67 protein-coding genes, 4 tRNA genes and 1 pseudogene (1 of these 72 running past the window's edge) are annotated in these 56,204 nt (G+C 39.3%); 49 read left to right on the top strand and 23 right to left on the bottom strand.

Features of this window, described 5'->3' with window-relative positions; genetic code table 11:
* Nucleotides 1-207: 207 nt before the first annotated feature.
* Nucleotides 208-672 carry a hypothetical protein gene (locus CQA63_RS09395; protein ID WP_147288715.1) on the bottom strand — a complete coding sequence of 155 codons (465 nt, stop codon included), beginning with the start codon at nt 670-672 and terminating at the stop codon, nt 208-210.
* Nucleotides 660-944: a hypothetical protein gene (locus CQA63_RS10165; protein ID WP_244916261.1), complete on the bottom strand. Its 285-nt coding sequence runs from the start codon at nt 942-944 to the stop codon at nt 660-662. The genes CQA63_RS09395 and CQA63_RS10165 overlap by 13 nt, the downstream gene beginning before the upstream one ends.
* Here CQA63_RS10165 and CQA63_RS10545 point away from each other — a divergent pair.
* The 5 genes and pseudogenes from CQA63_RS10545 to CQA63_RS02340 form a co-directional block, all read left to right on the top strand.
* Entirely contained in the window at nt 917-988 is a 72-nt protein-coding gene (locus tag CQA63_RS10545) for a hypothetical protein (protein WP_411710160.1), read from the top strand. The genes CQA63_RS10165 and CQA63_RS10545 overlap by 28 nt on opposite strands.
* Nucleotides 989-1,066: 78 nt before the next feature.
* A complete protein-coding gene (locus tag CQA63_RS02330) occupies nt 1,067-1,366 on the top strand; it encodes a hypothetical protein (RefSeq protein WP_104700295.1) in 300 nt (99 codons plus the stop codon).
* A gap of 37 nt (nt 1,367-1,403) precedes the next feature.
* Nucleotides 1,404-1,661 carry a hypothetical protein gene (locus tag CQA63_RS02335; RefSeq protein WP_104700339.1) on the top strand — a complete coding sequence of 86 codons (258 nt, stop codon included), beginning with the start codon at nt 1,404-1,406 and terminating at the stop codon, nt 1,659-1,661.
* Nucleotides 1,662-1,665: 4 nt separating this feature from the next.
* Nucleotides 1,666-1,800 carry a hypothetical protein gene (locus tag CQA63_RS10355; RefSeq protein WP_267891930.1) on the top strand — a complete coding sequence of 45 codons (135 nt, stop codon included), beginning with the start codon at nt 1,666-1,668 and terminating at the stop codon, nt 1,798-1,800.
* Between the two features lie 33 nt (nt 1,801-1,833).
* Nucleotides 1,834-2,463 (top strand): annotated as a pseudogene (locus CQA63_RS02340) (Fic/DOC family protein); the annotation flags it as partial.
* A gap of 583 nt (nt 2,464-3,046) precedes the next feature.
* On the opposite strand, the gene CQA63_RS02345 reads toward CQA63_RS02340, so the two are convergent.
* Together CQA63_RS02345 and CQA63_RS02350 are read right to left on the bottom strand one after the other, a co-directional pair.
* Complete coding sequence (locus tag CQA63_RS02345) at nt 3,047-3,598, bottom strand: ImmA/IrrE family metallo-endopeptidase (protein WP_104700297.1); 552 nt, start codon at nt 3,596-3,598, stop codon at nt 3,047-3,049.
* Nucleotides 3,595-3,942 (bottom strand): hypothetical protein, encoded by a 348-nt coding sequence (locus tag CQA63_RS02350; RefSeq protein WP_104700298.1) that lies wholly within the window; start codon nt 3,940-3,942, stop codon nt 3,595-3,597. Before CQA63_RS02350 ends, CQA63_RS02345 begins: the two co-directional genes overlap by 4 nt.
* Here CQA63_RS02350 and CQA63_RS02355 point away from each other — a divergent pair.
* Nucleotides 3,937-4,245, top strand: a complete 309-nt coding sequence (locus tag CQA63_RS02355; RefSeq protein ID WP_104700299.1) for a hypothetical protein — start codon at nt 3,937-3,939, stop codon at nt 4,243-4,245. The two genes, CQA63_RS02350 and CQA63_RS02355, sit on opposite strands and share 6 nt — an antisense overlap.
* Before the next feature lie 83 nt (nt 4,246-4,328).
* Here CQA63_RS02355 and CQA63_RS09700 read toward each other — a convergent pair whose 3' ends face one another.
* The 9 genes from CQA63_RS09700 to CQA63_RS02395 all read right to left on the bottom strand — a co-directional run bounded on the left by CQA63_RS09700 (nt 4,329) and on the right by CQA63_RS02395 (nt 10,561).
* Complete coding sequence (locus CQA63_RS09700; RefSeq protein ID WP_158655497.1) at nt 4,329-4,490, bottom strand: hypothetical protein; 162 nt, start codon at nt 4,488-4,490, stop codon at nt 4,329-4,331.
* Nucleotides 4,491-4,600: 110 nt separating this feature from the next.
* Nucleotides 4,601-4,676, bottom strand: a tRNA-Ala gene (locus tag CQA63_RS02360).
* Between the two features lie 12 nt (nt 4,677-4,688).
* Nucleotides 4,689-5,417 carry a 1-acylglycerol-3-phosphate O-acyltransferase gene (locus CQA63_RS02365; protein WP_104700300.1) on the bottom strand — a complete coding sequence of 243 codons (729 nt, stop codon included), beginning with the start codon at nt 5,415-5,417 and terminating at the stop codon, nt 4,689-4,691.
* Entirely contained in the window at nt 5,401-6,495 is a 1,095-nt protein-coding gene (locus CQA63_RS02370; RefSeq protein ID WP_233706642.1) for an SH3 domain-containing protein, read from the bottom strand. The genes CQA63_RS02365 and CQA63_RS02370 overlap by 17 nt, the downstream gene beginning before the upstream one ends.
* Before the next feature lie 3 nt (nt 6,496-6,498).
* A complete protein-coding gene (purQ, locus tag CQA63_RS02375) occupies nt 6,499-7,161 on the bottom strand; it encodes a phosphoribosylformylglycinamidine synthase subunit PurQ (protein ID WP_104700301.1) in 663 nt (220 codons plus the stop codon).
* Nucleotides 7,158-7,400, bottom strand: a complete 243-nt coding sequence (purS, locus tag CQA63_RS02380; protein ID WP_104700302.1) for a phosphoribosylformylglycinamidine synthase subunit PurS — start codon at nt 7,398-7,400, stop codon at nt 7,158-7,160. Before purS ends, purQ begins: the two co-directional genes overlap by 4 nt.
* Before the next feature lie 9 nt (nt 7,401-7,409).
* Nucleotides 7,410-8,129: a phosphoribosylaminoimidazolesuccinocarboxamide synthase gene (gene purC / locus CQA63_RS02385; RefSeq protein ID WP_104700303.1), complete on the bottom strand. Its 720-nt coding sequence runs from the start codon at nt 8,127-8,129 to the stop codon at nt 7,410-7,412.
* A 9-nt stretch (nt 8,130-8,138) separates the two neighbouring features.
* Entirely contained in the window at nt 8,139-9,470 is a 1,332-nt protein-coding gene (locus CQA63_RS02390) for a S41 family peptidase (RefSeq protein WP_104700304.1), read from the bottom strand.
* A 128-nt stretch (nt 9,471-9,598) separates the two neighbouring features.
* Nucleotides 9,599-10,561 carry a hypothetical protein gene (locus CQA63_RS02395; RefSeq protein WP_233706643.1) on the bottom strand — a complete coding sequence of 321 codons (963 nt, stop codon included), beginning with the start codon at nt 10,559-10,561 and terminating at the stop codon, nt 9,599-9,601.
* Between the two features lie 107 nt (nt 10,562-10,668).
* Here CQA63_RS02395 and CQA63_RS02400 point away from each other — a divergent pair, with 107 nt between their 5' ends.
* The 27 genes from CQA63_RS02400 to CQA63_RS02525 all read left to right on the top strand — a co-directional run bounded on the left by CQA63_RS02400 (nt 10,669) and on the right by CQA63_RS02525 (nt 35,786).
* Nucleotides 10,669-11,184 carry a peptidylprolyl isomerase gene (locus CQA63_RS02400; protein ID WP_104700305.1) on the top strand — a complete coding sequence of 172 codons (516 nt, stop codon included), beginning with the start codon at nt 10,669-10,671 and terminating at the stop codon, nt 11,182-11,184.
* Between the two features lie 19 nt (nt 11,185-11,203).
* Nucleotides 11,204-12,523, top strand: a complete 1,320-nt coding sequence (locus tag CQA63_RS02405) for an MFS transporter (RefSeq protein ID WP_104700306.1) — start codon at nt 11,204-11,206, stop codon at nt 12,521-12,523.
* Between the two features lie 8 nt (nt 12,524-12,531).
* On the top strand, nt 12,532-12,672 hold the full coding sequence (locus CQA63_RS09705; protein ID WP_158655498.1) for a hypothetical protein: 141 nt from the start codon (nt 12,532-12,534) through the stop codon (nt 12,670-12,672).
* Nucleotides 12,659-13,450, top strand: coding sequence for a tRNA 2-thiocytidine biosynthesis TtcA family protein (locus CQA63_RS02410; protein WP_104700307.1), 792 nt, complete (start codon nt 12,659-12,661; stop codon nt 13,448-13,450). The genes CQA63_RS09705 and CQA63_RS02410 overlap by 14 nt, the downstream gene beginning before the upstream one ends.
* Before the next feature lie 75 nt (nt 13,451-13,525).
* Nucleotides 13,526-13,792, top strand: coding sequence for a tetratricopeptide repeat protein (locus CQA63_RS02415; protein WP_104700308.1), 267 nt, complete (start codon nt 13,526-13,528; stop codon nt 13,790-13,792).
* Nucleotides 13,774-14,073, top strand: a complete 300-nt coding sequence (locus CQA63_RS02420; RefSeq protein WP_104700309.1) for a CiaD-like domain-containing protein — start codon at nt 13,774-13,776, stop codon at nt 14,071-14,073. Before CQA63_RS02415 ends, CQA63_RS02420 begins: the two co-directional genes overlap by 19 nt.
* A gap of 338 nt (nt 14,074-14,411) precedes the next feature.
* Nucleotides 14,412-15,092, top strand: a complete 681-nt coding sequence (gene arsR / locus CQA63_RS02425; RefSeq protein WP_170128358.1) for an acid response regulator transcription factor ArsR — start codon at nt 14,412-14,414, stop codon at nt 15,090-15,092.
* Nucleotides 15,093-15,094: 2 nt separating this feature from the next.
* Nucleotides 15,095-16,360, top strand: coding sequence for an ArsS family sensor histidine kinase (locus CQA63_RS02430; RefSeq protein ID WP_104700310.1), 1,266 nt, complete (start codon nt 15,095-15,097; stop codon nt 16,358-16,360).
* An 18-nt stretch (nt 16,361-16,378) separates the two neighbouring features.
* Nucleotides 16,379-17,344, top strand: a complete 966-nt coding sequence (hemB, locus tag CQA63_RS02435; RefSeq protein ID WP_104700311.1) for a porphobilinogen synthase — start codon at nt 16,379-16,381, stop codon at nt 17,342-17,344.
* 85 nt (nt 17,345-17,429) lie between these two features.
* Nucleotides 17,430-18,146 carry a YebC/PmpR family DNA-binding transcriptional regulator gene (locus tag CQA63_RS02440; protein ID WP_104700312.1) on the top strand — a complete coding sequence of 239 codons (717 nt, stop codon included), beginning with the start codon at nt 17,430-17,432 and terminating at the stop codon, nt 18,144-18,146.
* Nucleotides 18,147-18,290: 144 nt separating this feature from the next.
* Nucleotides 18,291-18,695, top strand: a complete 405-nt coding sequence (locus CQA63_RS02445) for an NAD(P)H-quinone oxidoreductase subunit 3 (RefSeq protein WP_104700313.1) — start codon at nt 18,291-18,293, stop codon at nt 18,693-18,695.
* The gene (locus tag CQA63_RS02450) at nt 18,677-19,186 is read left to right on the top strand and encodes a NuoB/complex I 20 kDa subunit family protein (RefSeq protein ID WP_104700314.1); all 510 of its coding nucleotides are present in this window, start codon (nt 18,677-18,679) and stop codon (nt 19,184-19,186) included. The genes CQA63_RS02445 and CQA63_RS02450 overlap by 19 nt, the downstream gene beginning before the upstream one ends.
* Nucleotides 19,187-19,195: 9 nt before the next feature.
* Nucleotides 19,196-19,936, top strand: coding sequence for an NADH-quinone oxidoreductase subunit C (locus CQA63_RS02455; protein WP_104700315.1), 741 nt, complete (start codon nt 19,196-19,198; stop codon nt 19,934-19,936).
* The gene (nuoD, locus tag CQA63_RS02460; protein ID WP_104700316.1) at nt 19,933-21,162 is read left to right on the top strand and encodes an NADH dehydrogenase (quinone) subunit D; all 1,230 of its coding nucleotides are present in this window, start codon (nt 19,933-19,935) and stop codon (nt 21,160-21,162) included. The genes CQA63_RS02455 and nuoD overlap by 4 nt, the downstream gene beginning before the upstream one ends.
* 11 nt (nt 21,163-21,173) lie before the next feature.
* Complete coding sequence (locus CQA63_RS02465; RefSeq protein WP_104700317.1) at nt 21,174-21,404, top strand: NADH-ubiquinone oxidoreductase subunit E family protein; 231 nt, start codon at nt 21,174-21,176, stop codon at nt 21,402-21,404.
* Nucleotides 21,401-22,219 (top strand): hypothetical protein, encoded by an 819-nt coding sequence (locus CQA63_RS02470; protein WP_104700318.1) that lies wholly within the window; start codon nt 21,401-21,403, stop codon nt 22,217-22,219. The genes CQA63_RS02465 and CQA63_RS02470 overlap by 4 nt, the downstream gene beginning before the upstream one ends.
* Nucleotides 22,216-24,693 (top strand): NADH-quinone oxidoreductase subunit G, encoded by a 2,478-nt coding sequence (locus CQA63_RS02475; protein ID WP_104700319.1) that lies wholly within the window; start codon nt 22,216-22,218, stop codon nt 24,691-24,693. The genes CQA63_RS02470 and CQA63_RS02475 overlap by 4 nt, the downstream gene beginning before the upstream one ends.
* Nucleotides 24,690-25,688, top strand: a complete 999-nt coding sequence (gene nuoH, locus CQA63_RS02480; protein ID WP_104700320.1) for an NADH-quinone oxidoreductase subunit NuoH — start codon at nt 24,690-24,692, stop codon at nt 25,686-25,688. Before CQA63_RS02475 ends, nuoH begins: the two co-directional genes overlap by 4 nt.
* Before the next feature lie 8 nt (nt 25,689-25,696).
* Complete coding sequence (gene nuoI / locus CQA63_RS02485; protein WP_104700321.1) at nt 25,697-26,332, top strand: NADH-quinone oxidoreductase subunit NuoI; 636 nt, start codon at nt 25,697-25,699, stop codon at nt 26,330-26,332.
* Complete coding sequence (locus CQA63_RS02490; RefSeq protein WP_104700322.1) at nt 26,325-26,849, top strand: NADH-quinone oxidoreductase subunit J; 525 nt, start codon at nt 26,325-26,327, stop codon at nt 26,847-26,849. Before nuoI ends, CQA63_RS02490 begins: the two co-directional genes overlap by 8 nt.
* Nucleotides 26,842-27,144: an NADH-quinone oxidoreductase subunit NuoK gene (gene nuoK, locus CQA63_RS02495; protein ID WP_104700323.1), complete on the top strand. Its 303-nt coding sequence runs from the start codon at nt 26,842-26,844 to the stop codon at nt 27,142-27,144. The genes CQA63_RS02490 and nuoK overlap by 8 nt, the downstream gene beginning before the upstream one ends.
* A gap of 2 nt (nt 27,145-27,146) precedes the next feature.
* Complete coding sequence (gene nuoL / locus CQA63_RS02500) at nt 27,147-29,018, top strand: NADH-quinone oxidoreductase subunit L (RefSeq protein ID WP_199770707.1); 1,872 nt, start codon at nt 27,147-27,149, stop codon at nt 29,016-29,018.
* 2 nt (nt 29,019-29,020) lie between these two features.
* Nucleotides 29,021-30,589 carry an NADH-quinone oxidoreductase subunit M gene (locus CQA63_RS02505; protein WP_104700325.1) on the top strand — a complete coding sequence of 523 codons (1,569 nt, stop codon included), beginning with the start codon at nt 29,021-29,023 and terminating at the stop codon, nt 30,587-30,589.
* Between the two features lies 1 nt (nt 30,590).
* Complete coding sequence (nuoN, locus tag CQA63_RS02510; protein ID WP_104700326.1) at nt 30,591-32,045, top strand: NADH-quinone oxidoreductase subunit NuoN; 1,455 nt, start codon at nt 30,591-30,593, stop codon at nt 32,043-32,045.
* Nucleotides 32,046-32,071: 26 nt separating this feature from the next.
* Nucleotides 32,072-34,441, top strand: coding sequence for a DUF7494 domain-containing protein (locus tag CQA63_RS02515; RefSeq protein ID WP_104700327.1), 2,370 nt, complete (start codon nt 32,072-32,074; stop codon nt 34,439-34,441).
* The gene (locus CQA63_RS02520) at nt 34,441-35,241 is read left to right on the top strand and encodes a HesA/MoeB/ThiF family protein (RefSeq protein WP_104700343.1); all 801 of its coding nucleotides are present in this window, start codon (nt 34,441-34,443) and stop codon (nt 35,239-35,241) included. The genes CQA63_RS02515 and CQA63_RS02520 overlap by 1 nt, the downstream gene beginning before the upstream one ends.
* Before the next feature lie 290 nt (nt 35,242-35,531).
* The gene (locus CQA63_RS02525) at nt 35,532-35,786 is read left to right on the top strand and encodes a hypothetical protein (protein WP_104700328.1); all 255 of its coding nucleotides are present in this window, start codon (nt 35,532-35,534) and stop codon (nt 35,784-35,786) included.
* Nucleotides 35,787-35,933: 147 nt separating this feature from the next.
* Here the strand turns inward: CQA63_RS02525 and glf are convergent, their stop codons facing one another.
* The 9 genes from glf to CQA63_RS02570 form a co-directional block, all read right to left on the bottom strand.
* A complete protein-coding gene (gene glf, locus CQA63_RS02530; RefSeq protein WP_104700344.1) occupies nt 35,934-37,031 on the bottom strand; it encodes a UDP-galactopyranose mutase in 1,098 nt (365 codons plus the stop codon).
* Nucleotides 37,032-37,073: 42 nt separating this feature from the next.
* A complete protein-coding gene (locus CQA63_RS02535; protein ID WP_158655499.1) occupies nt 37,074-38,156 on the bottom strand; it encodes a glycosyltransferase family 2 protein in 1,083 nt (360 codons plus the stop codon).
* A gap of 162 nt (nt 38,157-38,318) precedes the next feature.
* Nucleotides 38,319-39,392 (bottom strand): glycosyltransferase family 2 protein, encoded by a 1,074-nt coding sequence (locus tag CQA63_RS02540; protein WP_104700330.1) that lies wholly within the window; start codon nt 39,390-39,392, stop codon nt 38,319-38,321.
* Nucleotides 39,382-40,815: an O-antigen ligase family protein gene (locus tag CQA63_RS02545; RefSeq protein WP_104700331.1), complete on the bottom strand. Its 1,434-nt coding sequence runs from the start codon at nt 40,813-40,815 to the stop codon at nt 39,382-39,384. The genes CQA63_RS02540 and CQA63_RS02545 overlap by 11 nt, the downstream gene beginning before the upstream one ends.
* A complete protein-coding gene (locus CQA63_RS02550) occupies nt 40,812-41,750 on the bottom strand; it encodes a DUF4422 domain-containing protein (RefSeq protein WP_104700332.1) in 939 nt (312 codons plus the stop codon). Before CQA63_RS02550 ends, CQA63_RS02545 begins: the two co-directional genes overlap by 4 nt.
* A gap of 53 nt (nt 41,751-41,803) precedes the next feature.
* Nucleotides 41,804-42,517 (bottom strand): DUF4422 domain-containing protein, encoded by a 714-nt coding sequence (locus CQA63_RS02555; RefSeq protein WP_267891931.1) that lies wholly within the window; start codon nt 42,515-42,517, stop codon nt 41,804-41,806.
* Nucleotides 42,518-42,525: 8 nt separating this feature from the next.
* Nucleotides 42,526-42,732 (bottom strand): hypothetical protein, encoded by a 207-nt coding sequence (locus CQA63_RS02560; RefSeq protein WP_104700334.1) that lies wholly within the window; start codon nt 42,730-42,732, stop codon nt 42,526-42,528.
* 68 nt (nt 42,733-42,800) lie between these two features.
* Nucleotides 42,801-43,871, bottom strand: coding sequence for a bifunctional 3,4-dihydroxy-2-butanone 4-phosphate synthase/GTP cyclohydrolase II (locus CQA63_RS02565; RefSeq protein ID WP_104700335.1), 1,071 nt, complete (start codon nt 43,869-43,871; stop codon nt 42,801-42,803).
* 229 nt (nt 43,872-44,100) lie between these two features.
* Nucleotides 44,101-44,538, bottom strand: coding sequence for a Dps family protein (locus CQA63_RS02570; RefSeq protein ID WP_104700336.1), 438 nt, complete (start codon nt 44,536-44,538; stop codon nt 44,101-44,103).
* Nucleotides 44,539-44,764: 226 nt separating this feature from the next.
* Between CQA63_RS02570 and CQA63_RS02575 the strand changes: the two genes are divergently transcribed.
* The 16 genes from CQA63_RS02575 to CQA63_RS02645 all read left to right on the top strand — a co-directional run bounded on the left by CQA63_RS02575 (nt 44,765) and on the right by CQA63_RS02645 (nt 55,836).
* Nucleotides 44,765-44,839 (top strand) — tRNA-Gln (locus CQA63_RS02575).
* 52 nt (nt 44,840-44,891) lie between these two features.
* A tRNA-Met gene (locus tag CQA63_RS02580) sits at nt 44,892-44,968 on the top strand.
* A gap of 31 nt (nt 44,969-44,999) precedes the next feature.
* Nucleotides 45,000-45,076, top strand: a tRNA-Arg gene (locus CQA63_RS02585).
* A 66-nt stretch (nt 45,077-45,142) separates the two neighbouring features.
* A complete protein-coding gene (locus CQA63_RS02590) occupies nt 45,143-47,023 on the top strand; it encodes a glycosyltransferase (RefSeq protein ID WP_233706645.1) in 1,881 nt (626 codons plus the stop codon).
* Between the two features lie 69 nt (nt 47,024-47,092).
* The gene (locus CQA63_RS02595; protein ID WP_104700338.1) at nt 47,093-48,280 is read left to right on the top strand and encodes a glycosyltransferase family 9 protein; all 1,188 of its coding nucleotides are present in this window, start codon (nt 47,093-47,095) and stop codon (nt 48,278-48,280) included.
* The gene (locus CQA63_RS02600; RefSeq protein ID WP_115511819.1) at nt 48,277-49,092 is read left to right on the top strand and encodes a hypothetical protein; all 816 of its coding nucleotides are present in this window, start codon (nt 48,277-48,279) and stop codon (nt 49,090-49,092) included. The genes CQA63_RS02595 and CQA63_RS02600 overlap by 4 nt, the downstream gene beginning before the upstream one ends.
* A gap of 63 nt (nt 49,093-49,155) precedes the next feature.
* Nucleotides 49,156-49,344 carry a hypothetical protein gene (locus tag CQA63_RS10170; protein WP_244916262.1) on the top strand — a complete coding sequence of 63 codons (189 nt, stop codon included), beginning with the start codon at nt 49,156-49,158 and terminating at the stop codon, nt 49,342-49,344.
* A gap of 61 nt (nt 49,345-49,405) precedes the next feature.
* Nucleotides 49,406-50,182: a hypothetical protein gene (locus CQA63_RS02605; protein WP_244916263.1), complete on the top strand. Its 777-nt coding sequence runs from the start codon at nt 49,406-49,408 to the stop codon at nt 50,180-50,182.
* Nucleotides 50,183-50,213: 31 nt separating this feature from the next.
* Nucleotides 50,214-50,666, top strand: coding sequence for a hypothetical protein (locus tag CQA63_RS02610; protein ID WP_115511820.1), 453 nt, complete (start codon nt 50,214-50,216; stop codon nt 50,664-50,666).
* A complete protein-coding gene (locus CQA63_RS02615; RefSeq protein ID WP_244916264.1) occupies nt 50,629-51,240 on the top strand; it encodes an FkbM family methyltransferase in 612 nt (203 codons plus the stop codon). The genes CQA63_RS02610 and CQA63_RS02615 overlap by 38 nt, the downstream gene beginning before the upstream one ends.
* Nucleotides 51,230-51,604: a hypothetical protein gene (locus tag CQA63_RS10045; RefSeq protein WP_199770678.1), complete on the top strand. Its 375-nt coding sequence runs from the start codon at nt 51,230-51,232 to the stop codon at nt 51,602-51,604. The genes CQA63_RS02615 and CQA63_RS10045 overlap by 11 nt, the downstream gene beginning before the upstream one ends.
* A 7-nt stretch (nt 51,605-51,611) precedes the next feature.
* Nucleotides 51,612-52,142, top strand: coding sequence for a class I SAM-dependent methyltransferase (locus CQA63_RS02625; protein ID WP_104699381.1), 531 nt, complete (start codon nt 51,612-51,614; stop codon nt 52,140-52,142).
* A 40-nt stretch (nt 52,143-52,182) separates the two neighbouring features.
* Nucleotides 52,183-52,968 carry a hypothetical protein gene (locus CQA63_RS10175; RefSeq protein ID WP_233706549.1) on the top strand — a complete coding sequence of 262 codons (786 nt, stop codon included), beginning with the start codon at nt 52,183-52,185 and terminating at the stop codon, nt 52,966-52,968.
* Between the two features lies 1 nt (nt 52,969).
* A complete protein-coding gene (locus CQA63_RS02635; protein ID WP_104699380.1) occupies nt 52,970-53,974 on the top strand; it encodes a polysaccharide deacetylase family protein in 1,005 nt (334 codons plus the stop codon).
* Nucleotides 53,975-54,006: 32 nt separating this feature from the next.
* The gene (locus tag CQA63_RS02640) at nt 54,007-54,828 is read left to right on the top strand and encodes a class I SAM-dependent methyltransferase (protein WP_233706548.1); all 822 of its coding nucleotides are present in this window, start codon (nt 54,007-54,009) and stop codon (nt 54,826-54,828) included.
* Nucleotides 54,829-54,858: 30 nt separating this feature from the next.
* A complete protein-coding gene (locus CQA63_RS02645; protein ID WP_104699379.1) occupies nt 54,859-55,836 on the top strand; it encodes a class I SAM-dependent methyltransferase in 978 nt (325 codons plus the stop codon).
* Between the two features lie 239 nt (nt 55,837-56,075).
* Here the strand turns inward: CQA63_RS02645 and CQA63_RS02650 are convergent, their stop codons facing one another.
* Nucleotides 56,076-56,204: the 3' end of a purine nucleoside phosphorylase YfiH/LACC1 family protein gene (locus CQA63_RS02650; RefSeq protein ID WP_104699378.1), read on the bottom strand. The gene runs 666 nt beyond the window's last position; the window shows 129 of its 795 coding nt (coding positions 667-795); its start codon lies beyond the right edge, outside the window; the stop codon is at nt 56,076-56,078.

Raw genomic sequence — 56,204 nt, forward strand, 5'->3', positions numbered from 1 at the left:
ATTCTTCGCCTGTTTCACAGGCTCAGAATGACAAACTTGGCTACCCGCAAGGGAAATTATTTTGGCATCACGAACCCCTGCAAGGGGTGAAGAATCTCTACCCGAATCACTAGTCGTGCTTTTTGGTGTTTTGAAAGAGAGTCCTTAGCGGATAAGAGAGATTCTTCGGTCGCTACGCTCCCTCAGAATGACAAAATAACGAAGTTGTTAGTGACTCTCTTTTTTTTCTATAAGGGGGAGGGGCTTAAATGTGCAAAGTTTTATAAAATAATGGGGGCAAGAGCTTCGCTCGTGCAGGCAAGCTCCAACCCCATAATAATATTCTTGCCCCCTTATATATCCCCCACAAGAGGGATGCTTTAAGAGGTGGCACTTCGTGCGATTTAATTTTATCCTGTGATGAGAATATATCTCACTGCTAAAAGACGTTTGGGACTTATTGTCATGTCTAGCGGGAGTGGTAACGACCGAAGAATCTCTGTGGGCGACTAGTGATTCGTTTAGAGATTCTTCGCCTCCTAAAGGAGGCTCAGAATGACAGACTTGGAGAATTTCTGGTGTATCAAATAGAGATTCTTCGGTCGGGCTCTGCCCTCCCTCAGAATGACAAGAGGATTGGGATTGTCTAGTGGCTTTGTGAAAAGATTCTTCGCTTCGCTCTAGAGCTGACAAAGTAACGGACTCGCTGGTAATTCGGGCTGAGTTTCTTCACAATGCTTGGAATGACAAACTTTGCTACCACTTGGGGTTTGAGATGGAGATTTTTCACTTGCTTCATTCTCTAAGGCATGACAATTTGCCTCCACTAAGGCAATAAGTTTATCTACGATATATTGATTGGATTTTGTGATTTGTGGGATAGGGACAATTTGGAGAAAAAATACTTCAATACCTAAACAAAGGTAAAAAAGTATATGTGCAAGGTGAATTAAGGCAAGAAGCATGGGAATATGAGGGTAAAAAATATGCAAGGATAAACATTATTTAAATCAAATAGACCAAGATATACCCTTTTAAGTGCTTTAAAGGGCTTGTGTCTTATAATCGCATTAAAGGAGATTGGGTGATGAAGATTAATAAAAGAATACTGCGACATTTTGCCCCTTATGTTTGGTGGGAAAAGCCAGAATATCTTATAGAATCTAATCCATTACGAATTATTGCTAATGCTATGCGTTATGCAAATAATGAAAAAGAGTTTGTAAAACTTTATAAGCTTGATAAAGATGTGCTTAAAAAAGCATTAGAAGTAGCACAAGCGGGCTGGTTTGATAAGAAAAGTTGGGCATATTGGCATTATATTCTTTATGGGAGCGATGTTAAGATTCCCCCATTACCACAAAGAAAGTTTAAAAATGAAGCCTAAGCTAGAGATACTTCCTCAAAGACAGAAAAAGAGTAAAATGACCGCAAGACTTAAGCCCAATACTTCTTATCCAGAAGTGCATAGCCTAGAAGGATCCTTAGCAATTTTAGAATCTTATAGAGACAATCTCACAGATGTGGAATATAAAAATATTCACTCTAATATTTGCAATTTTGCCATTGAGGATATGCATCTTAATGAATTAGATATTATTCATAATATTCAAATCATAACAAATAAAAGGACTGCTGATGAAATCATAGCCCATCATAAAAGCCAATGGGGGCTACTTTAACTTAATGTGGGATAGTGACGAACACCTTAATGAGTTTGATAGATTCTTACTTGAAACCAACCTTGTGGGTGCAACCTCACTTGATGAATTACATCACAGAGAAAGAATGCTCACAAACCTAAGAAGCTTAGAATGGTAACAAAAACAACACAAAAAAGATTTTAGCTACAAACACTTAAAAGCTATTCATAAATACATATTCCAAGATGTCTATTCATGGGCAGGGAAAGATAGGTATGAAATGGGATTATATGGATTTATGGCAAAAGGAGATTCTATCTTTTGTAAAGGAGGCTTTCTCCCCGAACAATCCAAAAGTATTTTTGGGAATCTAAAAGCACAGAAGTTCTATAAAGGCATAAAAGATAAAGATAAATTTGCGCAAAACCTTGCTTCTTTTGTAGCAGATTTAAATGCCTTACACCCATTTCGTGAGGGTAATGACAGAGTGCAAAGAATCTTTATCAATGAACTGGCACAAAATGCAGGATTTACACTCGATATAAATCTCACACCAAAAGAGCAAATGCTATCAGCTTCCATACAATCAGTTAATGGCGATACAAAAGGTTTATGTGAAATTATTAGGCGAGAGCTTAATAGGGAAGAGCTCCAAAACAAGCTTGATAGGAATCTAAGAAATTATGAAAAAGTCAGTGATGAGAAGCAAAAGCAAGCATTTTTAGATAAAGCAAATAATCTTGTTAAAGAGGCAAAGTCTTATGGTATAAATTTAGATTCTAAGTCTATACAAAAGCTTGAGAGGGCTAATAAGGAAAAAGACAGAGGAATGGAGAGATAGTATCGTCATATCATTTATAAGTCTATCCTATGAGATGGCTTATACCCCAACCCTTTTATAACATATCCTCTCGCCATATTCAATTCTCCCCAACAAATAAACGCTTTTAAGGGCTTACTAGGGCAAACAACGCCTTGCTTTTGTTTGATAATTTGTTTGTGTGCAAAGCACACTACTTCTTATAGCTCTGTCGCTTTTAGGTTTTGCTACGCAAAATCCTAGCTCCTCTATCTAGGGCTTAAGCTTCACCCATTGGGTTTGCTTTCGCCACTAGATTCTTTTTTGCTTGCCTCCTTGTTTTCCTAAAGATTATTGAAGTTTATGATTAATTTTGATTATTAAATATATAGATAATATATTAAAAATGGCGAAGTCATTATCATTACAAGAAAAGCAAATGGGCATTATCTCATTCTAAAGGAGATTCCTCTAGCTTTCAAGCCCTAAGACATAAGAATATGTCCGACATAAGCGAGCTAGAATCCCGCATTAATTCTTTAGTTTATAAACTCTACAATCTCACAGAAACAGAGGTTAAACTTCTGAAATCCAAACAATAGCCTGTCCTCATAAATTCCATAGCCTAAAAAGGATATTTGTAATCAGATGCAATAAGCCCTAGATTTTGAAGTCTATGAAATGCAGCTTGTTTGGAGACTTCAAATTTTGCAGCTATAAGGATAATAGCTTCTTTGGCTGTTAAATTAGTGTCTTCCTGCCTCTTTTCTTCTATAAAGTTTTCTAATGGCTGCAAAGGCATAAGAAGTTGAGCTGCAAATTTATTGGCTTTTGTCTCTATGCCACCATAAGCATTGCTACGATATAAAGTTTCATATTTATCAATAATGGGGTTATCAATTTGAGGTAAAACATCATTCGCCAAGTGCCCAATCTCATGAGCCAAGGTGAATCGTTGCCTTACCTCACTTTTGATAGGATTTATCCAAATTTCTGGTTCATTCTTCTCATCTACGCTAATTTGTCCCTCTGTATCAAGCTTACCATAATCAAGCGTTCTCTCAACATTAAGATTTAGCTTTCTTGCAATATCAAAGGGATTAAAAGGTGGCTCATTCATTTCAAGCATTTCTAAAATCTCATAAGGGGATTTGTTTTTTATCGCTGTCCAATTCATTTTAAACCTCCTATACTTGACTTCTCTTGACTCTCATCTGTAAGTCTGTCCATTTTATCACTAATGTGTATATCCACCATTCTTTCAAACTCTTGCTTGAAGTTTTCATTCTCTAAAATTTTCTCAATAAACGTATTCCTTACTTGCTCATTTTCGGCAATTTTATCTAAAATATTATAGGTGGCTTCATTAATTAGCTTTTTCTTATCTCTGTTGTAATAAATAGTCAAACCTATTGTAATACTAGCAATGATAAGGGCAGAAACAACAATAATAAGATTTGCATAAGACATATAAGAATTTGCTAAGGCAATAATATCCCCGTTATTTAAGCCATTTTGCATTTATCGCCACTACCTTATTTTGATATTGATGTATTGTATCAAAAAACTACTTTGGCTACAATGGTTATCTCTTTGTGTGGTGAGTTTATCGGCTCTGACAAGAATCAACACCAAGGCGAAGAATCCCCCTCATCTGCTAAAGACTCTTTAAAGGAATCGCTAGAAAGGCAGTTACTTTGTCATCACGAGGGCGGGCGTGAGAGCGACCGAAGAATCTCTTTCAAACCTACTAGAAAGCCCACAGAGATTCTTCGCTTTCTTGCGAAAGCTCAGAATGACAAACTAATTTCCCTTGTGAGGTAATTTTGTCTTGCGGATTGGATTCATTGTCATGTCTAGCGGGAGTGGAAACGACTGAAGAATCTCTGCAAAATCCACTAACGACTCTACCTCATTGTCATTCTGAGGGGAGCAAAGCGACCCGAAGAATCTCTGTTAGCGACTAGTGATTCCTTTAGAGATTCTTCGCCCTCTAAGGAGGGCTCAGAATGACAAACTAACGGAGTCGCTGGTATTTCCCTTGTGAATTCTTCCCTAAAGCTTCCCAAATAAACATAAATGAGCAGAAATAAGTAGTATCTACAATGAAAAATAATGGCTATATGAAAAGCTAGTGCGATATTAAAGGAAGTAAAATAAAAGAGGAAGAAAATAACTTTGGTGGAGTGTAGGGGGGTCGAACCCCTGACCTCAACGCTGCCAGCGTTGCGCTCTCCCAACTGAGCTAACACCCCTTTATGGGAATCCTAAGATTCTGCCTTATTGTTACTTAAAAGTGCCTGATTTAGCTCATTGTAATGCTTGAGATACACATCGTGCATAGTTTTTTGAAGTGTTTCATACCAGTTTTCATCTTCAAAATTAGGCGTAAAGGCGTCCATAAGCACGACTCTTGCCTTGTTTGTTTGTACCGCCATAGGAGAGCTATTATAAAGCTTGCGTGTATGGATAAGCACCGCAGGTTGAATCCTAAGATTAAGTTTAGAAGCAAGAATCTTCACACCGGGTTTAAAGGGCAAGAAATTCTCTTCCCCCTTGCTTCGAGTGCCCTCGGGGAAAATAGCTATAGGGCGATTCTCTGCTAATTTTTTCTTCGCTTCTTTTATCAAAAATACAATGCCATTTTTATCTTCTCTATCAATGAGTATCATATCTGGGGCTTTGAGTGCGTGCCCATATAGCGGTATCTCTCCTAATTGCTTTTTGGCTACCCAGCATAAATTAGCGGGGTGATAGGCTTCAAAATAAATAATATCTGTAACACTTTGGTGATTCATAACCAAAAGTTGCGCCTGTGTGTCATACTCACCAATACGTTCTATCTCTAAATGATTAAGGCTAAAAAACCAGCGGCACTGCTTACGTGCCCACCTGCCATTATTATGCTTGCGTGTGAGATATATTTGGACAATAATAATAGGCAAATATATCGCAATAGAGAGAGTAGCTAAAAGGGCTCTAATTTTTACTAACATGATCTTTCCTTATCCAACCAACTTTAGTATCTATAATGACTTTATAATAATCTCCATATTCGCCAATAATATCTACGCGCGTTGGCGTTTTTATAACTTCTGTAATCGTGGAATTATGCGTGGGGATAATGCTTATATTTGCCCCTATTTGGGCTATACCTGAATCTCTAGTGAAAAATACATTATAGAGTATAAGCGCCACAAGGATAGCTAATACTAGGAGGGCAATTTTACGTATCCTTTTAAACACAAGCCACACACATAAAGCAAAAATAATCAGCCCACCGATAAAAAGATTCTTAAAAATCAAAAATGTATTACGTGGCTTAATATCACCGCTCTGCGCATTAAGCGTATTTCTCACCAAATGAATAGGCAAAGTTAGAGTAACAAACTGATGTTGGGTAATATTAAAATAATCAAAAGACAAAGAACGTATAGATTTATCAAGCACTACATAATAAATCCCATATGTTATCCCATCCACGACTTTGCTATTTTCCAAGCCTTGCTTGGGGTATTGGGCGATTTTCATTGATTCTAAATACGCCCCCTTGCTTTCAAACTGAAAAATCACAATATTATTTGCCTCATCATATTCCCTCACGCGATAATCCACTACTTCTAGCATATCAGCGATGACATGAATGTAATTTGGGTTGCTTGAGAGCTCTATAGCTTGTATCTTCGCGCCTTGAGCGATTACCTCCTCTTCATAGCTCCCATCACTTGAGGCGACCCTAACGCGTAAAGCAGGAATAATCACATTTTGAGCAGTAATATTATATGTATAGGTATTTCGCAAAACGCCATTATTATCTGCTCGCCAATTTTTACCCCTACTTTTTAAAACTACATTATTTTTTGGGCTTAAATCAAGCACATCAGCACCGATAAGCTTAGCCCCTGATAATAAAGTAAGGGCATATTTCACCTCTATATTTTGCCCAACATAAAGGCTTGTATCTACCTTAGGAAATTCCACATTTAAATAAGCGATTTTAGATTGAGTTTGCCCAAATAAAGCCCCCACACAAAGCAATAAAGCCCATAATATATATCTAAACCCCTGCAACATAACTCACCCTGGAATCTGCAATAAATTATCAAGCATAGCTATACCATCACAACTACCAAGTATGCCCTCAATAGCCCTCTCAGGGTGCGGCATAAGACCAAAGACATTCTTTGCTTCATTACATACCCCTGCTATGCCATCTAGAGAGCCATTAGGATTATCTACATATTCAAGTAGAATCTGCCCATTTGCCTTAAGCTGTGCTAAAAGCTCACTGGAGGCAAAATAATTGCCATCAGCATGGGCTATGGGGAGTTTAATCTCTTGAGACCTTGCATAAGAGCGTAGAAATACATTATCATTATTGGCGATTTTTAAAGTTTGCATTTTGGATATAAAGTGTAAATTGATATTCCTTCTAAGCACGCCGGGAAGGAGCTTTGCCTCACATAGAATCTGAAAGCCATTGCAAATACCAAGCACATAACCGCCATCATTAGCAAATGCTTTAATAGCCTGCATAATAGGCGAGAACTGCGCTATTGCGCCACATCGCAAATAATCCCCATAGCTAAAGCCCCCGGGCACTACTACAAGATTCGTATGATCGGGCAAGTTTGTATCTTTGTGCCATACAATATGAATATTTGCATTGAGTTTAGAAAAGGCATATTGTGTGTCATATTCGCAATTTGTACCCGGAAATCGAATAATGGCTACATTCATTGCAATATCTCAATACAATAATCTTCAATGACAACATTTGCAAGCAATTGCTCGCACATATCCTCTGCGAGCTTATATGCCCTCTGTGGATCGCTCTCTTGCATATCTAAAATCATCTCCTTTGAGAGTTTAATATGTCTAAGAGTATCAAAACCATGCGCATACAAAGCGTGAGTAATAGCCTTGGCTTGAGGGTCAAGCACACCTTCTTTGAGAGAGACAAGTACCTTTACTTTCATCATTATCTCCTATACTTTAGCCCTTAAGATTCTGCGCAAGACTTCCTCATATGCCACTTTCACATTGCCTAAATCCTGTCTAAAGAGGTCTTTATCAAGCTTTTGATTACTCTCCTTATCCCAAAAACGACAGCTATCTGGGCTAATCTCATCTGCAAGGATAATTTGCCCCAAATGATCCCGCCCAAACTCAAGCTTAAAATCAACTAGTTTTAAATCTATCCTATCAAAAAATGTTCTCAGTATGTCATTGACTTTTCGCGCTTGGGCTTTGAGAATCTCTAGCTCATCTCTCTTGTGGATTAAGCCTAAAATCTCACAATGCTCATCATTAATAAGAGGGTCTCCGAGTGCATCATCTTTATAATAAAACTCCACTAAAGCATAAGGAAGCACACTCCCCTCTTTAATCCCCAAACGTTTTGTCAAAGAGCCTGTAGCGATATTACGTACAACTACTTCAATAGGGATAATAGAAACCTTTTTGCATAACATCTCATTGGGGCTTATTTGCTCTAAAAAATGCGTGCAAACCCCCTCTCTTTGCAGGAGTGTAAAAAGCAAAGTGCTAATTTGGCAATTCAGTGCTCCCTTGCCAGATTCTGTGCCTTTTTTCTCTGCATTAAATGCCGTTAGGTCATCTTTGAAAACAGCGATAACTACATTCTCATCACTTGAGGCAAAAAGCTTTTTGCCCTTTCCCTCATAAAGCATAGCTTGCTTTTGCATATCTCCTCCTTATTTACTCAAATTAAAAGCACCTATCACATTCCAAGCCCTAAGGACATCAATGGCACTCTTAAGCTGAATATCTTGATAAATCATATTTTGAGTAATGAGCTTTTTATCATCATTTTCTGGTTCGCTCTTCGCATTTTGCATATTGATTTTATCAAGCTCACCTTGCAAATGTCTTTTTAAATCAGATTCTTTAATGCTAAAGTTATTTTCATTCTCTGGGGCGGCTCCGGGATATACGATAATATCAGGGGTAACGCCCACTGCTTGGATTGTCCTTCCACTTGGGAGATAATATTTTGCCGTAGTGAGTTTAAGCCCCTCGTTTTGATCAAGTCGCATAACCGTTTGCACACTGCCTTTACCAAAAGTCTGCTCGCCTATTAAAACAGCGCGTTTATGGTCTTGCAAAGCACCTGCGACAATCTCACTCGCGCTCGCACTCCCGCCATTGATGAGCACGACTATAGGCACATTCGCATAAGGCGCACTTTTAGCCCTGTATTCGACATTCTCATCTTTTGTCCTCCCCTTTTGCGTAACGATAACACCGCTACCAATAAACAATCTACTCAAATCAACAGCCTGATCAAGGACGCCTCCGGGGTTATTGCGTAAATCAAGCACAATGCCACTAAATTTGCCAATCTTTTTTAGCTCGGTTGAAACATTTTTAGTGATATTTTTATCAAATGATGATACACGCACATATACAAAATCACTGCCCTCAATCTTGCGCACTTTAACAGAATCTATCTTAATCATCTCACGTATAATGCTAAAGATAAGGGGCTTTGGCTCGCCCTTGCGCACGATAGTAAGCTGCACTTTTGTGCGCGGAGCCCCACGCATAAGATTAACCGCTTCATCAATGCTTATATCAATAGTGCTTTTATCATTTACCTTTATAATCACATCACCGCTTTTAATACCTGCCTTATCTGCGGGTGTGTCATCAACTGGAGCGATAACCGTTAAAGCGCCATCTTTAAGCCCCACGGTGATACCAATACCACCAAACTCACCATCTGTATTTGCCCTCAAATCTTCAAATTTCTTTTTATTGAGATAATTTGAATGCGCATCAAGATTGCTTAATAAACCATCAATAGCCTTATCGACAATCTCATCAAAGCTCAATTCATCAACATAATTTTCCTCTACTATGCTCATAATACGACGTAATTTTTTAAAAGATTCAAGCTTATTGACTTCTTGAACTTTTGGTTTGCTTTTTTGACTATCATCAGCTGATAAACCAACAAATAATGTTGAACTTGCTAATAATGAGATAATAACACCTGCTAAGAGTATCCGTGATTTATTCATCATTTGCCTACCTTTGTGAAGTGATAAAAATATTTGCTATGTAACTTTTAAGGGGTTATTCTACCTAGAAAATGTATATAAACTCGATAAAGTTTCTCAAATCCAAAATATTTCAAATATGGATGGCAAATCTAAAAAAAGCTTGCCTTTGTATCGGTAAAAAAGCGCATTCTTTGTGTGCCAAGCTTTAAGCAAGCCTTACCTATCAATTCATCATTAATCACCCTCTTATCCTGCATATCGCATAAAAAATCTTGAATCACATGGCGATTAAGCACTACGGGTAAATACCCTGTGCCTATTCTGCTCATAATGCCCAAAAAAACGCCATTATGGTCATAAAATGCCCTGCCATAAGTAAATTCCTCATAAGAATCTCGCCCTATTTCAAAGCCATAAATACGCTCTTGTCTTCGTGTGAAGTCATAATATGCAGCAAATCTATTGAGAATCATACTTTGAGGTTGAAACACATAAGAACTATTTAAATACGGGTAGTAAGCCTCCGTATTTGGGCTTATAGAATCACTTGAAGAAAAAACATCTACGCCAAATCGCTTTGAGATTCTATCTTGATAATAGCTTTTTTTACGCACTTGGCAATAACTATCCACATATTGAGCAATCTTTAAAAGCGCTAATCCCGAATCTAAATCAACCGCCTTAATCTCTAAAAGCGCCACACACATAATATTGGCATTTAAATCATCTTGCATTTTTGCATATATCTTTTTGGGGGCGATTTTACCATTATAGATAATTTCGGTAGAAGTGATATAAAAATTATTTTGTAGCAATGTCCCAAGCCCTTTTCTAAATGAGCCATCGTGGAATAATGTCTCCACAATAGCAGTGCTATAGAGCCATTTAGGCGGAGTGGAAACTTCTTTATAATGTGTATAGGCTATATCTTTTTGTGCATTTGTTTGAGAAGTTTTATCCTTGGTGGGCTCTTCTTTTAAAAAGAGCTTTTGAGGGCTTTCATACCCCTCCATAACCTCATCTACAGAATCTTCAGAAGCACTCAATATACTTACAAATCCTATACTTAATACACTCCATATACAAATACAAATCGCACTTTGCCTAAACACTTCTATACCTTTGCATTGAAAAATGATTAAATTATTATCGGTAGAATTTCCGCACTTTTTTATTACCACAAATCACATCAGCTATTCAGAGGATTAAGGAGGATGTAATGCAAAGAGGAGAATTAAAGATCTATGAAATCAAGCAAAAAGAATTAGCAAAACTCAATTACGCGCTTATTGAAGTATGCAAGCCCGATGGAACTCCCATTGGGACGATGAAATTAAAGCTTTTTTTAGACGCTCCACAGAGTGTTACAAATTTTGCAACACTCGCACAAGATGGATTCTATAACGGGCTTACCTTTCACCGCGTGATACCGCATTTTGTCGCACAAGGAGGCTGCCCTATAGGTAATGGCGTGGGAGGACCGGGCTATCGCATTAAATGTGAGACAAGTGTAAGCAAACATAAACACATAAGAGGGGCGCTCTCTATGGCACATGCGGGCAAAGACACAGGCGGAAGTCAGTTTTTTATTTGTTTTGATCCTCAACCTCATCTTGACGGAGCTCACACGGTTTTTGGTGGAATTGAGCGAGATGATAGTGCAAGTTTTGCCACACTTGATCAAATCAAAGAAGGTGATATTATTAAATCTATCACCATTTGCGAGCAAGTTTAACCCCATAGGCAGGACATTTATGAAATATCTCTTGCCCCTTACGCTTATTTCAAGCTTGCGTTTTTTTGGGCTTTTTATTGTTTTACCTATCATTGGGCTTTATACAGATGAATTCCATACAAGTGCATTTCTTGCCGGGCTAGCTGCCGGAGGCTATGCCATTACGCAAATCATCTTTCAAACGCCCTTTGGAATCTTAAGTGATAAATATAATCGCAAACATATCATTGGCATTGGTTTATTGATTTTTTTACTTGGTTCTCTTGTGTGTGCCTTTTCTTCAAATATCACTTGGCTTATTATTGGGAGATTCTTACAAGGGGTGGGGGCTATTGGCGGTGTAGTGAGTGCGCAAATTGCAGATTTAGTACGTGAAGAAGAACGTAATAAAGCTATGGCTATTATGGGAGCGGGGATTTTTGCAAGTTTTGTGCTTGCTATGTTTCTTAGCCCGCTCATTGCAAGCCACCTTGGATTAAATACCTTATTTTTGCTCACAAGCGCTCTATGTGTGCTTTCTCTTATCATACTTTATTGGAAAGTGCCTAACACCCCGCATGTTGAATATAACTTTAATAACAAAAATAACAAAACGTGTGAAAATACCCTAAGCGATAAAAATATGCTTATTATGTATCTCAGCGCATTTTTGCAAAAGTTTTTGATGATTTTTGCCTTTGTGTGCATAAGCATTACACTCACTCATCACTTTAATATCAAGCAAGAAGAGCTTTGGTATATCTACACTCCTGCCGCCATTGCAGGCATTATAGCTATGGGTCCTGCTTCAGTCTTTGCACAAAAAAGGGGGCAATTCAAGGCAGTTATGCTCTTTGGCATTGGGGCATTTGTGCTTTCATATTTCCTTATGGCTTATGCTTTTAAAAACCATATACTTTTTTGCTTTTGCTTTGCTGCACTGGTATTTTTCATTGGTTTTGCTATTCATGAGCCTATTATGCAATCCCTTGCTAGCCGCTATCCTAAGGCTCATCAAAAAGGAGCGGCACTTGGCATATTTACCACAATGGGCTACGTGGGCAGCGCACTTGGTGGGGCATTTGGCGGGTGGCTTTATGAGCAAATAGGGCTTTTTACACTCTCTCTTCTTATCGCACTCGCTTGTCTATTTTGGGCTGTGCTTTTAATTATCTTCCTAAGTAATCCCAAAAATCATAAAAATATTTATCTTAAACAAACAGACACATCAAAACTACATCAACTCGACACACAAGAGGGTATTATTGAATACTATCTTAATAAAAGTGAGGGTGTTCTTATCATTAAATATGATGATACGCTTATTCACAAAGAACAGATTCTTGCTTTAATCGCCTAAGGAAGCATATGGAACTTTATGAAAAAATCATTATCGCTAGTGCTATGGGGATATATTTATGCTTTTTAATCTATCAAAACAGAGGTTATTTCACAAAACATAAAAAGCAAAACCCTGAAAGCAAAGATAAGAAAAATGACAGCAAATAATCCACACAATCAAGCAAGCACGCCCACTATAAGCAAAAAAATCCTGCGTCTTGTGGGTAAATGCAATGCGCAGTATGGGCTTATTAATGAGGGAGATAAAGTGCTGCTTGGTTTAAGTGGGGGGAAAGATTCTATACTTTTAGCCACACTTCTTGCCTATATGAAGAGACACGCACCTTTTAAGTTTGACTTTAAAGCCATTACGATTGATTATGGCAGGGGTGGAGAATATGAATATATCTTTGAATACTGCGAGAGGCTCAATATCCCTTATGAACTCTATCGCACAGATATTTATGAGATATTAGAGCAAAACAAGCGCGAGGGGACTATTTATTGTAGTTTTTGCTCTCGTATGAGGCGGGGAGCACTCTATAGCAAAGCATTAGAGGGAGGCTATAATAAACTTGCCCTAGCCCATCATTTAGATGATGCAGCTGAGAGCTTTTTTATGAATCTTACCTATAATGGTACTATGCGCTCCATGCCGCCTATTTATCGCGCAGAAAATGGAATCAAAGTGATACGTCCATTGATTTTTGTGCGAGAGAGGCAGATTATTGATTTTATTGCTTCAAATCATATCTACATTGCCCCTGATTGCAACTGCCCTATAAATTGGCTGGATTCTGATAAAAGACCCTATGCTCGTGCTGCAACAAAGGAGTTTTTAAAAAACATGGAAGAGCAAAATCCTAACTTTTTTAAATCACTTAAAAATGCCTTTAGCAACATACATGCAAGTAGCTTTTGTGATATGAACTATATCCAAGACTAAATATTAATGAACTTGCAAACAAAAACATTATACAATTAGCCTATTCACTCAAAACATTCACCCAAAGGCTCTCATATGGCAGATAGTATTAAAACGCTCACCCTCGCACAAATCTATGAAATGCAAGGTCTCAAAGAAGATGCCCTAAAGATTTATCGCGAGATTCTCTTAGAGCACCCAGATAATAAAAAAGCCCAAACAGCCATAAAACGTCTTATGCTTGAGCCTAAATATGCACATCTTGTGAATGAAGAGCAAAAGGAATTTTTCTCCACGCTTAGCTCACAAGAAGATATACTTCAATTTCAAAGGTGGTTACTCAAATGGAACTCAAAGATTTAATTTTACAAACACTCAATGAAATTTCAGAAGTAAATGAAGATTCTCCAAAGCCATACCAAAGTAATGGAGCACAAAATACTTTTGATAGCATTCACGCAAATACCATACTTCGCAATGAATGTGAATTTTTAGAAATGCTCCAAGAGCGTCTATTAGTGCTTTTTGAGGGTTTAAATGCACCGCATAATAAGAACTTAGAGACCAAACTAAATATCACTATTAACTTCTTAGAATACCAACTCAGCATCATAAATGAACGATTAAATGATATAAAAAGATAGCTTTGTTAAATTTACATTAATCAAGTGCTTTTACAATGCCTCTCAACCTTGACCCGAATGAGATAAGGCAAGGTGATGGATTAACCCATTGCGAGCATCATCTCAAAAAAAAGGAGGTTATCCCCCTCCAACTTCCTCCTTGTTTCCTTAAAGATGCTCGCGTTAAATAACCAAACCTTTATTGAAACCACTCAAGACCCCCACTTGAGTGGGATCTTTCAATCAATCCCTTTATTTTCTTTTCTCCATATATAAAATAAGATATTCACTACTTAAGCTATCTAAAAAGTGTTTTGTTATAAAATCCCGCACTTTTACTTGTAATGAAGGGTTTGGACATGCTAGAAGTTTTAATGATAGAAGATGATGTAGAATTAGCAGAAATTATCACAGGTTATCTTAAGCAATATGATATGAATGTTACTAATTATGATGAACCTTACACAGGCATGAGTGCGGTAAATGCAAGGCATTTTGATATTTTGTTACTTGATTTAACTCTGCCTAATCTCGATGGATTAGAGGTGTGTAAAAGGGTAGCCAAACAAAATAGCATTCCTATTATAGTCTCTTCTGCAAGAAGCGATGTAGATGACAAAGTAGAGGCTCTTAAATCTGGAGCTGATGATTATATCTCAAAGCCATATGACCCTAAAGAGCTTGTCGCTAGAATCCAATCTCTCCTTAGACGTTACAATAAAAAGAATATCAAAGAGCAAGATAAAGAAAAAGATAGCGTGTTTAAAATTGACAAATATAGCCGACAAGTGTTTTTTAAAGATAAAAAGCTTGAATTAACCCGTGCGGAGTATGAGATACTTACACTCCTTATTAGCAAAAAGGGGCATGTCTTTTCACGCGAAGCCATTGCTATAGAATCTGAATCCATTAACCCTGAGAGTTCAAACAAAAGTATTGATGTTATCATCGGGCGCTTGCGTTCAAAGATAGAAGAAAACCCCAAACAACCTCAATATATCATTTCTGTACGTGGTGTGGGCTATAAACTTGAGGCATAAATATGCTTCAATTCCGCCATTCTATATTTTTTAAAATTATCGTTTTATTCCTATGTGCCTTGCTTGGGTTTTTTGCCATATCGTATTATTTTATCCAAGACCATATACAGAATGAAAATCTCCGCTCTGAGCTAAGATATAAACAATTCACCGCCACTATTAATGAAATTATGCAATATGGAGGCAATCTCCTAGCCATTAAACAATATTTAGAAAATATACAATTTATTCCCGTGGAGGAGGAAGAAATCAAACGTGTCTTACAAGAAATTAATAGAATCCCCTATGGCTTTGATGGCATTTTTGCTAAAGCTATCAATACACAAAATGGTATTTATATACTCCTAGAAACCAATAATGAAACCATACTTTATAAAGACAATTCACGCAAATCTTATGAGGATTTTTATATTATCACACTCATTGGCATTGTGTTTCTTACCTTTGTATTTTGCATTGTTTTAAAAAGTCTCATGCCCCTTAAAATGCTTAAAGGACAAATCAAACAATTTGCAGAAGGTAACTTCAACACACGATATGAACCAAATACAAAAGATGAAATTGGAGAGCTTTATCGTGAGTTTCATAAGGCATCAAACAAGATTAAATCCTTAAATGAATCCCGTAGCCTCCTTTTGCGCTCTATTATGCATGAGCTTAAAACTCCTATCACAAAAGGTCGCATCATCGCCGAAATGGTAGATAACCCCACCCAAAGAGGGCAGCTTTGCTCAAGCTTCACACGACTAAACGAACTCATTAATGAATTTGCAAAACTCGAGCAAATCAACTCCCAAAATTATCATATCAACAAACAAGAATTTCTTCTCACAGATTTAATAAGCCACACTAAGGATATGCTCCTTATTGATGATGAAAATGATCCCATTACCCTTTTATCTCCCGATGCACTCATCAAAGCAGATTTTGATTTATTTGCCATAGCCCTTAAGAATCTCCTTGATAATGCCATTAAATACAGCAAAGACGGCAAGGTTAAGGTATATACCAAAGATGACCGCCTCTATACGAGCTCTCAAGGTGAGCCCCTGGCCTATCCTTTAGAAGATTACTTCAAGCCTTATTTTAAAAACGCCAAAAACCCTTCATCACAAGGCTTTGGGCTTGGTATGTATATCATTAAAAACACACTTGATAATCAAGGCTTTGACTTTAGCTACAAACATAAAGATGGTTGCAATATTTTCATCATTCATCATTGCGTGGTAGAAAGCTATTGCCTCATTGATAAAAAACCAAAACTCTAAAAAAGAGAAGGAGAAATGATGTTTAGGAGATTTAAGCGCACTCGCCTCAAAGCCCCCATGCGAGCTTTAGTAAGAGAAACACGATTATGCAAAGAAGATTTTATCTATCCGCTTTTTGTGCTTGAGGGTAACAATATCAAAAATGCAATTCCCTCTATGCCAGATGTCTATCAGCTTAGCATTGATAATGTCCTTAAAGAATGTGAAAGCCTCCTTAAACTTGGCATATATCATATTATCCTCTTTGGCTTACCAAGCCATAAAGATGAGCACGGAAGCGTAGCTTTAAGCGATAAAAGCATTATCCCCCAAGCAATAAAAGCCATTAAAAAGCATTTCCCACAAATGATTCTCACACTTGATTTATGCTTTTGCGAATACACTAGCCACGGGCATTGCGGCATACTTGATGAGAAGATTCAAAGTGTTGATAATGATGCGACATTAGCAATATTAGGCAAGCAAGCCCTGCTACTTGCAGAATGTGGCGGGGATATGATAGCCCCAAGCGCGATGATGGATGGTATGGTCTCTACAATCCGCGCTTATTTAGACAAAGGCGGCTTTAGCCATATTCCCATTATGAGCTATTCTACAAAATTTGCAAGTGCATATTATGGACCATTCCGCGATGCTGCTAATTCCACCCCAAGCTTTGGCGATAGAAACGCTTACCAGCAAGATTATGCCAACCGCAGAGAAGCCATTTTAGAAAGCTTAACTGATGAGGCAGAGGGAGCAGATATACTTATGGTCAAGCCTGCCCTTGCATATTTGGATATTGTGCGCGATATACGCGAGCGCACTTTGCTACCATTAGCTATCTATAATGTAAGTGGCGAATATAGTATGTTAAAGCTTGCCCAAAAAGCAGGGATTATTGATTATGAGCGCATACTCTTTGAGACACTCACAAGCTTTAAGCGCGCAGGGGCAGATATTATCATTAGCTACCATACTAAAGAAATCGCCGCTCTTTTATAGAATCTCCTCATCTAAGCCACCAAAACACCTTGAGGAATGAAGGTATGTTATAATGCTTTTATACATCAAGCAATAAAGGAGTATTATGGGACGAGCATTTGAATATCGCCGCGCAGCTAAAGAAAAGCGGTGGGATAAAATGAGTAAAGTATTTCCCAAACTTGCAAAAGCTATCACCGTTGCAGCTAAAGCCGGCGGGGGAGACCCAGCAATGAATGCAAAGCTTCGCACTGCCATTGCCAATGCTAAAGCGCAAAATATGCCAAAAGATAATATCGATGCAGCTATCAAGCGCGCAAGTGGGAAAGATGGCACTTTTAGCGAAATCACATATGAGGGTAAAGCCGCGTATGGTGTGCTTATTTTTATTGAATGCACTACAGACAACCCCACACGCACTATTGCAAATATCAAAAGCTATTTTAATAAAACGCCCAATGCAAGTATTTTGACAAATGGTTCTATTGATTTTATGTTTGAGCGCAAAAGCGTCTTTGAGTTTCGCACACAAGAGAATATTGCTGATTTAGAGCTCGCATTAATTGATTACGGATTAGAAGAGCTAGAAAGCATAGAAGATGAAGAAGGGGTGCATTATATCGCATATGGAGATTATAAGGACTTTGGCACGCTTAATGAGGGCTTTGAATCCTTGCAGATTCCCATTCTTAAAGCCACATTACAGAGAATCCCAACTTCACCCATCACGCTCAATGAAGAGCAAATGCAAGAAATTGAAAAGCTTTTAGACAAAATCGAAGAAGATGATGATGTCCAAGCCCTCTATACGAATATCCAATAGCACAAACCCCCTATTCTCCCCCCTTAGAGTGGTAAAAAAGTAACTTATTTTTTCAATTTGTAAATTATTTTTTTACCAAATAGACTCATTATTTGGAATCTATACATTAAAATCAACACATTCAAACAACTAAAAAGGTAAAACATGAGTCATTCTGTATTTGAATACCCATATTTTGGCGTATTTGTATTATTTGTGCTTACTTGTGTTGCTTTCACTCTCACACTCCGCTTGCAACGTATCCTCTCAAGAAAACTCGCAAAAAAAGAAAGAGAGAAACTCAAACTTTCCACTTATGAATGCGGTCCTACACCCGCAAGACAACAAAATAAGATCTCTACACATTTTTTTATCCTAGCGCTCCTTTTTATTCTTTTTGATATTGAAATTATTTTTATGCTGCCTTGGGCGATTGATTTTAAATATTTTGCGCATATTGGACTTGGTAGTTTTATTTTTGTTGAAATGCTAAGCTTTATTGCTTTTTTAGTGATAGGCTTTATCTATGCGTGGAAAAAAGGAGCTCTCTCATGGCAAAACATCAAATAAACTATACACAAGCTGCAGGCTTACCTATCGCCCTAAGTAGCGTAGATAAACTCCTCAATTGGGGGAGAAGTAATTCACTATGGGGGCTTACATACGGCTTAGCATGTTGTGCAATTGAAATGATGGCAACAGGTGGCAGTCGCTTTGACCTTGATAGATTTGGCACGATATTTCGTGCTTCTCCTAGACAGGCGGATTTGATGATTGTATCAGGCACGGTTACCAAAAAGCATGCCGAGTTTGTCCGCAGACTTTATGACCAAATGCCAGAGCCTAAATGGGTTATCTCTATGGGGAGTTGTGCGAATACAGGAGGTATGTTTAATACCTATTCCACCGTTCAAGGCGTGGATAGAATTATCCCTGTAGATATTTATCTCCCCGGATGCGCTCCACGCCCAGAGACATTACAATATGCCATTATGGTCTTACAGCAAAAAATCCGCAAACAAAAAGCCCTACCCCAAGATATGAGAAAACGACTTATATAAGGATAAATCATGGTAAGACAAAATCCCCCCAAAGCCAACGCCCAAAAGAGCGCATATTACACTCATCGCTTTGATGTCCCCCCTACTTCGCCCAAACTCCCTCTAAGTGGCTTTGATGAATTACAATCGCTTCAAACGCCTCTTTTAGAAAGCTATATCCAAAACGACCTTGCCACTCTATGGGTAGAATCTACCCAACTTTTTGCACTTATCTCAGAGCTCCATGCATTGGGCTATGCTACACTCACAGAAATGAGTGCGATTGATAATTTAGAACTCAATAATGAATTTGAATTATTCTACCTGCTTTTAAAGCTTGAAGAAACCAGCTCAAAACGACTAAACATTAAAACAAAAATCAAAAAAACCCAGCACATTACTTCACTCACTCCGCTTTTTAAAAGTGCAAATTGGAGCGAGCGGGAATGTTATGATATGTTTGGCATTATTTTTGATGGACACCCTTATTTGCACCGATTGCTTATGCCAAGAGATTGGGTAGGACACCCATTGCTTAAATCCTACCCCCTACAAGGTGATGAATACGCCGCTTGGTATGAAGTAGATAGAATCTTTGGCAAAGAATACCGCGACATCATCGGCAAGGAGCAAAGAGATAGCGCGAGAATTGATAAAAATGATGAGAGAAACTTTTCATCTCTTAGCTTCACACCCACTTATCAAGAAGAGCATAAACCCGCACTTTTAAAATCATTCAAACACAGCACAAAACTAAAGGCTCGAAGATGAAACAAAACTACACAAGGCTTAAGCCTAATTTTGAAAATATCTTTTTTGAGCAAGAAAATGACAAAATGGTACTGAATTTTGGACCACAACACCCCTCAGCACATGGGCAGCTTCGCCTTATTTTAGAGCTTGAGCAAGAAAAAATCATCAAAGCCACCCCCGATATTGGCTATCTTCATCGTGGTATTGAAAAAATGGCAGAAAATATGATTTATAATGAATTTATGCCCACTACCGATAGGCTTGATTATATCGCTGCTACAAGTAATAACTACGCCTTTGCAGTGGGGGTAGAGAAACTCATTGGCGTAGAAATCCCCCTAAGGGCGCAAGTCATACGCACTATGCTTTTAGAGATTAATCGCATTATTTCTCATATTTTTTTCCTTGGCGTGCATGGCATGGACGTGGGGGCTTTGTCTATATTTCTTTATTGCTTTATTGAGCGTGAATATGGACTGGATTTAATGGAAGATTATTGCGGGGCTAGACTTACGCATAATGCCATTCGCATAGGAGGCGTGCCCCTTGATTTACCCAATGGCTTCCTAGAAAATGTGCAAAAATGGACACAAAGTGTGCCTAAAACACTTGATTTAGTGCGAGGCTTGCTAGATAAAAATAGAATCTGGCGTATCCGCCTTGAAAATGTAGGCTATGTCTCCCAAGATTTTGTCAAGCAATGGAATCTAAGTGGGATTATGGCAAGGGGAAGTGGTATCAAATGGGATATTCGCAAGCATAATCCATATGAACTCTATAGTGAGCTTGACTTTGAAGTGCCTATTGCCACTGAGGGAGACTGCTATGCGCGCTATCAGCTTTATATTGAAGAGATTTATCAATCACTCAAGATTCTAAAACAACTTATCAATATGTATCCCCTCACACCACCACAAACTATGGCAAAAGATGCACGTTATATCTCCGCACCTAAAGAAGATATTATGACTCAAAACTACTCTCTTATGCAGCATTTTGTGCTTGTAACACAAGGTATGCGCCCTCCCAAAGGTGAAGTATATGTCCCTACAGAATCTCCCAAAGGCGAGCTTGGATTCTTTATCCATTCTTTGGGGGGCACTTCACCTCATCGCCTCAAAATCCGCACTCCTAGCTTCCACCACACTGGAGCATTGCAAGAGCTTCTCTTAGGACATGATCTTGCAGATATTCCCACCATTATTGGCTCTACAAATATTGTGTTTGGTGAAGTAGATAGGTAAAGGATATAAATATGAAAAGATATGATTTACGACACTTAGCAAATGATTTTGAGCAAAGAATGAGTGAAATATGTGATGGCTTACATAATGGAGAGGTTGCTATTTTTCTTTTTGAAGTGCGAGATTTTGCCAATGTCCAAAAAGCTATTGATTGTATTTTAAAACGAGGCGATGAGCTCTTAAATAGTCTGCGTTTTAATGAAGTAGATTGGAGCATTGTAGTGAGGAGAAAACTCTTATGAGAGCATTTGCACAAAGTATTGCTAACATTTCACAAAAACCCATACATACACAAGATACACAACTTAGCTCTTATGATATGCTTCTTAGCTTTGGCTACTTTTGGCAAGAGATTCCTGCGTATAGGCAGCTTTTTGTGCTTCATCCACTTTTTATGCAAAGCTCATCACACGCACAAAGTTTGCGTTATGAAATTGGCACAGAATTTGGGCTATCATGGCTTTTAGCTCAAAGTCTATCCCCTCTGCTTGATACCTCACTTCCCCTAAGCCAAGAGCTAAATTTAAAGCTAGCAAAAATCGACATAGGTTATCTCGCTTCAGAAACTAATATCGCAGAAGAAGAATGCGCAGAAATTACTGCCAAAGCTTTGAATGCAAAAAGTATTGGCATTATACTTGGTAAAGAGCTAGCCCTCCACCCGCATGCTAAAGATATTGCCCTTATATGTGGCATACTTGGGACAAGCAAGAAAATACATATCATTATGCCCGAGCTTAAAGAAATACTTACACCGCTTCAAATGCCTGATGTCAAACTTCAAATATGCGAAGAATTACCAGAATCAAATGGGCATTTTGTCTATACATTACCCCTTACTCCCCCCTGTAGTTCCAATATCCTCAAAGTCCCGCCGCTTTTTTACCCAGCACTTGGGCTGAAAGATAATCAACACATCACACTTACATTTGAAGATAAAAGTATCTCTGCCATCTGCAAATGTAAAAAAGACCAAAAAGGCACTATCGCCCTGCTCTATCTCCCTGAAACAATGGCGGTAGGCTATCCCTATAAAAAAGTCGAGGTGATATTATGAGTAAAGTTACTATCACAATTAATGGACAATCTATCCCTTGCAATGAAGGAGATAGTATCTTACAAGTAGCACGTAAAGAGGGTATTGAAATCCCTGCAATTTGCTATCTCTCAGGCTGCTCGCCAACCGTGGCGTGCAAGCTCTGCATGGTAGAGATTGATGGCAAACGCAACTACTCCTGTAATGCCAAAGTCAAAGAGGGTATGAATATCCTCACACACACACCAGAAATCCTAAAAGAGCGCAATGCTATCATGCAAAGCTATGATATAAACCACCCCTTGCAATGTGGCGTATGCGATAAAAGTGGCGAATGCGAATTACAAAACTACACATTGAAAATGAATGTTACCGCACAAGAATATCATATTAAAGAGAGCGACAAACCCCATAAAAGCTGGGCAAAAGCAGTATATGACCCAAATTTGTGCATTATGTGTGAGCGATGTGCCACAACATGTAAAGACAATATAGGTGAAGCAAAGCTTAAAGCCCAAAAAGCTGAGCTTGAAGTGCTTGATATGGCATTATGGAAAGAGAGTATGCCTAAAGACGCCCTAAGCGTATGGGCAAGGAAGCAAAAGGCGTTAATTGATTTTGTGAGTGATACACCTTGCTTTGATTGTGGGGAGTGCATTAGCGTATGCCCTGTGGGAGCATTAAGCACAAATGACTTTAAATACAAGGCAAATGCGTGGGAGCTTAAAAAGATAGAATCTACTTGCACTCACTGCCCTATGGGTTGCAAAATCACTTATGAAGTGCGCCACAATGACACACTAGGCACACCCCATATTTATCGCATAAAAAATGACTTCTACTTTAACCCCATTTGCGGAGCGGGACGTTATGGCTATGATGTAAGCTCAAGTGTAAATCCAGCACAAAACCTACAGGCAGCTATAGAAGCCTTTAAAAAGGCTTCACATATCAATATAGGCAATCAAGTGACTAACGAAGAGGCTTTTGTGCTTAATCACCTTGCCAAAATACTAAATTGCTCCTTGCATAATGAAGAGGCTCTAAGCTTTAAGCAATTTATTAATACATTCCTTACATATGCCAATAAAACGATGCTAAACCATCTTGAATCTTTCAAAGAAGCACAAAATGTGATTTTTATAGGAAGTGCCATTAATTATGAAGTGCCAAATTTCCGCTATATGCTTAATAACAAGCTTAAAATGCTGAAAAACTCACAAGCCATATATATGCACCCCCTCCATGATACGCTCTTGCCAAGTTTGAGCAAAAGCCTTGCTACCATCACCTACCGCCCAGAAGCACTCAGTGTAGCTATAGCTGCCCTAGCCCTTGCCTATGTGCTATCAAACCCAGCTGATACACAAGCTATACAAAGCATTACAACGATCATTCAACCCATACTTGAGAGTAGGCAAATAAAACACACGCCCATTACTAAAGAGATAAAGGAAACCATTACAACCACCAATGAAGCAGGAGAAGAAGTACAAACTGAGGTCTCAAAAAGTATTGAAGAAATACAAGAAGAGATAGTATATCAAGCCCTTATAGATGCTAATATCACTATGGAGGATTTCCAATCTCTCTCTTCTATGCTTACTTCAAAGCCCACTTTAATACTTGGAGCTGATGCCTATATGGACACAAACACACAACTTTTAGCGCAACTTTTAGGTATTTTAGAAGATAAGGGATTTGTGCAAGTTATCCTTGTGCCGCCATTTGCAAACGCATTGGGCTTAGCGATGATTTGTGATTTAAGCCCTAAGGAAGCAAATATGGGCTTTAGCATTGGCTTTAGAGAGAAGGGGGATTTTATTTGCGATTCTGATTTTATTAATACAGATTCAAACCTACAACCAACCGCCCCTGCCCCTGACTTTATCCTCCCAGCACTAAATCAACTTGAGGGCACTTACACAAGCATAGATTGCAGAATCTTGCCTATCAAGGCAGCCCTGCCATTTAATGGCTATGACTTAAGCGATATTGCTAAAGCCTTTGGTATGAAAGGCGAATATTTAATTGATTACACCAGCCTTATTTGCGGATGTGAATTTGATGATTTTGATAATAGATTCTTAAATGATGGCACAGATGTACGTGGCTACCGCTTCAAAAGCCTTGCTCTCACGCCTTTAATCCCTCTAGATTCCCTATCTCTCACACTCCCTACATATACAGATAGCCTTAATGCCTGTATGCTAAACTCCCCCTCACAATTTAATGCCTATACCGCAGGGAGCATTCACCTACAAAATAAAGTAGGGATTTATGTAAGCAGAGATTTATTTAAAGAGCTAAATATTAAAGAAGGGGAATATATCACACTTACAGATTCTATGCATTCTGTAAGAGGTGCGGTATTTATTGACCACTATCTTGCTCAATCATATTTCCTCATTAGCCCTATGCTTAGCGGAGCGCAACATATCTTTGCCTCAAAGCCTTGGGCGAATGTAGCAATCTCACATAAGGAAGAAGCATGAGTGATATTACCGGTGGCATTATTGAAACACTCTTAAAGATTATTGTTGTTTTACTTGTCTTCTCTGCGCTTGCGGGCTTTGGCACTTATTTAGAACGCAAAGTCTTAGGCTTTTTTCAAAAACGTATAGGTCCAAACTATGTGGGTCCTTATGGGCTTTTGCAAGTTTTAGCCGATGGCATTAAACTCTTCACAAAAGAAGATATTATCCCCCAGCACGCCATTAGACCCATTTTTATTCTAGCACCTTCAATTGCTGCTATTACTGCATTTATCGCTATGGCGCCTATACCATTTTTCCCCGAGTTTGAGCTCTTTGGGCATACCATCCAGCCTATTATCTCTGATATTAATGTAGGCATTCTCTTTGTTTTAGCGGTGGGCTCTTGCGGTATTTACGCCCCACTGCTTGCGGGGCTAAGCTCGGGGAATAAATGGTCTTTAATTGGGGGAGCAAGGGCTGCGTTGCAGTTTTTGAGCTTTGAAGTGATTACCTTTCTCTCACTTTTAGCCCCGCTTATGCTTGTAGGCTCTCTCTCGCTAATAGATATTAATAACTATCAGCAAGGGGGTATTTTTGAATGGCTTATCTTTAAGCAACCTCTAGCATTTGTGCTCTTTATCATCGCTGCTTATGTTGAGCTTAACCGCACGCCTTTTGACTTACTAGAACATGAAGCCGAGCTTACTGCGGGCTTTGCAAGTGAATATAGTGGCTTAAAATGGGGTATGTTTTTTATCGGTGAGTATGCCAATATGTTTTCTACCGCATTTATTTTAAGCCTTATGTTTTGCGGTGGATTCAATGACTGGGGCTTTATCCCCGGGGGACTTGCTATTTTACTCAAAGTGGCGTTTTTTATCTTTTTATTTATGTGGGTAAGGGCGTCATTCCCACATGTTCGCCCTGATCAACTGATGCGTATGTGCTGGAAGATTATGCTTCCTCTTGGGCTACTTAATGTCCTGCTTACGGGCTGCATTTTATTATTTTAGGAGTGCAAATGAAAAGAGATTATTATGTTTTACCCCCTAGACTCAATCGGCAAGAGGAGCCTTTTGTAAGCCGCGTGATGATAAGCTTAAAAACAACCTTTGGGCTTGATTTATTTAGCGGGCTCAAAAAGGCTCTTGGAGCATTCTTTGCACCAAAGGTAACTATCCCCTATCCGCTTGAAGTAATCCCTCTAAGCTCCAGATATAGAGCCATACATAAACTTCAAAGGCTTTTAGAATCTGATAATGAACGTTGCATTGGTTGTGGATTATGCGAGAAAATTTGCACAAGTAACTGCATACGCATTATCACCGATAGGGGAGAAGATGGACGTAAAAAGATACTTGATTACAGCATTAATTTTGGACGTTGCATTTATTGTGGATTATGCGCTGAAGTTTGCCCAGAACTTGCTATCGTGCATGGGAATATGTTTGAAAATGCAAGTGTGCAAAGGGCGCATGTGGGATTTAAATCTACACTCTTACAACCTAAGGCTTCTTTGATAGAATTTAGCGGATATGGCTCTATATCACCCAATGCTGATGAACGTATGATTAAAACCCCTCTAAGCTACACATTACAAGATTCACAAAAAGCAGCAGAACATACGCAAGCAAAAGAGGAGAATGAGAATGTTTGAAAGTATTGCTTTTTATTGCTTTAGTGTTTTGTGCATTGTGAGCTTTTTAATCGTAGTAACCTCCCAGCAGATTCTCTACTCGATGACCGCTCTTGCAAGCGGGACAATCTTTATTTCTGGGATATTTTTTGTGCTCAATGCAGAATTTTTAGGTGTGGTGCAAATTGTCGTATATGGGGGCTCTGTTGTCGCGCTCTATGCCTTTGCAATGATGTTTTTTGACACTTCTAAGCTTATTGTGGAATCTTCTAAAGACAAACTCACTATTTGCACATTAACTCTAGGTATAGCCATAATCCTTGTAGGTATATTTGGTATGCCTGTGATAAGCAATCACCTTGAGCTCGTTGCCCAAGAGCAAAACTTGCTAAATATTGCAGAGATGAATAATATCCAAATGATTGGCTATGTGCTTTTTACAAAATATCTCATTCCCTTTGAAATCGCCGCGCTTATGCTACTTGTAGCTATGGTAGCAGGCATTGTATTAAGCGTTAAAAGGAGCTTGCATGATTAGCCTTAATCATTATCTTATTCTCTCTGCACTCTGTTTTTGCATAGGGCTTTTTGGTATTTTAAAACGACGCAATATTCTTATGCTCTTTTTCTCCACAGAGATTCTCTTAAATAGCATAAATATTGGCTTTGTGGCTATTGCTTCTTATCTCAATGACCTACAAGGGCAGATTTTTGCACTTTTTATCATCGCTATTGCTGCAGCAGAAATCGCACTCGGTTTAGGACTCGTAGTGATTTGGTATAGGAAGCATCGCACGCTTGATATAAGCTCATTAGAGAATCTAAAAGGATAATTATGATAGATGCACATGAAACACTCATTCAAATGGTATATGTCGCACTTTTTGCCCCACTGCTTGGGGCAGTCTTTGCCGCCTTTTTTGGGCACAAGCAAAAGCACATACTCATAGGTATTATCCCCACTACCTTGCTTTTTATCTCCTTTCTTGCTGCTTTTGTGCTTTTTTTAGACATATACAAAACGCATAAAATCATTCATGTTGAGTTTCTCCCATGGATAGAAGCTGGAGATTTTTATAGCTCATTTGGCTTTATGGTTGATAGCATTAGTGCAAGTATGATGCTTGTAGTAAGCTTTATTTCTACTATCGTGCATATATATTCTATAGGATATATGAAGCATGATAAAGGCTTTAATCGCTATTTTAGCTATTTAAGCGCCTTTGTCTTCTCTATGATGTTGCTTGTTATGAGTGATAATTTTTTAGGTCTCTTTGCAGGCTGGGAGGGCGTAGGGCTATGCTCTTATCTTTTAATAGGCTTTTGGTATCAAAAAGAAAGTGCCAATTTCGCCTCAATAGAAGCCTTTGTAATGAATAGAATCGCCGATCTTGCATTAATCATAGGCATATTTTTGATTGTCTATCATTGTGAAAGCCTCAAATATGAATGGGTGTTTTTATCACTCCAAACAAATAACTTTGATACAAGCTTGCTTATATGGATTGGGGCATTGCTCTTTATAGGAGCTATGGGTAAATCCGCACAATTCCCTTTCCACACATGGCTAGCTGATGCTATGGAAGGACCAACCCCCGTATCAGCCCTCATACACGCTGCTACTATGGTAACAGCGGGAGTATATCTGCTTATCCGCACTCATCCACTCTATGAAATGATACCTGATGTGGGGTATTTTATCGCTTCACTTGGGGCATTTGTAGCTATTTTTGGGGCAAGTATGGCACTTGTCAATAGAGACTTAAAACGTATCATTGCTTACTCTACACTCTCTCAACTCGGCTATATGTTTGTCGCTGCTGGGCTTGGGGCTTACTATATAGCACTCTTTCACTTAATCACCCATGCGTTTTTCAAATCTCTGCTTTTCTTAGGAGCAGGCAATGTAATGCATGCTATGAATGATAAACTTGATATTACCAAAATGGGCGGGCTCTATAAGAGTTTAGGCTATACTATGATTATGATGTCTATTGCTTCTGTAGCACTTGCGGGTATTTATCCATTTGCTGGATTCTTTTCTAAAGACCTGATTTTAGAAGTTGCATTTTCTCACTCATTTATACTTTGGCTTGTGCTTTTTATCTCTGCCCTTTTTACAGCATTTTATAGTTTCCGCTTGCTTATGCTTGTGTTTTTTGCACCTAAATCCTATGAGCACACTCCTCACGAGGCGTATCCCTATATGCTTTTTGCTATGCTCCCTTTAGCAATTTTATCCATTATCGCCGGACTTGGCGAAGTGCTTGAAGACTTCCTTAAAGCCTATCTCCCCTATGCTCTGCCCGAAATATCTCATCAGACCCATATACTCCTTATCGCCCTTACACTCACATCTGTATGCCTTGTAGCACTCTTTAGCATTATCAAATACACTAAAGGAGGCTTTGGGAGCTTCTGGGAGCATACCTTTATATATAAAATACTCTTCCACAACTACTATATTCCTAAGCTCTACACATGGCTTTTTATCAAGCCCTATCAAAAATGCGCTGCATTTTTATATCAAAAGATAGAGTTAGACTGCATTGATAAATATGTAGATACATTTGCATATACCCTAAAGGCTCTAGGAGGCAAGCTTTCATCTATACAGAATGGCTCACTCTCGCGTATGCTTATGCTTATGGTAGCGGGATTATTTATCTTATTAGTGGCATTTGTGTCTTATTCTTTGTGGAGGTAGTTATGAATTATCTTTTAAGCATTATTATATTTTTTCCAGCATTTGGAGGGCTTATTCTGTATGCGCTCAAAGGGAACAATGGACGCATATTTGCCATTATTACTGCTGGAGTAGAGTTGCTTTTTTGCATACTTTTATGGAGTGAGTTTAATGTCAATTATGGGGGGATTCAGTTTTTTAGCCATGCGAATCTTATCCGCTCTTATGGCGTAGGCTACTCTATAGGTATTGATGGTATTTCACTCTTTCTTATCTTGCTAAATGCCCTTTTAACATTCCTTGCACTCTATTTATTTAAAAATATCAATACCATGCTAATAGTCGCTATTTTATTCCTTGAGAGTATCATAATGGGTGTGTTTAGCGCACTTGATGTTATGCTTTTTTATATCTTTTGGGAACTCTCACTCCTACCCATATTGTATATACTTGGTGTATGCGGAGGGGAAAAGCGCATTTATGCTTCTATTAAATACTTCCTCTATGCCTTTGGGGGCTCTATGATTATGCTACTAGGGATTTTGTATTTTGCTTATCAATACAAGCTTATTATGGGCGCATGGAGCTTTAATCTCCTTGATTGGTATCAAATCTCCTTTGACACAGGCGTGCAAAAATGGCTTTTTATCGCGCTATTTATTGGGATGGCAATCAAGATTCCTATCTTCCCACTTCATTCATGGCAGCCACATACTTATACACAAGCACCACTCATAGGTTCTGCTCTGCTTGCGGGAGTGGTGAGCAAAATGGGCACATATGGGCTTGTGCGCTTTGTGCTGCCACTTTTTCCGGATATAAGCAGCCTAGCAAGTACCACCATAAGTATTATATGCGTTGTGATGATTATCTATGGGGCATTCCTCTGCCTTGTGCAAAAATCCCTTAAAACCCTCCTTGCATACGCTTCACTCTCGCATATGGGTATTATTGTGCTAGGGATATTCTCACTCAATACAGAGGGCTTAAGCGGGGCTGTATTTTTTATGGTATCGCATGGTTTTGTCGTTGGTGCGCTCTTTTTCTTAATCTATGCCCTCAATGAACGCACAGAATGTGAGAAAATCGAGCAAATGCAGGGATTAGCTCATACGCTCCCTAACCTTAGCAGTGTCTTTGGTATAGTGATGATGTGCTCTTTAGGCTTGCCCCTTACTATGGGCTTTGTGGGGGAAGTGCTTTGTTTGTATGGTTTCTTTCAAGTCAATCCCATTATCGCCTTTTTAGCAGGAAGCAGCTTTTTTGTAGGGGCAATTTATATGCTTGTTGTGTTTAAGAGAGTGTTTTTAGGCACAGAGCTTGTGCAATATGCCTTTTTAAAAGACTTAGGTTTAAGAGAAAAGCTTGTATTTATACCCATAATAGCCATTATTATAGGCTTTGGCATATACCCTAAACCTTTGCTTAACCCGATCAATACAAGTATGCAAACGCTCTCTTATATGATAGAGCTCAAAGCAAGTAATAGCATAAACCACATACAAGAGTGGCAAACTCACTACCCTTATGAATCCTTACCTCATGATTTTGATGATGAAGGGGTGATTCTTATCCCCAATATAGGAGATTAAAATGCCAGAATCTATGAATTTTTCATTTACCCAACTGCATGTAGAGCTTCTTATTCCAATGTGTATTTCACTCCTTGGTGGCATTATCTTACTCGGTGTGGGTGTGTTTAATAAGACAAAATCACGCGAGCTCTATGTGAGTATCAGCATACTTTTTGTCTTACTTAATCTTGGATTTTTACTCATAGAGGGCAATCTCACTCCACAAGTGGGCTTTTTTAATCTCTTGCTTGTAGATCATATTTCATATTTTGCCCAGATACTCATCTTGCTCTGTGCTTTTATTATTTTGCTCTTTTTTATGCACAATAATACATTGCCTGAGACCCAAAAAGCAGAATTCTACGCACTTTTTCTATTTGCCATTGCAGGCTTTGCCTTTATGGTATCAAGTGAGAATCTTATCCTTATGCTTTTAGGCTTAGAATGTGCCTCTTTAAGCATTTATGCACTGATTGCACTCCATGATGACATTCACGCATTTGAATCTTCGATTAAATACTTTGTAATGGGTTCAGTGGCAAGTGCGCTTTTATGCTTTGGGGCATTGCTTTTATATGCAGCTACGGGAAGTATAGAAATGGGGCATATTGGAGCATTTATGCAAGAGCATGCCAACTCATCTTGGCTTGCCATCCTTGGCTTTATCTTTTTACTTTGTGCTTTGGGGTTTAAAACTTCTCTCGTGCCTTTTCACACATGGACTCCTGATGTATATCAAGGCTCTAATGCCCTCATAGCCGGCTTTATCGCCATAGCGCCTAAAATCGCCGCACTTGCTGTGATGATTCGTATATTTGAGCCATTCATTCAGTCCCATAATACATTTGTACAATGCACCCTCTTTGCGCTTATTGTCCTTAGCATAAGCATACCAAACCTCATAGCCCTAGTGCAAAAAGATGTAAAACGTATGCTCGCTTATAGCTCCATCTCACATTCAGGCTTTGTGCTGAGTGCGATTTTACTAGGCTTGCCAGATATGGTATTTTTATATTGGTTTTTCTTTCTCTTTGCTAATCTTGGTGCATTTGGTATTTTATGGCTTTGCAAGAAAGAGGGAAGTAATGATATTTCCTTTGATACACTCAAATCCCTAATCACCACAAACCCAACATTAGCCATTTTACTTACATTTTTTATGTTTGCCCTTGCGGGTATCCCGCCTTTTTGCGTATTTTGGGGGAAGATTTACCTTATACAAAATGCACTAGGCTCTCATTATATTATCCTTGCGCTGCTTATGGCACTTAATAGTATTATAAACGCATTTTATTACCTGAAAGTAGTGATTTATATCTTTAATACCCAATCGGCACGTCCCATCCCTCATATCTCACTCTCACTGCCTAGTATCTTTGCTCTTGCTATCACTGCTATTGTGAGTATAGGCGCTATCTTTATGGTACAAAATTTGCTTGAGCTTCTTGCAAAATATGGAAATAGTGGCTTCTAGGGCTAAAAGCCACTTTAGGAGTATATGTGCAAATATTCAAAGTGGCTTTTGTCTTATTTCTGCCTTTTTATGTCTTTGGACTCGATGTTACTATTAATTATGGAAAAGAGCTAAAAGAGCATTTCTCTGTACTGAATATCTCTCATAGCGAGCCACTTGAATGCAGAGCAAACCGCAACACTCAAAATGAAATAACATATGTCGTCTGCACGATCCCTCGCACACCTGTTGCAAGCTTTTCTCCCACGCAAACACTTTTCTTTCATTTTTGGAGTCGCGTAGTTGATGGGATATTCTATCTCTATGTCGAGCCAAAGTATAAAATGGCGCTTTTTGCTACACCTAAAGACCTAAAAGACACTCTACCTATCACTAAAGAGCAGCCCAAAAAGAGTGCCTCATGGCAGATTATTGGCTATAAAAGTGAAATGCCCTTTCTCAATGACTACACGCACCAAAGAAAGCCAAAGGGGTTAAACTTCCCTATTAAAATTATTAAAAATGCTGAACTTTATTTTGATGACCTTGATATTGATAGAGGACCGCTTCGTTATGATGATGGCGAAGACTTCAACGCATATAGCCAAATCAAAACCTTAATGACAAATCAAGCCTATATCGATGCAGTTAAGCTCATTGATGAAACGCTTATTAGCTACCCTAAGACTATCTTTGCTAAAGATTTACTGCTGTTTCGCTTGCGGGCTTTAGAGCATTTTGATTCTGTAGAAAATAGCGATATGATTGTCGATATGGGCACAAAATGGATAAAAAAATACCCCACAGACGCCAATGTCCCCGAAGTGCTCTATTACTTAGGCAATGCCTATGCTGATATGAAAATCCCCGAAGAGGCGAAATACTATCTTGATCGCACAATTAGCGAATACCCCAACTCGCGTTATATGCCGCTTGCCAAAATGTCTCTAGCAAAGCACTTTAATAGCGGAAGTGATGCTAATGTCGCCACAAAGCTCTTCTCCCAAGCTTATCAAGAAGCAAAAGATTTAGATAGTGCAAGTGAGGTGGCTATTGAATGGAGCAAATTCCGCCTAGCCAATAAAGACAAAGAGCAAGCCCAAAAACTACTCCAAGCCATGCTTAAGGCTAACCCTAGCTATATTGCAAAATATCCTATCAAAAATTATGAGTTTTTAAATACCCTTGCAGAAGAGGGGCTTTATCTTATCGCCGCACAACTAGGCGAATACCTCTATGAATACCTCCTTAGCAATGACGTAAACAAAGAAGAGCTCCTCAATAATGTAAGCATATGGTATGAAGCTGCTAATGCCATAGAAGACGCACATAGAATCAACAAAATTTTCTTGCAAGAATTTGAGCACCGCCCTTTAACAGAAGTAGTCAAAGACAGAGATGATAAATTGCTTTTTAATCTTGCTAAAGATGATAGCCCAGATTCTAAAATAGAGACATACGATTACATTATAGAAAAATATGCCAATTCACCAGAGCAAGAAAAAGCTTTTATGCTGAAAGCACAAACACTCTTTGATGAGGGTAAATATGAAGAAGTCATAGAGCTTAAGGATAAGCTTAAAGACAAAGCCCTTGTAGCAAATGCACATGAGATTTTACTCCATAGAGCACTAGAACATCACAACTGCAGAGAAGCAAGCACGCATTACCTTGCCTTTAGCCCTCTTCAGATTCAATCAAATGATAAAATGCCGCTTTTTGACTGCCTCTATGCCCAAGCACTAAATAAAGAGGCAGCAGAGGTCTCACAAGGCATGGCAGCAGATTCTACAGATTTAGCAAGCAAGCTCCAATGGCTCTACCGCGATAGCCTAAACTTTGCCAAACTTGGTGAGAATAAAAATGCCGCGCTTGCAGGCAGAGATGCCCTAACCCTTGCCAAAAATCTCAAAAGCACCAAACATTATGATGTAGGCTTTGTGCTTTTTTTTGCCCTAAGGGCGCTCAATGACAAAGAAGGCGCCTTGCAAGCCTATAGCTTTCTAAAAGAATATCAAGCCAATAACCCCCAAATGCTAGCGGTGAATCTCGAGCTCCTTAAAGACGCCCAAGCCCAAAATGATGAGCTTGGTATTGAAATTTATGCAAAGGATATATTAGCACTCCAAGAGCTCACAAAAGAGAGTAAAGATTCCCCGTATGTGGATTTTGCCCTTGCACAAAGCTATATCCGCACTCAACGCTCAAATGAAGCCATAAATATACTTGATAATTTGCTTCAAAAAACACTAAAAGATGATGATAGACAAAAGGCACTCTACCTTAAAGGCTCTTTACTTAAAACACTCGGGCAAAATGCACAAGAGAGCTTCACTCAATGCACGGCTATTGCCCATGAAGGCGCGTGGAAAATGCTTTGCGCACAGGCTTTAGAGATTCTAAAGGATAATCCATGATATATAACTTCAACGATTCGCAATTGCGCCGTTATGATAGGCATTTTCGCTTAAGAGAATGCGGCTTTAAGGGGCAGGGCAAGATTTTAGAATCAAGTGTGCTTATCGTAGGAGCTGGCGGGCTAGGCTCTCCTGTGGGGTTATATTTAGCTGCTGCTGGAGTGGGACATATAGGGATAATTGATGAAGATAAGATCGAGCTAAGCAATCTCCAAAGACAGATTATACACACAAGTGCTGAAATTGGCACGCTCAAGGTAGAATCTGCACACAAAAAGCTAAATGCCCTAAACCCCGATATTCAAATCACCACTTATCCTACTATGTTAAATGCAAGCAATGCGCTTGAAATTTTTAAATCTTATGATGTGATTGTTGATGGAAGTGATAATTTTGCTACAAAATTCCTCATTAATGACGCTTGTATGCTGCTTAATAAGCCATATTGCTATGGGGGAATCTTACGCTTTAGCGGGCAATGCATGAGCATTAAGCCAAGGCAAAGTGCCTGCTATGCCTGTGTGTTTGATACGCCTCCAAGTGAGGGGAGTGTGCCAAATTGTGCAAGTGCGGGGGTGTTTGGCTCTGTTGCGGGAATCTTAGGGAGCATTCAAGCTACAGAGGTGCTAAAAATCATCACAGACATAGGAGAACCTCTCTATAATCAGCTTCTAAGCTTTAATGCGCTGGATATGAACTTTCGCAAAATTAAGCTAAAAAGGTCTCCAACCTGCCGCGTATGCGGAGAAAACGGCATAACAACACTAAAAGATTACGCCAATCCCCAATGCAACCTCTAGGCCTTCTTATGGGCTTTCTTTATTTGTCTCTCTCATTTTTCTTGCAATACTTGAGTTAAAGAACCTCTTATCAAATTCTCAGCTCTAGCGTGAAAGCAAAGCCTGAGCGAAGAAACTCTCTCATCTACTAGAGACTTTCTTAATTTGTCATATCTAGAGTGTGAGCGAAGAATCTCTGCGGGAGTTTTTTATGATTCTTATAGAGAGTCTGTAGTAGATGAGGGAGATTCTTCACCCTCTTGCGAGGGTTCAGAATGACAATCTAATTTCCCTTATAAAGCAGTTTTGCTTTGCGGATTGGACTTATTATCATATCTTGCGGGGTTTTTACGCGCGAAGAATCTCTGTGTGTGATTGGTAATTCCTTTAGAGATTTTTCGCCTCCACTTTGTGCTCCCTCTAGGGCTGAGAAAACAACTTCCTTTTATAGAACTCCCAAAAAGCTGCTCTTGCGTCTTTTGAATAACCAACCCCAAAATATTTGCCAAACTTTGCCCATCCCACAAAAAGCCTTAAAAGATGCCCTACGCTTTATGGGCTTTTAGCAAAATTGGGGGTGAGCGAGAGTCTGCAATATCCCCCGATTTTGCTAAACCGCTTAAATGAAGTGTCAAAACTCTCAAGATTCCCTAAAAAAAGGGGAGGGGGGCGAGATTTAACAATTTAACGCCCCTTATGTGTATAAAAATACTCTACAAAGTTTCAAATAGCTCCAATGCCCTAGCTACGACTTTATCCATATCATAATACCTATACTCCCCAAGCCTGCCTATAAAATACACATTCCTCAAGGCTTGTGCCTTTTGCCTATAGGCTTCATAGAGGGCTTGAGAGGGGGCGGTTGGCAAGGGATAGTATCGCTCATCGCCCCTACTCCAAGATTTTGGGTATTCAAAGCTCACGACACTATGAGGGGTTTTATAAGGGAGGAAATACTTATACTCCCCTATGCGCGTGTAGTCATAATTATTTGGGTAATTAATAACCGCATACTTTTGGAAGTATTCCCTCTCAAATTCCATAAATTCAAATGCCAAACTCCTATAGGGCAACTCGCCTAATTCGTAGTTAAAAAACTCATCAATCGCCCCGCTAAAAAAGAGCCGCTCATACTCAAGAGAATGCTCAATATCCTTATAATCACACTCTAGCCTTAGCTCAATAAGCTTACTTTTACACATATTTTCACACATTTTGCTATAGCCTTGCATGGGGATTCCCTGATAGGTATCACTAAAATAGCGATTATCCACTCCCACGACCACAGGCACGCGCTCAAACACACTTTTATCTAGCTCCTCTAGGCTGCATTGCCACTGCTTCAAGCTATAGTTTAAAAAGATTTTTTCATAAATAAATTGACTTAAAAATGCTAATTCTGGGAGCTTTTGTAGCTCTAAAATACTCACTCTGCTCCCAAAGGGGAAATGCGCTAAAAGGGTAGATTCTAAATTATTTGCCAAGCTTTTAGGGAAAAGCTCATAGAGTGTGTTTAAATTAAAAGGCACACTTGCTAAATGCCCATCGACAAAGGCTTTCACCTCGTGCATATAAGGATAGAATCTACTAAAATTATTGAGATAATCCCACACTTTTTTATTATTCGTATGGAAAATATGCGTGCCATATTTATGCACCAGTACCCCACCCCAAAGATAATCATACACATTCCCGCCAATATGCGCCCTCCTATCTATCAAAAGCACACTCTCACCCTTTATGTTTGCTAATCGTTCAGCCAATGTAAGTCCTGCTAACCCCGCGCCTACGATGCAATTTTTGACCTTCATTTTTGCCATTACCCACTCCTTGTGATATATTTACAAATGCCCCTAAAAACATTCATCATAATTTTTCTTATACAAAGTCTTGCCAAAAAGCCTTATAATGCCCCCTTTTGTGCTAAGCCTTATCCTAAAAATCCCTTTTATATTGCATATCCTAAAGACATTCAAACGATGTAAAAAAAGCGGGACATAAAGAATATAGCACATTTGTGCATAATGGCTTTGATTATAAAAATCTGCCCTTTTTGCTTTGGCTATACCAAGCTCATATAATGCCCCTTTAAGCGCATAAAAGAGCCTATAATGCGCCTTATCACTTAACGTATTTAAATGCCATAAACAAAAATGCAAAGTCCAATTTAGATATGATTTCTCCACTTCTTTAAATACCCCTTTTTGCACCAACGCACTCTGCCAAAGCCTAAGTGAGTTAAGAAATAAGCAAGGATTCACATCACGCATACTCTCTTGAGAGGCGCTATGCTTACGATGAGTAAAAAGCACCTTATCACACACACTTATAGCCTCCGCCACAACCAAAGATGTAAAGACAAAGAGCAAATCATCACTAGGGGATTTGACATCTTCAAACCTCAAACCAAAAGATTCTATAAAGCTTCTTTTATAGAGTTTATCCCATGCCCAACCTACGCAAAATCCAAACACATTATCCCCTAAATCTTTATAATTAAAGCTTACCTTTGCAGGTAGCATATCTAAGCGCAAAGCCCAAGTCATAGGAAACACCTCATTATCTCTTAACTCTCTACTTTTAGCTATCACTATCTCCGCCCTACTCTCTTTTGCCCGAGCTACAAGGCTCTCTATCGCGTTTTTACTCATATAATCATCTGCATCAAAGCACAGCACAAACTCGCCCTTTGCCACCTCTAGCCCTACATTTCTCGCCGCACCTCCGCCTTTGTTCTCTTGCTGAATATAGCAGATTCTACTATCATTTTTAGCATACTCTTTAGCTATTTCTGCGCTTTTATCTGTGCTGCCATCGTTTATGCAGATAATCTCTAAATGTTCATAACTTTGAGCGATGATAGAATCTAAGCATTGCCTCAAATACAACTCTGCATTATAAATAGGCACGATTATAGAAACAAGTGCCGGGCTCATTGCCACCACCACTATCTCATAAACCAAGCTATCACTCTAAAACCCCTAAAACCTATGCCCCAAAAAGATAAAATTGGAGCTAAAAGAAAGGTAAAAGAGATAAAAGCGAATTTAAGCCTTGATTGAAAAATTAGAGCTAAAAACACATAAAAAACTACATTTTTACCCCCCCCCCGCGTTTTCATAGAGTGTTATGCCAAAGAGGCGAATAACGCTATATGGTTTAAAAAGACGGATTCTAAAATATGTCTTAAATACGCTTTTATAATGAGCAGAAATAAATTTCAAATATGCCAAAGGAGCAAGCACATTATGAAGATTTTTTATCCTATCAGTTATTATTTGGCATTGCAAGGCTATGGTATTTTCTTCCCCTGCTTGGTGATATTTCTCTAATATCACACCTAAGGCAAAAAGTGAGCCTACATTAGCCCTCCCAGCACAAATCATAGCTCCCAAAGCCTTTGCCGTTTCATTAGCACGATGATAAGTGAGATGATAAAGCCCCCAAAGCTTATATTTTTTGCTCAATAACAGCACATCTTCAAGGCCCTTGTTTTGGTCATTCCAAGTGCTATCACTCCATGAAGTGATACTTCGATGCCCTATGCGATACCTATAAGTAACCTCACTTAAAGCATAAAATTGCCCTGCTTTAATCATTGCTTTAACAAAAAACACAGGGTCTTCATAGCGCGTATAAAGAGGGTAGAAAATATGATTTTCAAGTAAAAATGTGCGTTTATATATAAAGCGGTGAAACCCAAAGTCAAACTGATAGTCTTTGTATTGCATAAAACCATTTATCTTAAAAATGTAGCCCTGCAAGCTCTCTTCTTTAAAATCGGTAATAATCTCTCCATTGGCATAATAGCTAAAGCTACCTCCGCATATAAGTGCATTATGCTTTTTAGCCGCATTATAAAGCAAGCTCAAAGTGTGCTTGTTGGGGTAAAAATCATCAGGGTCAATAAAGCAAACAAACTCCCCTAAAGCCATAGCTAGCGCCTCATTTCTTGCCTTAGCCACACCCTCATTTTGCTTATGCACCACGGATATAGCGCTATGCTTTTTAGCATAAGATTCTAAAATATCTTTGCAGCCATCGCTACTGCCATCATTTATGCAAATAATCTCTATATCATTCAAATCTTGGCTAAGCACAGAATCTAAGCACTCTCTCAAATAAGGCTCTACATTATAAATAGGCATAATCACAGAAACTTTAAATGGCATTTTTGCCCCTTATATCTACGCCTAAAAATACTCCTAAAAGCATAAATAGCACTAATTGCCCATCGCGTATAGGGATACAATCAAACATATTTGCTACCATTAAGCCCACTAGCCCTATACCAACACTTGCCAAAAATATCTCATAAATATCGCCATTACTTGTAAGGCTAATCTTTGCCCCAAAAGTCCTTAGCACAAAATACAAACTAAAAGCACAAAACCCCACAAAGCCAAATAAACCTAACTCAAAAAACACTGAAGAGGGGTAGTTATGATTATGGGCATTACTGGAAATAAAGCTATCTTTATAGGGCGTGAGTGAAAAGGGGTGATTAAGAGAATCTAGGGCAAAAATATGCTGGATATTAAAGGGAAATTGCTGGAAATGGTAGCCATTAGGGCGCAGAGGATTATCAGCTATGGCTAAAAGTGTGCTTTTTAGTTTTGAGATTCTATCCAAACTTGAGAATTCCCACACAATGGGCGAAGTTTTATCCTTAGAATGCACAGAACACTTCGCCCAACTCTGACAACCACCGCCTAGATACTGCCCCATTGCTGCAGGCGGGGTATGCCACACTTCCTTGAAAGAATTAAGGGCATTATGCAAATTATAGCGGGAATCCCACTTAGCACTTGCATAATACACTCCCACAGCCCCACCTATAAGTAACAAGCCTATCAAGCAAAGCATATATCGCTTATATGTATAGCTAAAGCACACAAAAGGCGCACATAGCACCACCACGCACGCCAAAAGCCCAAATCTCCCGCCATTAGCAATAAACGCATATATACCCAGCAGCATAAAAAGTGCGAATATCACCTTCAAAACTCCTCTTGTTTTTAAGAATCCCACATACGCAAAGCTAAAGGCAAAAATCAGGTAAAACACATATACCGTAGCGGGCGCATAATATCGAGGAAGCATAGCCCTATAGCCTAGCTTCCCGCTGCCATTAGCATAGAAATCATAAAGAGTAATAACAGGGTGATAAAACAAAACCACACAAACAAGCCCAAAGCATATCTCTAGCTGCCATTTTGACAATCTCGTAGTAAGCAAAAAGCATAAAAGCATAAATAAACTCGGTTCTAACAGATAATGTCTTATCAAAGCTTTGCTCTCACTTACTTGCTCTGCATTTAAAAGAGAAATATAAGCCAAAGCCACCACCAGCCCCATACAAATAAGCACAAACCAAATATGCTTAATGCGCACTATATCTTTATAAAAGCATACAAGAAACACAGCTAAAGCCCCATACAAGCAATTTATGGGGATTTTTATATTAATATATCGATATGAAAGGGGCAAAAGCATTAAGCTTAAGGCAATAAGCACGATACAAAGCCAAAGGGCGGAGCTTTCATACACCTTTGTGTCTTTGTGCGCTTTTATGTGCTTTTGCCAAAAAATCATAGATATTGCTTTAATACTCGTAATTTTGCGACATAAAACCGCCTTACATTCCCCTCCTGCACCCAGCCTAGCCACCTTTTATGTGCTTTAGGATTTAAAAGCACGAGTGGTAACTCTTTGATTCTTAACTTAGGATTTGTCTGCTTTTGATACTCAAGCCATATATTAAAGAGTCGCTCAGCTAAAAAGCCAAAAACCCGCGCTTGATACACATCATAACTTTTATAAGGAATGCGCTCCTGCAATGCAAACAAAATATCAAACACCCACTCACAATAAGCAAAATAAAGCTCTCTTTTCATCACAAACATATTAGCGATATACCACAACATAGGCTTTTTATGTAAAGTTTGCAGGGCACTCTGGTGCATATGTGGATATTTGGAGCTAATATATGCTAAAGCCATATCCATATCTTTAGCATAATGCACCTTCTCATAAAGCCCATAAAGCGATAAATGCTGCGCCCTCTCCTTTTGGTCATGGTCGATTACTTTTGTAGGTAAGATAATGTCATATCCATGGCATACTTGCTCGATATTTTGGGCTAAAAGTGCATAAGATTCATAAAATGCATTATCCATAATTCCACAAAGTGAGCTATATCTGACCTTTTCTTTTCTAGGCATATCAAAGCGCACACCATCGCTAAAATCTAGCACCCTGCGATAATGAAAGAATCCATAATAATCGCAATCTAAATTCTTCCACGCCCAATACATCGCGGTAAGCTCGCAAAAGTAAGGATTAAGCCCGCTGATATGCTCTCCGCTATTATCATAATAAAGTGAAGTATTTGCCCTTTTGCAAGCAGATTCTAAAGCATTTTTTACATCCACGCTTGCATACTCTGCCCCTACCAAAATGGGTTGTAAAACTTCATTGGCAATAATGGGGCTTATTTTGTGATAACACACTAAAATTGTAACTTTCATATTTCCCCCTCCATGCTACTTCTGTACATATTCATTCTCTCCATTTCAAATTGCTACTTAATAGGACGTTTCCACACACGGATAAAGAAAAAATAGTAGCGCTCATAATCTTTTGATACCCTCTTGCCAAAGAATTTGCTTTGATTGGTGTATAAAAGCCGCACTTTGCGCTCGCTTATCCTTAAGCGCCCCCTCATAGAATCTAGCCATACATTAAACAACCGCTCAGCTAAAAACCCAAAAACCCGCCCTTGCGTGCTATCATAGTGCATATAATCAATCTCAATATGCAAAAGCACATCAAAAAGCCACTGCGCATATTCAAAAAACACTTCCCTGCGATAAATGGCAAGATTCCAATGATACATCTTCGCCCCTTTGGTAAAAAGCGCCCTTTGTATGCAATCTTGCATATGAGGATAAGTCTTGGTGATATAAGCAATTGCCTTATCTAAATCTTCTACTATGTGATCAAGTTTAAAATCTTCATACGCACTTAGCTCCGGGCGTAATTTTAACGCCTTAGGCAGCACTATATCAGCTTGGCTTTCTTGCAAAAATTGGTAAATATTATGAGGTTGTAAATGATATTTTAAAATCACTTGAGTTTGCGGGATAAAAGCCCTTAAGAGCCTAGCTTTTAAGGTATGAGGAGTGAAGTCTAGCACCCTGCGATAATGAAAGAATCCATAATAATCGCAATCTAAATTCTTCCACGCCCAATACATCGCGGTAAGCTCGCAAAAGTAAGGATTGAGTTGGGAAATTTCCTTTTTTAAGCTATGAGGTTGCCCCCCCCCCCCGCAACATAATCATCTCTAGCAAGTGCGATACCTTGCTCTAAAGCCGCAGATTCTAAGGCTTGTTGTGTGTCTTTAGTAGCACAAGCCGCCCCTACCAAAATGGGTTGCAAGACTTCATTGGCAATAATGGGGCTTATTTTGTGATAACACACTAAAATTGTAACCTGCGGGGAAGCCATTATCATCCTTGTAATATATAGAGTGAAACAAAAGCAAGAATCTTTAAATTTTTATCCTTAATTTACGCTTATACCTCTATCTTTTCAACCAAATGCAAGTTAAAGCCACTAAGGGCATGGTATTGGCTTTTATTCGCCCCACAGCTGCTTAGCAACGCAAAATCCTCTACATTAAGCCTTTTAAGAATCTGTGCTCCCACGCCAAAATCTTTCATCTCCGCACAGCTTTTATTGGGCTCCTCGCCATTGAGAAACACCAAATACCCGCCCTGCTCTTTTAGGTATTGTATGCTTTTGGTTAATGCGCTAAATTCTTCATCATTTTGCAAAAGCTCCAAATCACTTCTGATATTATGGAAGCGAATAAGTGGTTTTGAAGCACTAGATGGGCTGCTATCTGCTGGCTTTTTATCCGCTATGAAGCCAAATGCCACATGAGTACGCCCCAAATGGTCTATAAAGGTATATTTCTCTACATTCACACCCATAAACACCACCCTCTCTCTACTGCTTTCTTGCAAGAGATTCTCAAAATTAAGGCGGTATTGAATAATATCAGATACATAGAGAATCTTAAGGCTATGCTCTTTTGCAAAATCAAGCAAAAATTTATCGCCCCGCCCTGCCATAGTGCCATCTTTTTTCATAATTTCACAAATCACACTAATAGGTGCTAAGCCCGCTAATTTGCAAATATCCACACTCGCTTCTGTATGCCCTGTACGCACAAGCACTCCGCCCTCTTTAGCAATAAGTGGGAAAATATGCCCCGGACGCACAAAGTCGCTAGGCTTGGCATTATTATCACACATAAGGCGGATAGTCATATCCCGCTCATAAGCAGAAATACCCGTTTTTGCCTCTTTAGCGTCAATGGAGATAGTAAAAGCCGTTTCGTGGTTGCTATCGTTTTTTTGCACCATAGGGGGTAAATCTAGCTTTTTAGCAATATCTTGGGTAATAGATACGCATATAAGCCCTCTAGCTTCTTGTGCCATGAAGTTAATTTTCTGCGGGGTGGAGAAAATCCCCGCCATGACCAAATCACCCTCATTTTCCCTATCTTCATCATCCATAATAATAATCATCTCACCCTTTTTAATCGCCTCTATGGCATCTTTGACACGTTCTTTATACATTGCAAACCTTTTTATTATTTCATTTCTATGTAATTCCATCCCCCACACACTCACAAAAGTACATTTGCGAAAGCACACCTACAAAAGGAGGCATTATATAGAAATAAGATAAATTTTATCACTAGCTTAAAGTAGCACTTGCAAGGCTTGTATCGCCATAGCTTAAAGCCCTGCATATATTACATTATATTAATATAGCGTGCTAGTCTCGCTTGATTGAAAGTAAGCCCTATGCGAGTTGAGCTCTAATCATCCAAAGAGCCTTTTGCAATGCAGCTACTTGCTCATCAGCATATCCTGCACTCACTTTGTCATCTGCCTTATCTGCCTCACTTGATAGCTCTTCAAAGAGTTTAAGGAAATACTCATAATCCGCCAAAATAGCCTTTAATACATCTTTAGAATTAAAGCTTGTTTTGCTCTCTTCTTTGATTTTAGCCTTTTTAAGCATATCACTAAGCGTTACATAAGGCACTTCACCAAGTTGCAAGATACGTTCTGCTACATCATCAAAAATATCTGCGAAGTTTTCATAAATTTCCTCTGTAGCCTTATGTATAGGGTGGAAATCTGCTCCCTTCACATTCCAGTGAAAATTATGTACTTTCACATAAAAAACTGAGGCATCAGCCTGAATTTGCTTTAAAATTTCTACAACTTTACTCATTGTCTATCCTTTTGTTAAGTTTCCTTGAAGTCTTTACTATAAGCATTCTCAAATACTTAAGTACCCTATATTCAAGGCAATAAGATTCTAAGATATACAAGTAATTTCTAAGCAAACATCTTCACCTATCACACTCCCCCTTTTGCAGAGAAGACTTCAACACACCTTAGTATCTCCATTCTTGACAAACTCACCTAAACTCACTATAATTTGCGCTTTTAATTATTGGGGTATCGCCAAGCGGTAAGGCACCTGGTTTTGGTCCAGGCATTCAGAGGTTCGAATCCTTTTACCCCAGCCACTTCTTCAACTTAAAATTTAAGGTCTTTATCTAGCATTTCTTAATAACATATCGCGGGGTAGAGCAGTCCGGTAGCTCGTTGGGCTCATAACCCAGAGGTCGGGGGTTCAAATCCCTCTCCCGCAACCAATTCCAATAAGCCTCTTAAGTAATCAAGTTTGCGCTCATAGCTCAGCTGGATAGAGCAACGGCCTTCTAAGCCGTAGGTCAGAGGTTCGAATCCTCTTGGGCGTACCATAATAAACAAAACAAATAACACAAAAAGAAGCTCTAAATAGCCCTAAGGATTATCGATTGAAAATAGTGCATATTGTTACCCAAGACAATGGCGGAGCGGGACGCGCTTGTGTCAGGCTGCACAAGGCATTACTCAATGCTGGCGTAGATTCTATAATCCTAACACAAAATAAAACCACAGACCTAGCAAGCATTCAGCAAATCGCCAAAAGCAAGCTCCAAAAAGCCTTTGCTAAGATTCGCCCCTTTATCTCTCAACTCCCGCTTCAAATCTACCCTAAACGACAAAAAGACATATTCTCCCCCAATCTCCCTATATTCACACCCACTAATCGCGCTCTCTTAAAAACCATAGAAAAGCTAAAGCCCGATGTCGTGCATTTGCATTGGATAGAAAATGGCTTTTTTAGCATTAAAGATTTAGCCTATATTAAAGCTCCGCTGCTGTGGAGCTTACATGATGCCAACCCCTATACAGGCGGCTGCCACTATGTGGCAGCCGCCTGTATAGGGGTTGGCACTCATTGTAAATCCTGCCCCTTATTACAAAGCAAATTTACTTATGATGTGAGTTTTTGGACATTTAGACGCAAGCAAAAGACCTATAATAAACTCAATAATCTCACCATTAATGGCTTATCGCATTGGATCGCCACTTGTGCGAAGCAATCCGCGCTTTTAGGCAATAAACCCATAATCAACCTCCCCAACCCTATTGATACGCGCATATACCGCCCACTTAATAAGCATTTTGCTAGAGAATGCCTACAAATAGCACAAAATAAAAGGCTTATTTGCTTTGGTGCCATAGGGGCAACCCAACTCCCGCGTAAAGGCTTTAGCGCACTCTCAAATGCACTTAAAGCCTTAAACCCCGCCCTTAAAGCCAAGTGCGAGCTCCTTATCTTTGGTGCTAGCGCCCCTAGCGAAGATGAAAGCCTTGATATGCCCACGCATTATCTAGGCACACTCAGCGATGATACCACCCTAGCCCTTGTATATAGCGCAAGCGATGTGTTTATTATGCCAAGCTTTGTGGAATCTTTTGGGCAAACTGCCTTAGAATCGCTCTCTTGTGGCACGCCTGTAGTGTGCTTTGAAACAAGCGGGCTAAAAGATATTATCACCCACCGCACAAATGGCTATCTCGCACGTTGTTTTGAATCCTCTGATCTTAAAAATGGCATCGAGTGGGTCTTAAACCAAAGCGCGCAAGAATATGCCGCCCTCTCACTGAATGCCCGGAAAAGTGCGGTTGCAAAATTTGATACTCAAGTGATCGCTCCAGCCTATATTGATATATATAGACAATTAGCTGGGGGGGGGGCAGTAGATAAGTTAAGGGTAGCAAATGCCGCCAAAGCTATGCTACACGCGCTATTTCCGGATATTTTCAAACCTGCTGTGTTCTATGTGGGCTTTGGTGCTATTGGTGGCTCATCTACTCCGCGTAAGGGCTTTAATGAGCTAGCATATGCGCTCTCTCACCTTAGCCCTGAGCTCAAATCTCGCACTGAAGTGCTAGTCTTTGGAGGGAGTGCGTTTGAAATTGAGGGTATTAAGCAAACGCACTTGCTAGGCTTTGTGCATGATGATAGCGCTCTTAGCCTTGCCTTTAATGCGTGCGATGTGTTTGTCGCGCCATCTTTGGCTGAAAATCTAAGTAATGTCATTATGGAATCGCTCTCTTGTGGCACGCCTGTAGTGTGCTTTGACATAGGGGGCAATAGTGATTTAATCACCCATAAAAGTAATGGCTATTTGGCAAAAGCTGGAGATAGAGATGATCTCAAAAATGGCATAGAATGGATAGCGAATTTAAATAGAGAATCCTATGAGCACCTTGCCTTTAATGCCTATAGGCATGTCTCCTTGCATTTTCACGCTCCCCTTGTTGCTAAAGCCTATATAGAGGCTTATAAGCAATTAACGGGGGGGGGGGCATAAACACTCTTCTTTCACCCTAAGCCCCGTATTTACGCCCCTTAAAGCCCATAATATCACTTTGGGGGCGGCATGAAGTATGCCCCTTTAAGGCTATACAAAGCCCTAAAAGCCCTCTTAAGTACAAGCTATCAATGCGCGCTCAAGTGTTTAAGCTACCTTTTTAAGCCCGCTCCCTCCCCTCAAAGCATAGCCATTTTACGCAATGATGCCATTGGCGATTATTTGCTATTTCGTAACTTCCTAGCCCAAATCAAACAATCCTACCCCAACTATCATCTTACATTTATAGCCAATATAAGCTATGCCGACCTTAGCTATGCCCTTGATAGCAAGGTCGTAGATGAATTTATCTTCCTTAGCCCTGCAAAATTTATGGGAAATATCTTGTATGCCCTAAAAATGCTAAAAATATTGCGCTCTAAGGAATATGCAATGTTACTTAACCCCATTCACTCCAGAGATAAATGTAATATCTTGCTCTCTTGCCTTATATGTGCAAAACAAAAGTTCGCCCCGCAAGGCGATAGCATTAATCTCCCCTTAAAGCTTAAAATCAAAAATGATAGCATCTACACCCGCCTTTTCCCCTCTAGCAAGCGTGTGATGTTTGAATTTTATAGAAATGAAGAGTTTTTTAGCCAATTTTTAGCTAAAAAGCTGCACACAAAGCTTTATATTGACCCCACCCTTTTAGACTATAGCCTAACAGAATCTATCAAGCCCCCATATATAGTGCTTTTCATAGGAGCGAGTGCGGAATATAGAAAGTGGAGCATAGAGCATTTTGCTAAAGTGGGCATATACGTAGCCAAGCACTATCAATATAATATTGCACTTTGTGGCGGGAGTGAAGACAAAGAAGCGGGTTTGAAGTTGCAGACTTTACTTGAATCTGCCCTCACACACAATGAGCCAAAAATCCATAATTTCATAGGCTTAAGTAGCCTTAATCAACTTGGGGGAATCGTGTATAATGGCAACTTGCTTGTCTCAAATGAGACAAGCGCTGCACATCTTGGGAGCATATTAGACACGGCGATAACTATCGCCGTGTCTAATGGCAACCACCTAGGGCGGTTTATCCCTTATCCTAAAAGTCTAAGGGATAAGCCCCGCCCGGTGCTTCACCACTTCATACGCGACAATCCCGACCTTTATGAAGAGCTAAGCAACACCTTTGCCTATAAAAGTGAGCTTGATATAAACCAAATCACTCCACAAGAAGTGATAGATACGATAGCAAAGGCGCTTTTATGAGCTCTTATCAAACTGCATTGGCAAATACCATATCTTGCTTGAGTTGGCATATCTTTACCTCACAAGTGAGGCTCACTAGAAAATCCGCCACTTTGTCATGTCTAGAGCGTAGCGAAGAATCTCTAAAGGAATCACCAGTGACTCCGTTATTTTGTCATTCTGAGGGAGCACGAAGTGCGACCGAAGAATCTCTTTCAAACCTACTAGAAAGCCCACAGAGATTCTTCGGGGCTGAAGCCCCTCAGAATGACAACAAGTCCAACCCGCAAGATAAAATTACCTTGCAAAGGAAGTTAGTTTGTCATTCTGAGGAAAGGCGTAGCCTGACCGAAGAATTGCTATTATCTACTAAAGACTCCTTAAACGAATCACTAGAAAGGCAGTTACTTTGCCATTCTAAGCATTGCGAAGAAACTCCACCCGAATCACCAGTGACTCCGTTATTTTGTCATTCTGAGGGCGGGCGTAGCCCAACCGAAGAATCTCTAAAGGAATCACTAGAGACTCAAAAAGAGATTCTTCACCCCCTAGCGGGGGTTCAGAATGACAAAATAATTTCCCTTGCGGGTAGCCAAGTTTGTCATTCTAAGCATTGCGAAGAATCTCTACCCGAATCACTAGTCGCTAAAAGAGATTCTTCGCTTGATTCTCAAGCTCAGAATGACAAACTAACGACATTTACTAGAAATCCAAAAAGCAATGATTCACAAAAAGCCCGCAGAGATTCTTCGGTCGTTTCACTCCCTCAGAATGACAAACTTGGCTACCCGCAAGGGAAACCCACACATAATAAACACCTACAAGAGAAATGAGTTTGTCATTCCAAAGGGGCAAGCCCCACAAGGGCAAAAATTACAACACAAAAGGAGCATTCCATGATAAAAGCAAAAATAAAGGCAAAACTTGCACACTACCCTAAAAAGTTTCTTTCTCAATTAAAGTCGTATTTCACAAATGAGCTAAACACAAAGCTTGATAGCCTCATTATGATTCACGCTCAAACCCTAAGTCTTCAGCATTTAGAGCACTATAAGCAAAGAGTAACGGGGGGGGGGGCAGAATGAAAGTTATTCCCATAAATACACTACAGATCAAGTTTCCACAAATCAAAAGGTGGATATAAATATGTTTGAATTTTCTGCATATTCACAAAATGGCGAAGATGGAATTATTGACTTTTTGATTGAAGTCTTAGGGCTAGATACTCATAAAAGTGGCTATCCGCGGGCTTTTATTGAATTTGGCGTGCAAGATTATAGGGAATCTAACACCCGCTATTTGCTAAAAAGGAGGCATTTTCAAGGTTTGGTGCTTGACTCTTCGCCAAAGTATATTCAGGCAATACGTGATGATTCTCTCTTTTGGCAATATGACCTAGAGGCAAAGCAAGCCTTTATCACTAAAGAGAATATAAATCCCCTTATACAAGAATGGCTAGATTCACGAGGTTTAGAGAATGTCGCGCTTTTGAGTATCGATATTGATGGGGTTGATTATTATGTATGGGAGGCGATTACTTGCATTAGCCCAGCTATTGTGGTTATCGAATATAACGCCCTTTTAGAGGGAGCTACAAGCGTGCCTTATGATGAAAAGTTTGAGAGATTTAAGGCTCATTTTAGTGGTTTGTATTTTGGAGCAAGTTTAAACGCTCTAAGAGCGCTTGGGCATAAAAAGGGCTATTGCTTTGTGGGGGTAGATAGAAGCGGGAGTAATGCGTTTTTTGTCTCTTCTTCCTTGCAAGAAAAGCTCTCACACATACACAGCTTTGCCCCAAATGACCCATATAGCCCGCCTGTGCATCATACCCGCCAAGCAAGGGATAAAAATGGGAATCTTAGCTTTACACATGGGGTAAATCGCTCAAAGCTTATTGCACATCTCCCTTTGTGCAAAGTATAATCTCACCCAAATATCACACTAAAGGAGTACAATGAAATTACTAGCACTTTTAATTTATAAGGCTTACCTTCAGTCCCATTCGAAGCTTCTCTGCAAAATGCTTCTTTTCATACGCAAGATAATGCTTAAAATAAGCGACCCTATTATTGATATAGCTTATCGGGGGTTTTACTTTGCTATGCCCTTTTCGCATAGTATTTTTATAAACCAAAAGCTCTACCCTAGCTATGATATGCAATTAAAGGGCATTGCAAGCTATATTTCAAGCAAATATCCAAAGCCCGGAATCATTGATGTAGGTGCTAATATTGGCGATACAATGGCATTTTGCGCTTGTGGGAATGCAACATATTGGCTATTTGAGGGCGAAAAAAGTTATGCAAAGCTTATCCCGCTAAATATCAAGCGCAATTTTGCTAAAAAAGCAACGGGGGGGGGGGCAGAGTATGAATATGCGCAGCCTATCCGCACAGAGCTTATCTGAGCAGGGCTTAAGCACACACGCAGATTTGCCACAATATAAGCTCTATGAGTGTTTCTTGGGCGATAGTGAGAATGAAACAAATTTGTATATAGAAAAGCAAGATGGCAGCTCGAAATTAAAACATAGCAACAATGCTAACAATACTCATAAAATTTGCACGCTTGATAGCCTTATGCAAAATTCTCACTTTATCCCACATTTTATTAAAATTGACACAGATGGCTTTGATTTTAAAGTGCTTCGGGGAGCTAAAGAGACCCTAAAGGCACATAAAAGCGCGCTTTTTTTTGAATGGGATCAATTCCATTTACGCCCCCTTGGGGAAGACCCACTCTCTATTTTTAGCTATCTTTATGAGCTTGGTTACAAAGAATGCCTTATTTTTGATAATTTTGGCAGGATTTTATGCCAGATTCAAAGCAATGATCGCACAAACCTAGCCCTGCTTATGGACTATACGCTTATCTCAAAGCAACATATTTGTTATTATGATGTGCTTACTTTCCATAGTCTTAGCGGGCTTTGTGTGAAAGAATATTTAGCCTTTATCCAAAGGAGTGAAAATGCTATGTAAAATTTGTAATGCAAAGACAGAATTTGCCTTTGAAGGAGGAGTACTGAAAAGCTTTAAAGTGAAGTTTTTTAAATGTTTTGCTTGCGGGTTTTTAAGCCCCAGTGAAGTACATTGGCTACATCTTGCCTATAGTGAAGCCATAAATAGAAGTGATACGGGCATTGTAGCGCGTAATTTGTATTTGTATAAAATCGTGCTAAATATCGCATACCTGCTTTTTGACTTTGGCAAACGCCCTTTAATTGCGCCTCTAAACACCCCATCTAACACATCTCTAAAGGGATTCTTAAATACCTTCAAAGCCCCCAAAACTAAGAAATTAGGCAAAGAGCAAACAGGGGGGGGGGCAGAACAAAGATTATGATAAAAGCTTGCTTGATTTTGGTGGCGGAAGTGGGCTGCTTGTGCGCTTGCTTCGCGATAATGGTATAGATGCCTATTGGAGTGATAGATATTGCCAAAATCTCTTTGCAAGGGGATTTGAATATGAAAATGCTTTGAATCTTAACTTAGGGCTTGCTACTTGTTTTGAAGTCTTTGAGCATTTGCTAGAGCCTAAAGCGAGCATTAATGAAATGCTACAAATCTGCCCGAACTTACTCTTCTCTACCGAGCTACTCCCCTCCCCTATCCCAAAGCATAGCGGGAAAGATCTTTGGTGGTATTATGGTTTCTCCCATGGGCAGCATATTAGCTTTTATGAGCGAAAAACCTTAGCATACATCGCTAAAGTGCATAATCTGCATTTTAACTCTTATGCCAATTTACATCTTTTCTCCCAAAAGCCTATAAATCCTTTTGTTTTTAAGTGGATTATCAAACTTAGCCACAAAGGCTTATACACGTTGTGCAAAAGGCAATTTAGGAGCAAAACACAAAGTGATAATCAAGCTTTGCAATGAGTTATGCTACAATGCCACCCATAACTCTAAAGGTGGCACATTGGAATATCTACTTTATATACTCAAATTATGTTACAGAATCTTAAGGGCACTTAAAAGAAAAATAAGCCAGATATTTAAGCGCACATTCAACCCGCCCAAATGGCATAATATGCGCACCCTTAAGCCTATCTCAAATGTATTTGGCTTTGATAGAGGCACGCCTATAGATAGAATCTACACCGATGACTTTTTAAATAAAAATGCGCATTTTATACGTGGCAGAGTGTGTGAAATCGCTGAAAACACCTACACAAAGAGATTTGGCACACAAGTAGAAAAAAGCGAAATTTTGCATTTTAATGCTGATAACCCAAATGCTACGATCATTGGAGACTTGACACAGCACGCTAACTTGCCTCACAATATCTTAGATTGCTTTATTTGCACGGTTACACTCAATTTTATTTATGATTACAAGGCTGCCATTAAGGGAATCTACCTTATGCTAAAAGAGAATGCAATTAACGGGGGGGGGGGATATGAAAACCCTAGCGTGGCTTTAGTGAGTGTGGCGGGCTTAGTGCAGGTTTCACAATATGATTATGAACGTTGGGGAGATTATTGGCGTTTTACAGATATGGGGATTAAAAGGGATTTTGAAGAGGTATTTGGAGTGGGTAATGTGGAAGTAATAACCTATGGGAATGTCTTGAGTGCGATAGCTGAACTCCAAGGCATAGCCGCAGAGGAGTTAAGTGAAAAAGAGCTTTTTACCCATGATAAAGCCTATCCTGTGCTCATCTGCATAGTTGCCAAAAAATTTGCTAAAAAATGTGAGGACTAATATGCGCCCTGCTTTTATCTCTACATATATTCATAAACTCTCTGCCCTAAAATGTGTGCAGAATTTCTTTAAAGGCAGCGGTGTAATCCTTATGCTTCATCGTATAGCACCTTTTGAAGCAAAGCTCTCCCCGAATGAGAATATGAAAGTTAGCCCTGAATTTTTAGAAAATTTTATAGTGGATTGCTTGGATGGGGGCTATCACTTCATTAGCCTTGATGAGCTTATTTTCGGGCTTTTGCATAAAAATTTGCCTAAATATTTTATCTGTATAAGTATTGATGATGGCTATAAAGATAATCTCACTTATGGCTATCCCATTTTTGCTAAATATGACATTCCATTTTGTATTTATGTCTGCACCTCTTTTCCAGAATCTAGCCATAATATGTGGTGGTTTGCCCTTGAGGACTATCTCTTAGCCCATGATAGCATTACCTTGGATGGGCAAACTTATAATATCGCTACGCGCGCACTTAAAGAAAATATGTTTCTCACCTTGCGCAATGAAATTATCCAAAAAGCCCAAAGCTATCAAAGTGGCACTGACATTTTAGAAAGTTTTGGCATTACTTATGATACAAGCACTTATAATCACCTAGCCCTAAGTTGGGAGGATATTTGCTTTTTAGATAATGTGCTGGGGGGGGGGCAGAAGAAGCTTTGCACAATCGGAGCTCACACCCATTCCCACCCTATTTTTAACCACCTAAGCCCTGAAGATATTGCCAAAGATATACACATATCTCAAGAGCTTTTTGTCAAACACTTGGGCTATGCGCCTAAACACTTTGCCTATCCCTTTGGTGGGAGGGTTGAAGTGGATGCCTCATATTTTGCATTAATAAAAGAGCTTGGATTCCTTAGTGCGACAACCACGCGACATGGCTGCATTTACCCCGCTCATAAAAAAGCCTTGCACGCATTGCCTCGTGTGTTTTTTGGGCAAGATTTTATGCTAGAATCTGCCTTTAGAGTCCGCAAAAAGCGCATAGTAACCGCTTGAAATACATAAGACTACTTAAAAAAGGGAGCAATATGAATATTGACTTAACAGGCTTGCAAGAAGATGAGAGAAAAGCCCTTGAAGACTTACTTGCAAAGCAAAATCCACATATACAAGATGATTTAGAGCAGATATGGTATTTGCTTGATTTAGTTTGGGATGAGCTTGGCTGTGATAATAAAACACTCAATTGGGATAAAATAGCTACATTTTATGCCCACCCTGTGTGGGCTCTTAATGGCTTATTTATAGAATCTCACGCCCTCTCCCTCTTCATACGCAAAGCCATAGCTCACTACATAGCAGCACAAGGCTTTAAGAAGATCTGCGATTATGGCGGAGGATTTGGAAGTTTAGCTAAAGAAATAGCCAAACTCTGCCCAGAGGCACAAATTGATATTTATGAGCCTTTCCCCAGCGAATATGGGAAGCAATGCATAGAACACTATAGTAACATTACCTTTGTCTCAAGCCTCAAAGCAGAGCACTATGACTGCCTGCTATCAACTGATGTATTAGAGCATGTAGATTCTGTCCTTGATACTTTTGAATCTATGCTATCTGCCCTTAAAGTCGGCGGATGTGCCCTCATAGGCAATTGCTTCTATCCTGTGATTAAATGCCACTTGCCTAAGCATTTCCACTACCGCTATAGCTTTAAGTATATCGCTCAAATGATGGGTGTGAGATATAAGGGAGTGATAGAGGGCACAGAATATGTACAAATCTATAGTAAATATAAAAACGCCCGGGTGAATCTTGGGCTACAATTAGCGGGGGGGGGGGAGCAGATGTATATATGTGGCTCTATGCTTCCTAAAACCTCTAATCAAACCTCTATACAAAGCGCTTAAATCACTCAAATCCCAAATAAAGGAACACACATGAATTGCATACTTTGCCATAGTCCTAACACCACCATCACTCAAAAATGTAAAAAAGAAGACCTCCAAGCCCTATATAAGCGCTCCTTTGGAGTTGATATAAGCCATATTGTGCAAAGCGATATAATCTATCACACTTGCTTAGATTGTGATTTAAAATTTTTCACCTGCGAAGATGGCTCTATTCCCACAGGAGACAATAATTTCTATAATGCCCTAAATACGCTTGATTGGTATTACTTCGCACAAAAGCATGAATATGCCTATGCGCAAAATTTCATCGCCCCCAATGCACGCGTGCTTGAAGTGGGCTGTGGGAGGGCTGCATTTGCACAATATTTACCAGAGGGCGCAAAGGAGCATTATGTAGGGCTAGAGCTTAGCACAGGAGCAAAAGATATGGCGCAAAAGGCGGGCATTTGCATTGAAAATGTAACCATAGAATCTTATGCCAAAGCCCTAAAAGACCCTAAAAATAATGGGTTTGACGTCGCCTGTAGCTTCCAAGTCTTAGAGCACGTAAATAACCCCCATAGCTTTATCCAATCCCAGATTCACTGCTTAAGATGGCAAAATTTTAACGGGGGGGGGGAAGAACATAATCCCTTGCTAATCATCGCTGTACCGAGTGAAGATAGCTTTATTCAATATTGTGTCAATGGTATTTTAAATATGCCCCCACATCATATATCTCGCTTTAGTGATACTACATTGCGACACATCGCTAGAATTTTTAATCTCAAACTTCTCTCTATCTACCACGAACCTATCCAAAAAGAGCATATTGACTTCTATAAAGCCACTATGTGGGCAAAAGCCCTCCACCCACATCTCCGCCAAACCCCACTTGTAGATAGAGGAATTATGCGAAAGGTTATTAATAAACTCGGCATATTAGGCAAGCATTTTGTGAAGATTCCACCAAATGCTTATGGACACACAGCGGTAGCTATCTATACGCTTAAAGAATCGCTATAGCCTTTATGTTTTGCAACATAAAGTAAGGAGTTATAAACAACCCCATTAGAATTGCTAAGGACTCCGCCATTTTGTCATATCTTAACCGCAGGCGAAGCATTGCTTTTGAGCCCTAGTGATTCTTGCAGAGATGTTTCGGGCTGTGTCCTCAAGAATGACAAACCTAGCCACCTGCAAGGAAAACCCACACACAATAAACACTTACAAGGGAAATTGGTTTGTCAGCTCTTAGGGAACTTTTACAAAAGCATAGCAAGTAGCCCAAAACGTCCTGTGTGTTTCTCCCTCCTATATGAGTATAATCGCTCATCACAGCATGAACAATATGGACTTATCTCCATTTGCTCCAAACCTAATGCCTTGCATTG

This window comes from Helicobacter marmotae, assembly GCF_003364255.1.
Classification (GTDB): domain Bacteria; phylum Campylobacterota; class Campylobacteria; order Campylobacterales; family Helicobacteraceae; genus Helicobacter_C; species Helicobacter_C marmotae.

What these genes read in the sequence shown, in the direction of transcription:
- CQA63_RS10165 (WP_244916261.1), bottom strand. Translation starts at nt 944, where the DNA reads ATGCTTCTTGCCTTAATTCACCTTGCACATATACTTTTTTACCTTTGT.
- CQA63_RS02330 (WP_104700295.1), top strand. Translation starts at nt 1,067, where the DNA reads ATGAAGATTAATAAAAGAATACTGCGACATTTTGCCCCTTATGTTTGG.
- CQA63_RS02335 (WP_104700339.1), top strand. Translation starts at nt 1,404, where the DNA reads ATGACCGCAAGACTTAAGCCCAATACTTCTTATCCAGAAGTGCATAGC.
- CQA63_RS10355 (WP_267891930.1), top strand. Translation starts at nt 1,666, where the DNA reads ATGTGGGATAGTGACGAACACCTTAATGAGTTTGATAGATTCTTACTT.
- CQA63_RS02345 (WP_104700297.1), bottom strand. Translation starts at nt 3,598, where the DNA reads ATGAATTGGACAGCGATAAAAAACAAATCCCCTTATGAGATTTTAGAA.
- CQA63_RS02350 (WP_104700298.1), bottom strand. Translation starts at nt 3,942, where the DNA reads ATGCAAAATGGCTTAAATAACGGGGATATTATTGCCTTAGCAAATTCT.
- CQA63_RS02365 (WP_104700300.1), bottom strand. Translation starts at nt 5,417, where the DNA reads ATGTTAGTAAAAATTAGAGCCCTTTTAGCTACTCTCTCTATTGCGATA.
- CQA63_RS02370 (WP_233706642.1), bottom strand. Translation starts at nt 6,495, where the DNA reads ATGTTGCAGGGGTTTAGATATATATTATGGGCTTTATTGCTTTGTGTG.
- purQ (WP_104700301.1), bottom strand. Translation starts at nt 7,161, where the DNA reads ATGAATGTAGCCATTATTCGATTTCCGGGTACAAATTGCGAATATGAC.
- purS (WP_104700302.1), bottom strand. Translation starts at nt 7,400, where the DNA reads ATGAAAGTAAAGGTACTTGTCTCTCTCAAAGAAGGTGTGCTTGACCCT.
- purC (WP_104700303.1), bottom strand. Translation starts at nt 8,129, where the DNA reads ATGCAAAAGCAAGCTATGCTTTATGAGGGAAAGGGCAAAAAGCTTTTT.
- CQA63_RS02390 (WP_104700304.1), bottom strand. Translation starts at nt 9,470, where the DNA reads ATGATGAATAAATCACGGATACTCTTAGCAGGTGTTATTATCTCATTA.
- CQA63_RS02400 (WP_104700305.1), top strand. Translation starts at nt 10,669, where the DNA reads ATGCAAAGAGGAGAATTAAAGATCTATGAAATCAAGCAAAAAGAATTA.
- CQA63_RS02405 (WP_104700306.1), top strand. Translation starts at nt 11,204, where the DNA reads ATGAAATATCTCTTGCCCCTTACGCTTATTTCAAGCTTGCGTTTTTTT.
- CQA63_RS09705 (WP_158655498.1), top strand. Translation starts at nt 12,532, where the DNA reads ATGGAACTTTATGAAAAAATCATTATCGCTAGTGCTATGGGGATATAT.
- CQA63_RS02410 (WP_104700307.1), top strand. Translation starts at nt 12,659, where the DNA reads ATGACAGCAAATAATCCACACAATCAAGCAAGCACGCCCACTATAAGC.
- CQA63_RS02415 (WP_104700308.1), top strand. Translation starts at nt 13,526, where the DNA reads ATGGCAGATAGTATTAAAACGCTCACCCTCGCACAAATCTATGAAATG.
- CQA63_RS02420 (WP_104700309.1), top strand. Translation starts at nt 13,774, where the DNA reads ATGGAACTCAAAGATTTAATTTTACAAACACTCAATGAAATTTCAGAA.
- arsR (WP_170128358.1), top strand. Translation starts at nt 14,412, where the DNA reads ATGCTAGAAGTTTTAATGATAGAAGATGATGTAGAATTAGCAGAAATT.
- CQA63_RS02430 (WP_104700310.1), top strand. Translation starts at nt 15,095, where the DNA reads ATGCTTCAATTCCGCCATTCTATATTTTTTAAAATTATCGTTTTATTC.
- hemB (WP_104700311.1), top strand. Translation starts at nt 16,379, where the DNA reads ATGTTTAGGAGATTTAAGCGCACTCGCCTCAAAGCCCCCATGCGAGCT.
- CQA63_RS02440 (WP_104700312.1), top strand. Translation starts at nt 17,430, where the DNA reads ATGGGACGAGCATTTGAATATCGCCGCGCAGCTAAAGAAAAGCGGTGG.
- CQA63_RS02445 (WP_104700313.1), top strand. Translation starts at nt 18,291, where the DNA reads ATGAGTCATTCTGTATTTGAATACCCATATTTTGGCGTATTTGTATTA.
- CQA63_RS02450 (WP_104700314.1), top strand. Translation starts at nt 18,677, where the DNA reads ATGGCAAAACATCAAATAAACTATACACAAGCTGCAGGCTTACCTATC.
- CQA63_RS02455 (WP_104700315.1), top strand. Translation starts at nt 19,196, where the DNA reads ATGGTAAGACAAAATCCCCCCAAAGCCAACGCCCAAAAGAGCGCATAT.
- nuoD (WP_104700316.1), top strand. Translation starts at nt 19,933, where the DNA reads ATGAAACAAAACTACACAAGGCTTAAGCCTAATTTTGAAAATATCTTT.
- CQA63_RS02465 (WP_104700317.1), top strand. Translation starts at nt 21,174, where the DNA reads ATGAAAAGATATGATTTACGACACTTAGCAAATGATTTTGAGCAAAGA.
- CQA63_RS02470 (WP_104700318.1), top strand. Translation starts at nt 21,401, where the DNA reads ATGAGAGCATTTGCACAAAGTATTGCTAACATTTCACAAAAACCCATA.
- CQA63_RS02475 (WP_104700319.1), top strand. Translation starts at nt 22,216, where the DNA reads ATGAGTAAAGTTACTATCACAATTAATGGACAATCTATCCCTTGCAAT.
- nuoH (WP_104700320.1), top strand. Translation starts at nt 24,690, where the DNA reads ATGAGTGATATTACCGGTGGCATTATTGAAACACTCTTAAAGATTATT.
- nuoI (WP_104700321.1), top strand. Translation starts at nt 25,697, where the DNA reads ATGAAAAGAGATTATTATGTTTTACCCCCTAGACTCAATCGGCAAGAG.
- CQA63_RS02490 (WP_104700322.1), top strand. Translation starts at nt 26,325, where the DNA reads ATGTTTGAAAGTATTGCTTTTTATTGCTTTAGTGTTTTGTGCATTGTG.
- nuoK (WP_104700323.1), top strand. Translation starts at nt 26,842, where the DNA reads ATGATTAGCCTTAATCATTATCTTATTCTCTCTGCACTCTGTTTTTGC.
- nuoL (WP_199770707.1), top strand. Translation starts at nt 27,147, where the DNA reads ATGATAGATGCACATGAAACACTCATTCAAATGGTATATGTCGCACTT.
- CQA63_RS02505 (WP_104700325.1), top strand. Translation starts at nt 29,021, where the DNA reads ATGAATTATCTTTTAAGCATTATTATATTTTTTCCAGCATTTGGAGGG.
- nuoN (WP_104700326.1), top strand. Translation starts at nt 30,591, where the DNA reads ATGCCAGAATCTATGAATTTTTCATTTACCCAACTGCATGTAGAGCTT.
- glf (WP_104700344.1), bottom strand. Translation starts at nt 37,031, where the DNA reads ATGAAGGTCAAAAATTGCATCGTAGGCGCGGGGTTAGCAGGACTTACA.
- CQA63_RS02535 (WP_158655499.1), bottom strand. Translation starts at nt 38,156, where the DNA reads ATGAGCCCGGCACTTGTTTCTATAATCGTGCCTATTTATAATGCAGAG.
- CQA63_RS02540 (WP_104700330.1), bottom strand. Translation starts at nt 39,392, where the DNA reads ATGCCATTTAAAGTTTCTGTGATTATGCCTATTTATAATGTAGAGCCT.
- CQA63_RS02545 (WP_104700331.1), bottom strand. Translation starts at nt 40,815, where the DNA reads ATGATTTTTTGGCAAAAGCACATAAAAGCGCACAAAGACACAAAGGTG.
- CQA63_RS02550 (WP_104700332.1), bottom strand. Translation starts at nt 41,750, where the DNA reads ATGAAAGTTACAATTTTAGTGTGTTATCACAAAATAAGCCCCATTATT.
- CQA63_RS02560 (WP_104700334.1), bottom strand. Translation starts at nt 42,732, where the DNA reads ATGGCTTCCCCGCAGGTTACAATTTTAGTGTGTTATCACAAAATAAGC.
- CQA63_RS02565 (WP_104700335.1), bottom strand. Translation starts at nt 43,871, where the DNA reads ATGTATAAAGAACGTGTCAAAGATGCCATAGAGGCGATTAAAAAGGGT.
- CQA63_RS02570 (WP_104700336.1), bottom strand. Translation starts at nt 44,538, where the DNA reads ATGAGTAAAGTTGTAGAAATTTTAAAGCAAATTCAGGCTGATGCCTCA.
- CQA63_RS02595 (WP_104700338.1), top strand. Translation starts at nt 47,093, where the DNA reads ATGAAGTATGCCCCTTTAAGGCTATACAAAGCCCTAAAAGCCCTCTTA.
- CQA63_RS02600 (WP_115511819.1), top strand. Translation starts at nt 48,277, where the DNA reads ATGAGCTCTTATCAAACTGCATTGGCAAATACCATATCTTGCTTGAGT.
- CQA63_RS10170 (WP_244916262.1), top strand. Translation starts at nt 49,156, where the DNA reads ATGATAAAAGCAAAAATAAAGGCAAAACTTGCACACTACCCTAAAAAG.
- CQA63_RS02605 (WP_244916263.1), top strand. Translation starts at nt 49,406, where the DNA reads ATGTTTGAATTTTCTGCATATTCACAAAATGGCGAAGATGGAATTATT.
- CQA63_RS02610 (WP_115511820.1), top strand. Translation starts at nt 50,214, where the DNA reads ATGAAATTACTAGCACTTTTAATTTATAAGGCTTACCTTCAGTCCCAT.
- CQA63_RS02615 (WP_244916264.1), top strand. Translation starts at nt 50,629, where the DNA reads ATGAATATGCGCAGCCTATCCGCACAGAGCTTATCTGAGCAGGGCTTA.
- CQA63_RS10045 (WP_199770678.1), top strand. Translation starts at nt 51,230, where the DNA reads ATGCTATGTAAAATTTGTAATGCAAAGACAGAATTTGCCTTTGAAGGA.
- CQA63_RS02635 (WP_104699380.1), top strand. Translation starts at nt 52,970, where the DNA reads ATGCGCCCTGCTTTTATCTCTACATATATTCATAAACTCTCTGCCCTA.
- CQA63_RS02640 (WP_233706548.1), top strand. Translation starts at nt 54,007, where the DNA reads ATGAATATTGACTTAACAGGCTTGCAAGAAGATGAGAGAAAAGCCCTT.
- CQA63_RS02645 (WP_104699379.1), top strand. Translation starts at nt 54,859, where the DNA reads ATGAATTGCATACTTTGCCATAGTCCTAACACCACCATCACTCAAAAA.